This window comes from Halomicroarcula saliterrae (assembly GCF_031624395.1).
GTDB classification, from domain to species: domain Archaea; phylum Halobacteriota; class Halobacteria; order Halobacteriales; family Haloarculaceae; genus Haloarcula; species Haloarcula saliterrae.
This window is the reverse complement of record NZ_JAMQON010000005.1, coordinates 230,556-288,226: the sequence shown is the minus strand read 5'-3', so window position 1 is coordinate 288,226 and position 57,671 is coordinate 230,556. Positions and strand designations below refer to the sequence as shown.

Here is a 57,671-nt window from a genome sequence, read left to right as displayed (position 1 = left end):
CCACGAGGACGACCGCCAGCAGCGACAGCGGGACCGACAGCGGGTAGAACGAGAACATCTCGTAGATAGCGGTCGCGACGTCGGCGTTCACCGCGGCGACGAGCGAACCGCCCGTCTCCAGTTCGACGAACAGCGCCGCCCCGCCGAACGTGGACATCCAGAAGAAGGAAAACAGCGTCGGCACAAGGAGGACGCCGAGCACGAACTCCCGGACGGTCCTGCCCTTGGAGATACGGGCGATGAACATCCCGACGAACGGCGACCAGGAGATCCACCACCCCCAGTAGAAGATCGTCCAGCCGCTCTGCCAGGTGGTCCCGCCGCCGGTCTGGCTCCAGAACGACAACTCCGGCAGGACGCCGATATAAGTGCCGAGACTCGTGACAAAATTGGCGAGAACGTACAGCGTCGGGCCGACGATGAGCATCGCCCCCAGGAGTGTCACCATGAGATAGACGTTGAACTCGCTGAGTCGCCGCACGCCGCCGTCGAGCCCAGCGGCCACCGACAGCGTCGCAATGGCCGTGATGATCCCGATCAGTACAACCTGAATCCACACCGACTGCGGGACGGTCGTCGAGAGGAACTGCCCCGAGAGCGTCGTGAGGCCGGCGTTGATCTGCTGGACGCCGATACCGAGCGAGGTCGAGAGCCCGAACAGCGTCGCGATGACCGAGAGGATGTCGATGACGTGGCCTGGCCAGCCGTAGATGCGCTCGCCCAGCAGGGGCCAGAATATCGAGCGGAAGGTAAGCGGCAGGCCGCGGTTGAACGAAAAGAACGCCAGGCCGAGGCCGACGAGGCCGTAGACGGCCCACGGGTGGATGCCCCAGTGGAAGAACGTGGTCGCCATCGCGACCCCGCTGGCCGCGGCGCTCCCGTCCTGAACGCCGTCGAAGAAGGGGGGTACGGACCCGAAATGAAAGATCGGTTCGGCCACGCTGAAGAACATGAGCCCGATGCCCATGCCGGCGCTGAACAGCATCGCGACCCAGGAGAAGTCGGAGAACTCCTTTTCGGCCTCGACGCCCCCGAGCCGGATCGACCCGTACTTGCCGAGTGCGAAGTACAGAATGACCACGATGAAGACGTTCACCGAGAGGATGTAGAACCAGCCTGCGACGGCGGAAATACCGGTCTGAATCGCGGTGAACGCCCCCGCAGCCTGCGACCGAAAGACCAGCGTGAGCCCGATGAAGAGCGCGATTACCAGACAGGAGAGAGGGAACACCCGTGAATGCACGTCGAATCCGAAGGCCTGGACGTTCCTGTCCCCGGTTTCCCGGTCGGTATCCGGATGGAACAGTTCGACCTGGAGCCCTTCTGAAGTCTCCCCGACGACTTTGTCGTCGTCACCCGCGGACATCGACCCGTTTCTCCGGAGCGAATTGTCGCCCAGAACACTCTCGTCTACCCGGGTCGCGTCGACTGCGGACTCCGTCCCCGGTATCGAGTGTCGTCGACTGGTCCGAACGGCTACCCGTGCTGGCTGGGCGAGTCCGGAGATGCTTGTTAACACAGACCATAGGCAATCTTGTTGGCAAATTGATAATAGTCTTTCGCCGAGCGACTGTCGTGACTCTATCTGTCTCGCCCGTGTCCCGCGTCTCGGTGGATTTGGACGAAGAGAAGCGGCCAATGATTCGGCTGGAGAATAGCGGATACTCTGGGCAGCCCCGCTGACTACATCTGCTGTACGTAGCAGGCAGTTCGCAGTAACCGCTGAAGATTTCGACAGGGCCTGCCGGCTGTCTCACTACGGCCGATTTCAGCGTCCGGGGAGAGCATCTCCGTCGAGCCGACTGTCTGGCCTGTCCGTTCGCGACGCCCGGACCGACACAACATATAGAATCATCTATATCTTGTGCCGACGGCCAAATTATTCCGTCTTCGCTTCGGGCTAGCGAGTATGAGGTACGAGCGCATCCGCGAGGTCGACCCGGCGATCGCCGACGCACTCGACGGCGAGCGAGCGCGCCAGAACGACACGCTGGCGATGATCGCCTCGGAGAACCACGTCTCCGAGGCGGTTATGGAGGCCCAGAGCTCCGAACTCACGAACAAGTACGCCGAGGGCTACCCTGGCGAACGCTACTACGGCGGCTGTGAGTACGCCGACGCGGTCGAACGTGTCGCTATCGAGCGCGCCACTGAGCTGTGGGGCGCCGACCACGTCAACGTCCAGCCCCACTCGGGCTCACAGGCCAACATGGGTGTCTATCTGGCGATGCTGGAGCCGGGCGATAAGATACTCTCGCTGGACCTGACCCACGGCGGCCACCTCTCGCACGGGCACCCGGCGAACTTCGCCGGGCAGGTGTACGAGGTCGAGCAGTACGAGGTCGACCCGGCGACCGGCTACGTCGACTACGAGGGACTTCGCAAGCACGCCGAGCAGTACGAGCCAGACATCGTCGTCTCGGGCTACTCGGCGTACCCCCGGGAAGTCGACTTCGAGCGGATTCAGGCGGCCGCCGACGCCGCCGGCGCCTACCACCTCGCCGACATCGCTCACATAACCGGGCTGGTGGCAGCGGGCGTCCACGAGTCACCGGTCGGCGTCGCGGACTTCGTCACCGGTTCGACCCACAAGACGATCCGCGCCGGTCGGGGCGGCATCATCATGTGCGACGACGAGTACGCCGACGACATCGACTCGGCCGTCTTCCCCGGGGCACAGGGCGGTCCCCTGATGCACAACGTCGCCGGCAAGGCCGTCGGCTTCAAGGAGGCCCTCGAACCCGAGTTCGAGGCCTATGCTCGACAGACCGTCGACAACGCCGTCGCGCTGGGTGACCGTCTACAGGAGCACGGCCTCGACCTGGTCTCGGGCGGCACCGACAACCACCTCGTGCTCGTCGACCTCCGGCCGTCCCACCCCGATACCACCGGTAAGGACGTCGAGGAGGGGCTCGAAGCGGCGGGCATCGTGCTGAACGCCAACACCGTCCCCGGCGAGACCCGCTCGGCGTTCAACCCCTCGGGCATCCGCGCCGGCACGCCCGCACTCACGACGCGGGGCTTCGACGAGGACGCCTGTCGCGAGGTCGCCGACTGCATCTACGAGGTCGTCGAAGCGCCCCACGACGAGGACGTCGTCGAGGGCGTCGCCGACCGCGTGGACCGGCTGACCGACGAGTTCGCCCTCTACGACTGACCGGGTCTCGACGCGGCCCTCGCTTCCGCTGACTCATTCTTCGACCACGTACGACCCGAAATCTTCGACGCTGCCGACCGGCGGGGCACCGAACGCCAGCCAGACGTGGCGGTCGTCGGTGTGGTTGCAGAGGTTCCGCACCGTGTCCGGGTGGACGCGGACGACGCCGCCGGCCGGGACGTCGTGGACGTCGCCCTCGATGGAAATCTGGCCGTCCGTCAGCGCGGCGAACACTTCCTCTTGCCCCTCGTGGGTGTGTGGCGTCGTCACCTCGTCCGGTTCGACGAGCACCTGGTTTACGCGCATCTCGGTACAGCCGAGGCGCTCGGTCAGTTTTCGGACGGCCGTCTCGCAGGTCTGGAACTCCTCGGGCCGGACTGTCGTCGGGTCGACGACGGCGAAGCTGTCGGTCACACGCGACAGGTGACCGTCGAGTGACTTGGTTCTGGGGGGCGCGCAGAAAGAATCGTCACGGGCGTGACGGAGACCGCATGAGTGACCGGTTCGGCCGAACGTCCTCAGTCGCTACTGCTCTCGGCCTCCCGCCTGGCGTTGAGCTTCGCCTGCTCGCGGGCGCTCGGGTTGACGGACTCCTTGAACGGCACCTTCGCGACCGTCGCGAACACCGGCTCGCCTTCCTCTTCGGCGTACTCGTCGGGGAGGTGGACCTGAAACTCCAGGTCGAGTTCTTCGTCGTAGATCTCGTCGTTGAGCGGCGTGTCCGTCACTTCCTGGATCTTGTCGGCCGGGACGAAGCCCATGCCGATGTTGGTCTCCAGGTCGGGGTTCCACCACGGCGAGGTGAGGTAGCCACACTCCTCGCCCGTGTCGGGGTCGGAGATGATCCAGAAGTCCGGCGCGTAGTCCCGGATCGGCTCGCCGGCCATCTTCAGGCCGATGAGCTTGCGCTCGAACGGGTAGTTGCCGTTCTCGATCTGCTCTTTCTGCTCTTCGAGCGCCTCCTCGCCGATGTAGTCGGCTTCCTTGTCGTCGGGCACCTGATAACCGAGGTTGACCTGGAACGGGGAGGTCTCGTGGTCCAGGTCTTGCCCCCAGGACATGATACCGGCGGCGATGCGGCGGTGGTGACCCGGCGCGATCTGGCGGCCGCCATGGTCCTTGACGCTCGCCATGACGGGGTCCCAGACACGCTCGGCGTACTTCGAGGCTTCCTCGACGTAGATCTCGAAGCCCTCCTCGCCGGAGAAGCCGGTCTGGCTGATGAGCACGTCGACGCCGTCGATCTCTGCCTCCATCAGGCCGTAGTAGGGGATGTCTTCGACCTCTTCGCCGACGACGTCGACCATCACGTCCAGCGCCTTCGGCCCCTGAATCTGCATCGGCGCGACGTCGATTTCGTCGATTTCGACGTCGAAGTCGTTGTCGACGTTGACGCCCTGAAGCCACTGCATCAGCGTCGAGTCGGAGATGGAGAACCAGAACTCGTCCTCCTCGGGACGCAGCAGGACTGGGTCGTTGAGCACGCCGCCGTCCTCGTTGCAGAGGATGACGTACTTCCCGTCCATCGCGTCCATACCTGTCACGTCGCGGGTGACGACGTAGTTCGTCAGCGCCTCGGCGTCGGGGCCCTTCACGCGGATCTGGCGCTCGACGGCGACGTCCCAGAGCGTGACGGCGTTGGTCAACGCGTCGTACTCCTTCATCACGCCGCCGTCCTCTGGTTCGATGAGACCGCGGGGGTGGTAGAGTCGGTTGTAGACGGTGGCGCGCCACGCTCCCTCCTCGTTGAACGACTTGTGGAAGAACGGTGACTTTCGGACGCGAGTCGAGACGAGCATCTCGATGCCCGGGTCGCCGGTCTGGCGCAGGTTGCGTGGCACCGTCCGGTCAGACTGATCGATACTGGGGTGGTTGGGATGTTCCTCGTTCCCTGACATACTTGTAAATAATATCAACAGTCTTTAATAAATGATAGCCCGGATAACGACTCCCCTTTTTCACAGGGTCCCAATGCGGGCCCGTGACGCCGTGAGTAGTCTGTGCTTATCCCTGATTGGGCACGTATCTGACGATGTCGAACAGGTCGTACCGCTCGCGCTCGGCCACCCGCCACCGGTCCCAGTCTACGGTCGGGAAGGTGGTGTCGCCCTCGTAGGGCTCGTCCAGTTCCGTCAAGACGAGTTCGTCGGCCTCGGGGAGGAACTGGCGGTAGACCGACCCGCCGCCGACGACGTAGGCGGTCTCCGCGTCGTGTGCCCGGACCGCCTCCAGCGCCTCCGACAGGGAGGAGACAGCGGTTACGGTGTCGGACAGGCTCTCCGGTCGACTGGTCAGCACGATACTCTGCCGGTCCGGGAGTGGACCGCCGAGGTCCGCCGCGATGGATTCGAAGGTCCGCCGTCCCATGACGACCGGGTGGCCGACGGTCGTCTCCCGGAAGTGCGCGAGGTCTTCGGGATAGTGCCACGGCATCTCCCGATCGGCACCGATGACCCCGTTTGCGGCGACGGCAGCCACGAGCGAGAGTCGCATCACGTGGTAGATGGACTCTCGCCCCGTGTCAGTCTTTCGCCCCCCTCTGGACAGCGCACCGAGCGGTTCGGGGACCGTCGACAGGAGCACGACGAATCGTAACCACTCTCACGGACAGCCTGAATCGATACAATCAGGGTACTACCCCGAGAAAATACCACATCGAGCTGTAAATAGTGTTAGATTGAACGTAAACGGCCGAATTACGAGCGGGATATATCTGGAACCACGTTATACTGGCGTGAATCGAAAAATATAGATACAAACCGACGATCATCACGATTATTCTCGTCATAAAACGGTGCGAACGGACGCGAATTCGGTCTGTTTATTCGCTTTCGCGCGCTAGAGAACGTATGACCGTAGCCTCGAAAACACCCGGTCCCGACGCCGCCCACGCTTTTCGGCTCGGTCTCCGTGCGGGTGCGATCTTCGGCGTCGGCCTGATTGGCACGCTCTACTGGTTCGGGATTATCGAGCTGTTGCTGGCCGGATACGCGCTCCTCCTCCTGTTTCCGGTGTACCTCGTCTTCGTCGCTGCTGCCCTCAGCGTCTGGCTCGGGTACAGTAAGGACGCTACCGCACTCCGGCCAGTGTACAAACGGAACTGAGAGGCCCAACTAACTGGAGCTGTCCGGCGGTATCGCGGAAACCGTCGTCGACTCCGCCTTCCATCAGAACCGTGTGTTCGCCCTCAGCGACGCTACAATCGTGACTCTCACTCATCGTCGACTTCGGCGATAGTCGCCGCGATGAGGTTTCGCATCCCTCGGCGGAGTCGGCCGCTCACCGCCGTCGAGGAGAGGTCCATCGACGAAGCGACCCCGTCGAGTGATATCTCCCGTGGCTCCCCGAAGTACCCCTCCTCGTACGCCGTCCGCAGTGCCGCGGTCTGTTCGTCGGTCAGTCCGTAGGATTCCCCGGCCTCCGTGTCGTCGTTCCCGTATATCTCGATGATGTCGAGAGAGATGTCGTTCTCCCTGGCGAACTCCCAGATCTCGCTGAGTGCTTCCCGTTCCGGGAGTAGCAACCGGGCGAGCCAGCCGTTGCCTTTCGTCTCCGTGTCGGCGAGGAAACCGTTGACGTCAGTGACGACGGTGCTGATGAGCAGAGTTTCCGACGTGTGTGTGATGTAGTAGATACCGGTACCGTCCGACCAGTCGACGAGCTCGTACCCCTCGACGGTCGGGTCTTCAGCGAGTCGTGCTTCGAGTTCTTCCCGGTCGTCGTACTTGATGAGAAACGGGAAGTTGGTCGCGCCCGGAGCGGTCGTGCCCTGCGTGATGACACGTATGTCGATGTCATCTAATGTTCGCAGTGTGGGAACGAGTGCAAGCCGTTCGTGTTCGATGTGTATCGTCGCTGTAACGGACATTGATGAGTGCGCGGGCGGGCGGCGGTCGGCGCCCGTGTGATTCTTACTCGGAATAGACCCCGCCCGTACAATAGTGTTTACCTGTCCTGAGCGACCGCAGTCCGGCGGTGTCGGGCTTTTTCCGTGGCGCAGGATAGCCTGTTGGGGCGTGAGCCGCTTTTCGTACTCGATTGCCTCGGTGTCGTAGAACTACTCCCTGGCGTGGCTCGCGCACCACCTGCAGCGGGCTGTCCAGCCTCTGGGCTGTCGCTCGACTGCGGTGGGGAGACGAACAGGTCGACGACGCCACCGAACTCCCCGGTGAGTGGGGCCACGGTCGCTGAGTTCTTTCGATACAGCCGCTCTCTGCACAACCTCGGAGGATGGAAATTGATGCGTGCCTTTCTTCGACGAGGGGGATGGCCGAATTGTCTGCTCACTGTGCCTGCGAAGCCTTCACCTTCGTTCCAACGTCCCTTCAGAGTAGATATCGAACACTACGTAGTCTGCGTCACCGTCACCCGTCGGGAAGAAGTGGACGTGGCCTTCGTCGGTCGAAGAGTTGTTGTTCTTCCACACTTCATATCGGACAACGTACTGTCTTGTCTCGGCAACGTCTTCCCGTCGTGTCATTGACGGCCTGTTCACACCGTCCTCCCGTGGCTCGATGTCTATCCGTTCGCTGTGTACTCTTGCTTTCGGATTAGCCGGCCCCTCCGATTGAGACGACTTCCCGTCGGTCCGAAGCAGGTCGAACTGAACGGTGTACAGGCTGTCAGTGTGGTTGAACACGACGAGACCGAGCATGACTGGCTGAGAGGAGAGGGCCGAGCAACCGGCACAGCTGGCCAGTACACCGGTTGTCCCAAGGAGGAACGGGCGGCGATCCATGTTCGCGATGTCCTCTCAAGAAGCAAGTATCTTGTCTATACTGACCACAATCATGGATAGCCTGTAAGTGCATTTCTGGTATGGGCAGCGGAGAAATACACCCAAGTGGGTGATCAAGTGAGTCCACTGTATGACGAGTCGCCAGCGCCGTCTCACCGATGCCTATAGCGTTGGCATCACCCTTCGGGAACACCTCCGCGATGGGTCGTCGCTCACTCGTGCCGTTGCATCACTGGACGGCCCATTTGACACACTCGACGATCGGTATCCCGCCTGGCATCCAGCTCCCTATTCGTTCCACGGGATGGTTCGCTTGTTTCTCTATCGGGAGATCACGGGCAAGAGCTACCGAACACTCGGGCAGTAGCCAGAACTTGCGGACGCATTCGGCCTCGACCGCATCCCGGATGAATCGGTTCTTTCGCGTACCTGGAGAAAGCGATTCGACGATGCGAGTCGTGAGTTCATCACCACCGCAGCCCACTACGTCGTCAAAGAGATCCACGACTATGGCCCATCTGTCCCGGCAGTCCGCCCCAAAGAAGAGACTATCACACCACGGAAAGATTCCGGTGAGTTCTCTGAGACGGACGAGACCAAGTGTGGCAAGGACTTCACAGACGAGCAGATACACCGGACGATACGCCTCGCCCGCGCCAACGGCTTCGAGGGCTTCGATTCAGGCCGTGCAGCAAATGCCTCCTACGAGGACACGCAGTTTTTCGAGCTCCAGACGTTCATGGGAATGGTCGGCTGTGGAACCCCGCAAGGGGCGACCCGGTTCCAGTTTCGACGTGGGTCAGAAAACGGACCACACGGCGATACTCACCTGAGAGCAGTCAAACAGTTTGAGCCTGCGGCACTCGTAGATGGATTTGACGAGGCGACGGACCGGCTTCTCTCGATACTTGAGTCCGAGGCATCGTTCCGGCGGCCAGTCACGGCGGCGATCGATATCACGACTGTCCCGTACTACGTCGATGTGGAAGAAATGCCGATGGTCAGCGGCACGAAAGACGGCGAGGGTAGAGCATTCAAGTTTGCAACCCTCTCGATCATTGGCCAGAACATCCCGCTTGTCTTGGCTGTCGAGCCTGTCCGTGAGAGTTCATCGTGGGACGAGAACCCGTCGAATCAGATCCACCGTGTCGTCCGTCGCCTCGTCCAGCGGGCGAAAGAACACGTCCCCATCGAGACGGTGCTGTGCGATCGCGAATTCGATTCGATGCGGGTGTTTCAGACACTCTCGAATCTCGCTGTCAACTACCTCATTCCCAAGCGGATCACGAGTTCCGAACGTGAGGTGATCAAGCAGATGGACGAGGACGACCCGGAGGTCGCCGTCGAATCGGCATCTGTCCACGTTGAGTCGGGTTCGCATCTACTTCGATTCCTGTACGTACCGTCGACGAGCGGTGAGGGAACAACTGTCTTCGCGACGAATCTCCGCGTCGGACCGGATGAGGCCGAGACGTTCTGTCGGCGCTACAGTCGCCGGTGGCAAATCGAGAACGAGTACAAGTCCATCAAGGGTGATTTTCTCGCGAAGACGTCTCGAAGGATTACCGCGTCCGCTTGTTTTACGTCGTGTTCGCGGTGCTGCTGTACAATATCTGGCGGCTCACGGACTTTCTGCTGAAAGCGGGCGTCGATGGCGAGATGGATTATGCCCCCGTCTTGACTGCGGGAGAATGTGTCGAGATGATCGTTTCGGCATTGATTCCGCCTGACTGAGCGACCGATTCCCCACCGGGTTCGCCGCTTAGGAGTGGCAACGCTCTGTAATAGCAACAAAATCCGCGCAATATCCCATGTGCATTCGATTATCTCGTTCAAGATGGGCAGTAACCGAGCGCTTCGTCGGGATATGGCTCCCGAACCGACAGAGATTAGACCCGAAACTGGATCATTCTCCGAAACTGTGCTCTCTGGGACGCAGCACATTCTATATAGCGCTATGTGATTTATCCAATTTTATGCTCTGTATGCATCTCTCGCTGTTGGATGTGGAGACTCTGGTAGTCAAAAAGTCCAACAGAAACATAATATAGAAAATATTATCTCTGAACGTTCTGATTTCGGCTGATTCAGATTGAACCACCAGGAATCACTGTGTGTCCCTGCCCCTCGAGATATCCGCAGGTCCGCACTCATCGCAGAATCTGGGGGTGTCGGGTGATTCAGTAGAACCTCTCGTCAGGTACTGATACCACTGTGGAGGCCTTTATTTATCAATATATAATATAAATCTAGAAAATTATTAAGTACAAACTACTTGAAGATTGTCCCATCAGGTGACATCTGTGCGGGGCTCCCATCGGCAGCGGTCTACGTCAGGGTGGAACAGTGGACAATCGGTACCGGGACGACTCATCGCAGTGCTTGCCGTCGCGGTCATGTTGACTACGGCGCCGATTGTCGGTGCGATATCGGTCACTGGGCCGGTAGCTGGCGCTGGCAACGAGTCGACCACGACGCCGACTGAACCGTCGACACAGAACGACACCGCGACGCCGAACGAGTCTGAAGAAAGTGCGGGCAATGAGACGAACTCGTCACGAAGCAACGGTACTGCAGCGAACCGAAGCGCTGAGACCGGTGCACAGCAGCAAGAGTCCAATGACGACCCGGCCTCGTCGGAAGCGGACGAAAACCGCTCCAAATCCGGGGAGAACGGAACTGCAACCGGAACGGTAGCGTCCAAAGCGAGGGGTCAGATGGTTCCGGATGGCGTGGCTCGTATCAACGCGACGGAGGCTGCAAGCGATATTCCCGACTCGGCCGAGTCCGAGGTCGACGTTGCGGTCGTCGATACGGGTATCGACGCCGACCATCCCGACCTGGTAAACAATCTCGAATGGGGGGTCGATACCACCAACGGAACCGTTCGAGAGGGTATCCAGGCGGCCGACGATGTCAAATACCATGGGACTCATCTGGCGGGTATCGTCGCCGCTGAAAACAACAGCAAGGGTGTCGTCGGCGTCGCTCCGAACGTCGACCTGTACTCGGTACAGGTCCTCAACAAGAGTCGCCAGACGAACAAGCTACAGACGGATGCGGACTGGATCAACACCGGCATTCGAATGGCCGCCCGAGGCCCCGACGACACCCTAAACACCGATGACGACCCCGAGATCATCCTGATGGGAATAAACAGCTCGAAGGACTTACCAAAACTGGAGGATGCCATCGAGTACGCCGCGAATCACGCTCTACTCGTGGCTCCAGTGGGCAATAGCGGCGGCGGGTCCTCCAGCCCCAAGGAAGTGATGTATCCCGCCCGCTACAGTGAGGTGATGGGCGTCGCAGCGACTGACAGAGATGACGAAAGGTGGAGCAAAAGCGCCGAAGGACCGGCCGTCGAGATCGCTGCACCGGGCGTGAACATCCGCTCGACCGTCCCAAACGAGCATATGTTCGGGAACGCGATATACCGGACAGGGTCGGGAACGTCGATGGCGTCCCCTCACGTCGCGGGGACGGCTGCCCTTATTATGGCCAGTGACCTCGCCGATGGGAACCGTGACCTTTCCGATGCTGACGTTCGGGACCAACTGACAGACACTGCACTCGATCTGGGCGACCAGGGGCGAGACGACAAGTACGGCTCCGGTCGGGTTCGGGCCTACTACTCGATTACCGGCAGGCCTTACATCGACAACATCGCCGAGCCAAACGACGACAAGGACGACGCCGATGCCGTGGAACCGGGAGAGAACGTCCAGGGGCTCAAGATCCGGGACGAAGACACGGACTTCTACGAGCTGGAGGACGACAGTGGCGGGGAACTATCGACGACGATCTCGCTCGCAAGCGCCAAGACATCGCTCCAGCAATCTGACTCCACCCGATCGAAGAGCGCGACTGATCCCGCCCTGGACGCGGAACTGATCGGTCCTAGCGGGACGATAACCACTGTCGATTCGATCAGGGATTCAGAAACGATCACATACACAGCCGACGAGGACGGGTCGTACTATCTTAAACTGACCACGAACAGCGAGTCGGCCGTAACGTACGACCTCTCGGTCGACGAGACGAGTGACGACGGCAGTGAGGAGCAAGATGCCAGCGACCAGTTTGAGGACAACGACGCTCGGGGGAACGCGAGCGATATCGCCGCCGGCTCGTACGAGAATCTGGAAGTCAAAGACCAGGATTGGTACAAACTGCAGGTTTCGTCGGCGACGAACATCGAAGTAGAGATCTCGTTCGATGCGAGCGAAACTTCCCTGTCGCTCGATCTGGAGGATTCGGATGGGTGGCCTGTCGGTCGCGAGGAACCGGTGATCGACGGCGAGAAAGTCGTCCACGAGACCCCAAGTGGGGGCACCTATTACATCAACGTAGACAACGTGGGGACAGACGTATCGACGTACAACCTCTCTATAGATATCGGTGGCTCCGGCGACCGACACGCCGACAACCGGTACGACGCGACGGCAGTCTCGCCCGGCGACCAGGTGAGTGGGACCATCGACGATGACGTAGACTACTTCAGCGTCACCGCACGGTCCGGAGCGACGCTCAAACCGGAACTGTCGATTACCGGCGGTGACGGGGAACTCGACATGACCCTGCTCAACGAGTCGGGAGGGACGGTTGAGTCGGCGACGACCGACGGTAACAGCGACTCGCTCACGTACGAGGTTCCGGAATCAGGTGAATACTATGTTCAGGTCTACTCCCCGTTCGGTGGTACTGCTGACTACGACCTGAAGATGAAGTACGACGCCGCCGAAGACGAGGACGGGACCTCCTCGGGAGACAGATTCGAGCCGAACGATCGAAGGAGGAACGCGACCGAGATCTCTAGCGGCGCCGACTTCGACGGACTCACGCTGTACGACGGCAACGACAACACTGAATTCGAAGATTATTACGCATTCAATGCAAAAAAAGGGGTGGAATACACGGTCACGGCATCGTTTGACGACGTGTCTGGCGATCCGAGGCTGATAGTGGATGGTCCCTCGTTGTACAAAGGCTTCCAGGGGACCACCAGTCCGAAAGACATCGAGTTCACTGCCGCATTTGACCAGACACACTACATTTGGGTGTATAATGCGAGCACGAAATACGACCTCAGTCTCGAGAAGATGTCATCCGGCGATTCGCTCGAAATAAACGACAGACCGGAGGATGCGACACCGGTCGAGCCGGGCGACAACTACCAGGGACTCGCGATCGAAGATAAAAACGGTGTCGAGGACGTGGATTACTTCGCAATCGATGTAAACCACAGTGAGACGATTACGTCCGAGATTGACTTCGACACCGGGGACTCAGATCTGGAGCTGGATCTGTTTGGACCCGATAAATCCAAAATCAAACACGGCAGGTTGACCTCCGGCGGTGAGGGGATTCGCCACAAGGCCAGACGGTCGGGGACGTACTATCTGCGAGTTCAGGCTCAGGGGGCAACCGGGTCGTACGATTTCCGGGTCGGACTGCGTAATCCGGTCCCCCCCGGCACAGAGCCCTTCGAACCCAACGATAAAATATCAAATTCTAGAGAGATAGTTCCCGGCGAGACCTACCAGCAGCTGAACCTCAGTGATGACGACGAGGACTACTTCGCAGTCGAACTGCGTGCCGGGGAGGAGATCACCGTGCGTCGCGAGACTTGGGGCGAGGGAGCCTTGGGCGCGAGATTGCTCGATCCGAGCGGAAAATCCGTCGAGTGGGACGAGAACCGCGGCGGTACCGCGAAATTTAGCCACGAAGCGGGTATGTCGGGGACGTACTACATCAAAATCGATGGAATCGCGCGCGATCCACCGCTACCCTACGAGCTACACACTGAGGTGTCGTCTCCCAGCGACCGGCTGGAGCCAAACGATGAGGAAGATCAAGCGCGGCTCGTTTCCCAGGGGTACTGGGAGGACGTGTCTGTCGGGACCTATGCCTATGACTACTATCTGGTCGACGTCCGACCAGGGGAAACCCTGACAGCGAGCGTCGATGCCCCAGACGGCGAAGACGATGTTGCTGCTTCGCTCACGCTAAACGGCCCCGGAGGCACGAACAAACGCACACGCTTCAACACGATTTCGTACACCGCCGACGAGGGGGGACTCTACCGCATCGGTGTAGATAAGGATTACACACTGGCTGATGTCCCGGAGCGGTACAACCTCGATATCGACATCCGAGGGTCGGATTCCAACGGCGATGGGTCCGCGGACGCCGATAGTGGGAACCAAGCAACGGAGGTCCCGTTGACCGGCGACAAGATCGAAGGTCGGTCGATAGGGGCGCAAGCCACTCACACCTACGTCATACCGCTTCGGGCCGGCCGGAACCTCTCGACCGAGGTCGTACCGCGCAACGGGGAGCTAAAAGAAGTGTCGCTGGTCGACCCAGACGGTTTTACGGTTTTGTCGACCTCTGAAGAGCGGATCGACCGTCAGATCCAAGTCGGCAAAACGGGCCGATACAAAATAAAAGTTGATGGACCGCCGTCAGGAGAAACACAGTACGACATCGCGCTGAATCCGACCGGGGCCGCTTTCAAAAACGACGGCAGAGGGGAACCGAACGACAAACGCAGCACTGCAACGGCCCTCGTCTCCAGTAGCCGCAGCTACGAGCGCCTGGAGCTCCACCCCGATGAAGCGGATTACTACGAACTCCACGCTTTCGAGGGCGAGACGATTAGCGTGTCCATCTCGCAGTCACAGAGCAATACCGACATGGATGCGCAGCTGCTCGATTCGAGTGGCACGACGCTGAAACGGTGGGACTCGCCCAGAGAGTTGCGCTCAATCCGATACGAGGCGGACCAAACTGGGTCCTACTACCTGCGTCTGGAGAACGGCTCACCCGATGGGAGCAACGGTGCAACTGTTGGGTACAGTATGGAGTACATGGTCGACGTCCCAAGCGTCATACAACGAGCACCGGACGGGTTCGAATCCAACGACAGGCGAGCCAGTGCATCAGCAGTCCAGCCTGGCTCCGATTATGAAGGGCTCACGCTCCCCGGGAGAGATGTCGACTACTACGCGGTTCAGGCCGACGCCGGAGACACTATCGCTCCGCAGACGAACACCAGATACGAGCAACAGAACCTCACCGTCAAACTGGTTGACGATAACGGCACGGTGGTCGCCACGAAGTCCGGCAGCTCCGATGACCATATCAGTCACCAGGTCCAACGATCCGGAACCTACTATATCAACGTCAGTTCCAGTGTGTTCACGTCGATACCATACGAGTTCGACGTAGCTATTACCGAGCACGAGGGTCGCTTCGAACCAGACGACAACCGAGACAGTGCGACCGAACTCACTGCGGGTGACAGCTACGAGAGGCTGAACGTCACAGCAGCCGACAACCCTGACTACTTCGAGATTACTCTGGACCAAGGTGAGCAGGTGACGACCAGAATCGATGGCGAGACTGGTCTCGATGTTGATCTCATCGCACCGGACGGATCGGTCGTCCACACCGCCCTGTCTGGTCGTGACCGGCTCAGACACACTGCTGATCAGTCCGGCGCGTACTACATCCGGATGGCGACAGACCTGGAAGAACTGGTCGGCTACAACGTCAGCGTTGACGTGACCGAACCCGACGAGTTCGAGGACAACGACGCTCGATCGACCGCGACACAGTTGCAGGCCGGCGAGGAAGTGACGAGCACGACGCTTCGGCCCGATGACGAGGACTACTTTGCTGTCGAGGCCGATTCTAGCGAGGTTATCACCTCCAGCGCGGACCTCGACCAGCGCGCCGGCGATGTCGACATGGAGTTGCTGGCTCCGAACGGCACTGTCCTGACCCGCGCGGATTCGGCCGCAACTGACGAACACGTTGAGCACGAAGCACAGCAGTCGGGTACCTACTACGTTCGCGTGTTCACTGCCAGCGACCGGTGGCACCACTACAACCTCTCTGCCGACGTCGTCGAACCAGTCGACAGGTTCGAATCGAACGACGGGACCGCAACGGCAACACCGATGCAACCGGACGACGAGTACAATCATCTCTCGGTCGGAGGGGATGACGAGGACTATTTCGCGATCGAGTTGCGTGCGGCCGCGACGTTCGAGGCGAGCATCACGACAGCACAGCGTGGGACGGACCTGGACCCGGAACTGATAGCACCGAACGGTGCCGTCGTCGCCTCCGCGTCCTCGGCAGGACAGCAGGAACAGCTCACTCATGAGACTGTATCCGCCGGGACGTACTACGTTCGCGTGTCCGCAGCCGACGGACCCGGTGCCAACTACGATATCGAGACGCGGACCAGCCCGGGTCGGGACCGACTGGAGCCCAACGATAACCCCGGAAACGCGACGCGAGTACCGGCTGACGCCCGCCGCCGGAATCTGACTCTCACCGAGGGAGACACCGATCGCTTCGCGGTGACTGCCAGCGATAGCACCATACTCAGCCTGAACGTCTCGTTCGACAACTACGCCAGTGAGGGACAGATACTATTGTACGGGCCAAACGGCACGGAAATGGCGCAAACGACCACGTATGGAGGCACCGAACAGATCCGAGCACTTACGAACAGGTCCGGAACCCATCGTATCGCCGTCGTCAACTCGGATAGGTACATGTCTACCGAGTACGATTTACAGGTGAACGTGAGCGAGCCGGTGTCCGACCCGCTCGAACCCAACGACCGGCGTCGGAACGCCACCGATGTCGCCGTCACCGACAGCTACGCCGGGCTCGTCCTCGGCCGGATGGAGCAGGACTACTTCGTGTTTAACGTAAGCGAGGGCGACCTGATCGACCCGCGGATCTCCTTCGACCACGACATGGCTGATGTCAATGCGACCTTGACGAGCTCCAACGGAACGGTCGTCGAAACGTCGGAGTCCGATACCGATGTCGAAACCATCGACTACGAGGTTAGTCGGTCCGGGTCGTACTACCTACGAGTCGCCAGCGGTGACGGTAACGGGGCCCTCTACGACTTCCAGTACGGGAACACGACTGGCGACCGACTCGAACCCGACGACCGGGGGAGCCGTGCCACGACCGTCTCGTTCGGCGATAGCTACGAGAACCTCACTGTCGGGTGGGCGGACGACGACTACTTCGCCTTCGATGTCGAGAAGGGCGACCTGATCGATCCCGAAATCACGCCCCATCAGAGCGCCACAGATATACGCGCCGAACTGCTGACCGAGGACGGTACGCCGGTGGCCAGTGCAAGTCCCAACCACGAGCAGCTCAGCTACCAGGCTCCGCAAAACGGCACCTACTACCTGCAGATCTCGCAATTAAACGTGGACGAGACGAGTTCCTACGACCTGCGCTACGGGAACGCCACCGGTGATCGTCTTGAACCCAACGACCACAGGACGAGAGCTACGCCCGTATCGCTTGGAGATAGCTACGAGAACCTCACCGTCAGCGACTGGGACTCAGACTACTTCGCCTTCGATGTCAGCAAGGGCGAGCTGATAGACCCCGAGATCGAGGCCGACGATGGCCTCCGCGCCGAACTGACGACCGGGGACGGCTCGTCTGTCTCGAGTGCGAATCTCGACTACGAGCAGCTCAGCTACGAAGCCGAACAGAACACCACGTACTACCTCCGGCTGTGGACCTACGGTGCGGGGACGACTACCTATGACTTGCTTTACGGTAACTCGACGGGCGACCGCCTCGAACCGGACGACTGGCGGACCCGAGCCACGAACGTCTCCCTCGGGGACAGCTACCAGAATCTCACCATCAGCGACGGGGATCCGGACTACTTCGCGTTCAACGCGACCGGGGGCGAGCTGATAGATCCAGAGATACGCTTCGACGGCGCCGACTACCCGTCGGCAGAGCTGGTTCGCCCGGACGGGTCGTCTGTGACCAGTGTGGACCTCAACTACGACCAGCTCGAATACGAGGTCGAACATGGCGGCACGTACTACGTGAAGCTCTCGGTCGAAAACCAAGAGCCAGGCTTCTATGATCTCCAGTACGGAAATGCCTCCGGCGACCGCCTCGAACCGGACGACTGGCGCACTCGGGCGACGAACGTCTCCATCGGGGACAGCTACCAGAACCTCACTATCAGCGACGGGGACCCCGACTACTTCGCGTTCAACGCGAGCGATGGCGAGCTGATAGATCCAGAGATACGCTTCGACGGGGCTGACCACCCGTCGGCAGAGCTGGTCCGCTCCGACGGCTCGTCCGTGACCAGTAGGAACCTCGACTACCGGTCGCTCAGCTACGAGGTCGAACAGGGTGGCACTTATTACGTGAAGCTCTCGGTCGCCGCGGACGACCCGGTCGCGTACGACCTGGTATACGGCAACTCGACCGGAGACAGACTCGAACCCGACGACTGGCGGACCCGTGCGACGAACGTCTCCTTCGGGGACAGCTACCAGAATCTCACCATCAGCGACGGGGACCCGGACTACTTCGCTGTCACTGTCGAGGAGAACGAAGTCATAGACCCTTCGTTCTCGTTCGACGATGACGCTTCCGACCCGCGGGTGGAACTGCTCGGTCCGGAGGGACCGTCTGAGACCAGCGCGAACCTCGACGATGACCAGCTCGAATACGAGGTCGACCAAGCCGGGACGTACTATCTAGAACTCTCGGTCGAGGACGACGAGCTGGTTTCTTACGACTTCGAGTACGGGAGTTCGTCCGGCGACCGGCTCGAACCGGACGATTGGCCCAGTCGCGCCACGAACGTCTCCGTCGGGGACAGCTACCAGAACCTCACCGTCAGCGACGGGGACCCGGACTACTTCGCCTTCAACGCGACAGAGGGCGAGCTGATAGATCCCGAGATACGTCTTGACGGGGCCGACTATCCGTCGGCAGAGCTGGTTCGCTCGGACGGGTCGTCTGTGACCAGTGTGGACCTCAACTACGAACGGCTCGAATACGAGGTCGAACAGAACGGTACGTACTACGTGAAGCTCTCGGTCGCCGCGGACGACCCGGTCGCGTACGACCTGGTATACGGCAACTCGACCGGAGACAGACTCGAACCCGACGACTGGCGGACCCGTGCGACGAACGTCTCACTCGGGGACAGGTACGACAATCTCACTGTCAGCGACGGGGACCCGGACTACTTCGCGGTCACTGTCGATGAGAACGGAGTGATAGACCCGTCGTTCTCGTTCGACAGGTATGCAGACAATCCGCAAGCGCAACTGCTCGGGCCGGACGGATCGTCCATGACCAGCGCGGACCTCGACTACGAACAGCTCGCATACGAGGTCAACAGTGCCGGAACATACTACGTGGGGCTCTCGATCGACGCCGACGAACCGGTCGCGTACGACCTCGTCTACGGGAATTCGACAGGCGACCGGCTCGAACCGGACGACTGGCCCAGTCGCGCAACGAACCTCTCGCTTGGCGACAGCTACGCGAACCTGACAATCAGCGACGGGGACCCGGACTCCTTCGCGGTCACTGTCGACGAGAACGGAGTCATAGACCCATCGTTCTCGTTCGATGGCGACGCGTCCGACCCGCGGGTGGAACTGCTCGGTCCGAACGGGTCCTCCGTGACCAGTACGAACCTCGACTACGGTGAGCTCTACTACGAGGCCGAGCAGACCGGTACCTATCATCTCCGTCTGCGGGTCGACAACAGCGACCAGTCGAACTACACTGTCCAGTACGGAGATACGACGGGTGACAGGCTCGAACCCGACGACCAAACTGCGAGAGCCACACCCGTCTCCCTCGGTGACAGCTACGAGAATCTCTCTGTCAGCGACGGGGACCCGGACTACTTCGCGTTCACCGCCAGCGCCGGTGAACTGCTCGACCCGCGACTATCGTTCGGCGACGACGCGACCGGCGCGAGACTGGAGCTGATCGGCCCCACCGGCAGGGCCGTCACCACCGTGGCCCCGGCGCGTGAACAGCTTAGCTACGAGGTCCGGCGAGACGGGACGTACTATCTCCGAGTGACTGCCGACACCGACGAGTTAGCGTCCTACGACCTGGTGTACGGGAATTCGACCGGCGACCGGCTCGAACCCGACGACAGAACGACGAGAGCAACGTCCGTCTCGCCGGGTGACAGCTACGAGAACCTCACCGTCAGCGACGGCGACCCCGATTATTTCAAAGTCAACGTTAGCAAGCGAGATCTCAACGGCTGGCAGCCATCACTGGCTGACACGTATATCTCAGGTGGCTGGTCCGGTCCGCAGTACCAGTTCGGCGGCTACGGGGCCGATTCGAGGACCGCACGTATCGACCCGCGGTTCTCGTTCGGTGACAGTGTCGACACGCCGCGGGCGAAGCTGCTCGGGCAGGGCGGCGCAGTCCTGACTAGTGTGGACCTCGCGGATGAAGAGCTCGATTACGAGGTTGCTACCGCGGGGACCTACTATATCCGCGTGACTGCCGACACTGACGAATCAGCATCGTACGACATAGTCTACGGCAACGTGACCGGTGACCAGCTGGAGCCCGACGACAGAGAGACGAGGGCCACGGTCGTCTCGCCGGGGGACAGCTACGACAATCTCACTATCGAGCGGAACGACCCAGATTACTTCGCGTTCAACGTTAGCGAGGGCGAATTGATAGACCCACGGTTCACGTTCGGCGACGGTATCGACAGTCCGTCCGCGGAACTGGTCGGACCCGGTGGGCAGACCGTCGCCAGGGCCGACCTCGACCACGACCAGCTAACCTACGATGTCGAGCAGAACGGTACTTTCTACCTGCGGGTCGAGACCGCGGGGTCGGGTTCCTACGAGTTCGTCTACGGGAACACGACCGGTGACCGTCTGGAAGGAGATGACCGACGAAGCAGAGCGACGACCGTCTCTCGTGGGGATAGCTACGATAATCTCACTGTCTCTGACAGCGACCCGGACTATTTCGCGTTCAACGTCAGCGAGGGCGAGTTGGTCGATCCCAGGGTCGTGCCGTCTGGCGAGAGCAATCTGGAAGTGACACTGACCGACGCCGACGGGTCGCATCTTGACGCGGTCGACCCCGAGTACCGACAGATCAGCCACGAAGCCAGAGAGTCAGGCACGTACTACCTCAGTGTCGAAGCCGACTACATCGGCGGTTCGTATCGCCTCGTCTACCCAAACACCACAGAGCCACGTGGATACTTTGGCCTGCAGCGTGCTAGATCGAGCGGGCTGGGGTTCTCGGCGGTCGGCCTGTCTGTCGGGCCGTGAACAATCATCGCTGTCGAGTGCATCGACTGACCACGCGACCTGACTACCGATCTGACGGACGCCGCTCACGGCAGATTTGGGTCACAAAATCCGAAACAAATTTTAAAAACTGACTAATCTGCTCTACAAACCGAATCCAGCTGATTCAGATTCAGGTACGGGCGACCGGGCCACTCGTAGTGTCGATAGCTCGGTGCCAGCGGCCACCAGTGACCGCTCGTCCGCCCTGGCGGGTAGCTACTCGTTCCAGTTCGGTGCCTCCCGCTCGACCGACTCGCCGTAACCGGGTTCCCCGAGTATTTCGCCGTCGGCGGCAATGCACTCCCCGCGGAGATAGGTAGCGGTAACGCTGCCGGTGACCTCTCGGCCCTCGTAGATCGAGTAGTCCGCTTCCGACTCGTTCTCGGTCGCGTCGATAGTCTGTGTCCCATCGGGGTCGAACAGGACGAAGTCGGCATCCGTTCCGGGTTCGAGCGTCCCTTTGTCGGTCAGTCCGAATATCCGGGCCGGGTTCGTACACATCAGTCGGACCAGCTTCGGATACGACATGCCACGCTTGTTGACGGCCTCGTCGTGGAAGACGGGGAGGCTGTGTTGTACGCTGTTGGCGCCGTACTCCGACTCCCACCAGTTGTCCGTCTGCTTGCTCGCCTCGGTGAACGCCACGTGGTCGGTGGAGACGACGTCCAGCGTTCCACGCGTCAGGTGCTCGAACATCGCGTCGACATCGTCGCCCGTCCTGAGCGGCGGGGCGATCATGGGGAGCAGCCCCTGGGTTTCGTACGCAGATCTGTCGAGCGTCGTGTAGTGGACACACGTCTCACCGCGTATCTGGGACTTGTCCGTCTGTGCCGCCTCGATGATATCGGCGACCGCTCGACAGGAGGTGTGTATGCCGTAGTACTTGTTGCCCGCCTTCTGGGCCATCCGTACCGCGTCGTCCGCCGCCATCGCCTCCGCGTGGTCGGGCCGCGAGTCGGGATACGACGCCGGTTCACCGCGCCCTTCCGCACGCAGTACCGATTCCCTCATACTGCAGACGTCGTCGTCTTCGGTGTGGAGGACGGCGACCCCACCCGTCTCCGCGAGCTCCTCGAACACCCGTTCTATGAACCCGTTTCGGAGGCCGAAATCGTAGGTCGTGAAGATTTTGAACGAGACGATTCCGCCGTCGACGAGATCGGATATCTCTTCGAGCGCCGCCGGGTCGTCTCTCGTGAGGGTCGCGTGGACGCTGAAATCGACGAGCGACGAACTGGCCGCGTCGTACTGGCGCTCGACAGCCTCGTGGAGGGTCCCGTCACTGGAGAACTGCGAGTCGGGGCTGTCCCACCCTTGCCACGCAAAGGTGATGAAGCTCGTCACGCCACCCAGCGCTGCGGCCCGGCTTCCGGCCTCGTAGCCGTCAATCGTGTTCGGCCCGTTCACGTGGACGTGCGGGTCGACCACGCCGGGTAGAACCAGCTTACCGGATGCATCGACCGTCGTGTCGGCGTCGACGACCGTCCCGGGCGAGACGATTCCGGTGATTCGGCCGTCATCGACGAGGAGGTCGCCCGCAACCTTCCTGTCCGGCGTGACCAGTGTTCCGTCCGTGACTACCAGCTGGGCGTTCATGAATCGACAGCACCCCGAACACCGAGGTGGCGAGAACTCCGCAACTGAACTTGCAACAGCTTTGCAAAACTCAGGATATTGTCGTACATTAGCTCAACGTTTGAACGATTAGCGGGCAATCGTATACTTATTTTATTTTGAGGCAAATATACGCCCAGTGAGAAAAGCTCGCAGAGGGGCAGCCGGCTGCCGTCTCGAAGTTTCGGCGCAGCCCGGGTCCCCTGCTGACTGGTGCGGAGAACTGCGCGGACGGTGGGGGCCAACAGTCGATATGAAAGCGGTGACCCGCGACGGACTGTCCGGAAATCACCGGCAGACCGTTCCCTGTAGAGTTGACAGCGCGTGCAGTAACGCGCCAGAAACAACTAATAACAGACAGCAATAAGGGAGTTTATGAACACATACGAGTCGAGACTCCGGGAAATTGTGCCGGAATTGCGATTCGGCGAGACTCCGCTTAGAACCTATCACGAATCGGTGTGTGACCGAATCGAGACTCTGGACGACGAGATACACGCATTCGTCGCCGAATCGGTGGCCGAAACGCGGATCTCGGCTCAGCTGGCTCGGCTCGAAAACGAACGGCGCGATAGGCAGTTTCGACCGCCGCTGTACGGCGTTCCGGTCGCTCTGAAAGACGTCTTTCGCGCCGACGGCTTTCCGACAAAAGCGGGCTCGTCGCTCCCCACTGAGCTGCTCGATGGACCCGAATCGGCGGTGGTACGTGCATTACGTGACCTTGGGGCGGTCGTCGTGGGGAAAACGGTGACGACGGAATTTACGCACCTGCCGACGGGCGAGACCCGGAACCCGCACGCGGTCGACCACACGCCGGGGGGGTCAAGCAGCGGTTCCGCGGCGGCCGTCGCGGCGGGGATGTGTCCCCTGGCTCTCGGCTCGGAAACCACTGGCTCGGTCATCAGACCAGCGGCGTTCTGCGGTGTCGTCGGGTTTCGCCCGACCACCGGCCGGCTCCCGACCGAGGGGCTGATTTCCCTGGCGCCGACCGCGGACACCGTGGGCCTCTTTACACAGGACCTCGAGGGCGTTCGTCGGGTCGCCTCCCTGCTGTGTACGAACTGGACAACCCGACGGCGACCCGGCTCGCTCCCGACGATCGGCGTCCCGACCGGCCCCTATCTCGACCAAGCTTCACAGGCGGCGATACGACGGTTCAGAGCACAGGTCTCCTCGCTCGAATCGGCGGGGTTCGAGGTCGAGCGGATGCGTTTTTTCGACGATATCCAGGAGATAAACACCCTTCACGACGCGTTACTCGCCGCCGAGGCGGCGGGTGTCCACGCCGAGTGGTACACGCGATATCCCGCGCGCTATTCGGCGGAGATGGCCGAACTCGTCGCACGCGGCGACGACGTTTCCGTCGAGACGCTCGGGCGGGCAAAGCGCAGCATGAAACGGACACGCGCCAGCGTCGAGTCGGCATTTGCTTCAGCGGACCTCGATGTTATCGTCGCGCCGCCGGCACCGAGTGTCGCACCGGAAGGACTCGACGACGACGGCGACCCGGTGATGAACCTCCCGTGGACACACGCAGGGGTCCCGACTGTGACGCTTCCGGTCGGGTCGACGGACGCCGGGCTTCCGTACGGCATCGCCTGTATCGGGCGGTTCGGACGGGACGAGGGGCTGCTCTCACACAGTCGAACGATAGACGAGCAGTTCCGGGACACGTCCGACTAGCTTCCGGCTCGATTACCGGTGAGAGCGGCGCTACTGTTCTGTCTGTCGCTCGAGGGCGGCACCGAGCGCAAAGAGTGTCGGCTCGTCGAAGTGGCTCGCCACGAACATCGCTCCGACCGGCACGTCGTCCACTGTTGCGCACGGAACCGACAGCGCGGGATGGTGCGAGAGGTTGAACGGCTCCGTGTTCACCGTCTCCGCAAAGCCCGGGCCGGTCCGCCGCATCTTTTCGAGGTCCATACTCGACCCGAACGCAGGGGGCTTCATGGGGACGGTGGGCATGACCAGTGCATCCGCGTCCGCGAGCGCGTCGTCGTAGGCCGCTCGCAGCTGTAGGGTGAGATTCTTCGCCTTCGCGTACAGCGACCCGCCGTAGTTCCGTCGCAGGAACTCCGATACGAGTATCGCGTGGGTCACCGTCGCCGGCAGGTCACTGCTTCGAGCGGCGAGTGCTCGGCTCACGTAGTCGATGGCTCCGGTGTCGTACCATCCGTCGAACCCCGGAGAGAGACCGTGCTGTCTGAACAACTGTCCCATCCCGTAGAGCGCAACGACGACCGAGAGCTCGCCGGCCCGGTCGTGCATCGGGACGGACACCTCCTGTATCTCGACCCCACAGTCCGCGAGCGTTTCGACGGCATCGGCGACAGCCGCGGTGACGTCAGATTCGCCGCCGCCCGCGTCGAACCCCTCCGAGAGGACGGCGACTGTCAGCTCCGAGACCTCCGACTGCAGCGCCTCGACGTAGTTCCGGACGGACAGGTCACGGGGTTGGCGGGGGTCTAAGCCGTCGCGACCGGCGAGCACCTCGGTCACCAGTGCCGCCTCTTCGACGCTTCTCGTCAGCGGACCGACGTGGTCGAGTGATGGATCGGCACCGAAGATACCGGTGTAGGGAATCAGCCCGTACGTCGGTTTCAGTCCGACGACGCCCGCGAACGAGGCCGGCATACGGACCGAACCGCCCTGGTCGCTTCCGATGCCGATGTCGACCTCGCCCGCTGCAACAGCCGCCGTGCTCCCCGAGGACGAGTGGCCGACACTGTACTCGGGGTTTCGGGGGTTCCTCACGTGACCGAACTCCGGAGCGCCGGACGAGAAGCTCCAGAGGTTCGTCTTTCCGGTGATAGTCGCACCCGCTTCGAGCAGTCGAGTGACTATCGTCGCGTCGCAGGCGGGCACGTACCCCTCCATCACCCGCGAGCCGTTCGTCAGTTCGATACCGGCGAGGCTCACGTTGTCCTTGAGACCGACAGTCATTCCAGTCAGCGGCCCGGTCTCGGCTCCCTCGACTCGACACCGGGTTATCCAGGCGTTGTGTGGGTCCTCCGACGCTGTCGGTTGATAGCCGGGAGTCCGGCCACGGTACGAGTACTCCCGAGGCGGGTGTCGTGGGGTCGGGCGGCTCTCCACCTCGGAGAACACGTCGAGTGTCTCACGGACGACCTGCGTGTACGCGTCCGCCTCCTCGTCGTTGAGCGTAATCGAGAGCTCATCCGCGAGTGCTGCGACCTCGTCTACCGACGGCTTTCTCATCGAGGCGGACTCCCGCTATCAGCACGGGGGCGACGCTCTGGCGACCGGCGTCGGACTTCGGTGTGGTGCCATCCGGCGGCGGACAGCGTGACCGACCGGGGTGATATAACTAGCTCGAGCACGTCTCGCGGAGCGAACACAGTCGTCGACATATCAGGTGGCTGTTCACCGAGGGACACGAAAAGGGTTCTCGTGCTGGTATTATTTGTGTGACATTACAGGGACAGTTTCCGTGAGAGAACGCACCGACCGCCCACTCGCCCGGTCGAAAGCATCTGAGACGGGACGGCGCTAGATAGCGACTTTCCTGACGCCGGAAATGGTCACGGCGAGCAACAGGAAACTCGTCGCCACTCCGAGGAAGATGACGCTTATCGCGTTTAACGACGGGTCCAGTCCGTAGACGATGTTGTTCCACAGGTACACCGGCAGCGTGACGCTCCCGCTGTCCCTGACGAAATACGTGAAGATGAACTCGTTGAACGAGAACGTAAACGTCAGTAGCGACGTCGCGATGATCCCGGTGAGCATGTTCGGAACCGTCACGCTCCGGAACGTCGTCAGTTCGTTCGCGCCCAGGTCCATAGCGGCCGCTTCGAGGCTCTCATCGAAATTCGAGAACGTCTCGAGCATCACGAGCGTCGAGAACGGGAGCGTCGCGATGATGTGTACGAACACGACGAGCCAGTATCCGCTGATTCCGACGGTCTCCGCGGCCTGAAAGACGGCGATAGCGCCGACGATTCCCGGGACCAGTAGCTTCGCGATAGCGAGTAACAACACCCAGGGCTTGCCCCGGAACTCGTAGCGGTCGATGCCGATTACCGCCAAGGTCGCGACCGAAATCGATATCGGGGTGGCGACCAGTCCGATCTTCAGGGTATTGTATATCGCCTTCTGGCCTTGTGGGTCTGTCAACACGTCGACGTACCACTCGAGCGTCAGATTCTGCGGTGGAAACGCGAGTAGCCCGTCGGCAGAGACCGACAGGATAACCAGCGTCACCATCGGTAGCCACATCATCACCAGGAGCACGGTGGCAAGCAGCTTGATGACTTTTCCGCCGTGACTCTGTAGCCCGTGGACGTATCCTTTCTTGTCGAGTTTTGCCTTACTCATTGTCGATTATCGGGACGCCGTTGTTCATGAAGCTGATACCCAGAACGACGATCACGAAGAGGCTCAACACCGTTCCAAGCGCCGAGCCGAACGGAACGTCGTACACCTGCATGTACTGGAGCTCGATGAGCCGTCCGATCATGGTGTCGTTCGGCCCGCCGAGCATCGCCGGAGTGACGAACGCTCCGAACGTCGGGACGGCCGCCAGCAGCGTCCCCACGAATATCCCGTCTTTCGTCTGTGGTAGCGTGACGTAGACAAATGTCTTGATTGGCCCCGCGCCGAGGTCTTTCGACGCGCTGATCAGCGACTTGTCCATCCGCGAGATGGACGCATACATGGGCAAGACTGCAACGGGCAGGAAGCTGTAGACGAGCCCCATCAGCACACTCGTTCTCGTAAACAGGATATCGCCACCGATAGAGGCGCTATCGACGAAAAAGAGCACGTTGTCGACCAACTGGTCGAAGGGCCCGCCGTTCTGGAAGATGGCGATGAGCGCGAAGTTGCGCACCAGGTAGTTCGTCCAGAACGGGAGAATCACGAGCAACAGCAGCAGCTTCTGCCGTTTTGCGAACATCGCTATCCCGTACGCCAGCAGGTACCCCAGCACGACAACCAGTGAGGTAGTCTGCACCGTGAGCACGATGGTGTCTATGCCGATGTTCAGGTAGACATCGGTCGCCAGGAAGCGCTGGTAATTCTCGAGGGTGAACTCCGCACCCGGTGGTAGCCCACTCATGAAGGATATCGCGACCATGTACGCCACGGGGACGATCAGCCCGAAGAACGTAAACAGGATTATGGGGCCGATGAACAGCGGCAGCTGTAGCCGCTTGTTAGCACGCAAGAACGCGAGCGCGTTCTCTATCCCGTCGTCCACCCACTCCGGTGACCAGGTGGTCTTAGTGCTCATTGTTCACCTCCGTCGGGAACAAGTGGACATCTTCGCGCCCGAAGGACAGGAACACTGTGTCTCCTTTGTCCGTATCTAGGTTCGTTTCGGCGGTGAATTCACCCAGTTCGGTGTCGACCGTGGCGATTTTCTCCTCGCCCGCGAACATCACTCCTCTCACAGTGCCCTCTAAGTAGAAGTCTGACACGTCTTCTCTATCGGTCACCAGTTCGGTGTCGTGGGGACGGATTCCGACTTTCATCGACGTCGCTCCGTCGCTTATCCCCGTCCCCGGGGGCATCGTGATCGTCTCACTGGGAATCTCAGCCGGGTTGTCGGGGGCGCTACCTTCCCGGACGTCGCTGCTGAACATGTTCATGTCACCGACGAAGTTCGCGACGAACTCCGTCTCCGGACTGTGGTACAGCTCGTCGGGCGTTCCGATCTGTTCTATCTGCCCGTCGTTCAACACGATGACCCGATCGGACGCCGACAGGGCGACCTCCTGATTGTGGGTGACATAGAGAAAGGTCGAGCCCGTGCGATTCTGGATGTCGCTCAGCTCGGTCGTCATCTGCCGGCGGAGCTGGCGGTCGAGTGAAGCGAGAGGCTCGTCGAAGAGGACCACGCTCGGTCTGTTGACCATACAGCGCGCGAGTGCGACGCGCTGTTGTTCGCCGCCACTCAGTTCGTCGATGGCGCGGTCGCCGTAACCCTCGAGCTGGACGACGTCGAGCATCTCCGCTGCCATCTCCTGTCTCTCTTTTTTCGACACACCGTCCTGTTTGGGGCCGTACTCGATGTTCTCGCTGACAGTGTAGTTCGGGAACAGTGCCAGGTCCTGAAACATCATGTTCGTATCCCGGTCGAACGGCGGCCGCTTCGTGATGTCTATCCGGTCAAGCACAACCTGTCCCTCGGTCGGCTCTTCGAACCCGGCTATCATCCGCAGGATCGTCGACTTCCCCGAGCCACTTGGACCGATAATAGAGACGAACTCCCCTTCTCTGATCTCGAAGTTCACCCCTTCGACAGCGTGAACTGTCTCTTTTCCCTGATAGATCTTGACTAGGGAGTCCACCTCTAACGTCGTCTTTCGATTCGTTCGATTCGTCCGGTTGTTTACCGAGTCTTCTAGTTCGCTTGACATTTTGGCTTGGATAGACAGGCGTTCAATGGATTCCTTATGCACCCATCACTTCGGTGTACAGGTCACTGGTCCGCTGTCGGACTTCTTCCGACAGCGGCCGCCGTTCGGACAACTCCCAGTCGTCGTCGTATCGGGCCAGTTCCGCGAGCTCCGGATCGTCCTCGATATCCGCGATTATATCGAACGCGTCCGCGTGCGAGGAGATCGCGTAAGACTCGTTCCACAGTATCTCGACACTCTCTCGCGACATGGAGAAGTCGGTGAACATCGCGCCCGCCACCGGGTTCGGTGCCCCTTTCGGAACGACCTGCTGGTCGATCGAGAACAGCGTCCCTTCCTCAGGAACGGTGTATCGTATCGCGGAGTCGTGCGTATCGTGACCCTGCAGGGCGGAGTTCGTCGGCGTCGCACCGACGACTGCGTTCTCGCTCGCGAGCAGCTGTTGGGCCGTGTCGTGGTTCTGGTAGTAGGCCTCGTTCAGGTCCTTCTGTTGGATGAGCACCTCTCGCAGTTCGTCCCAGTCGGACGGGTTGTGCGGATCCTGGCCGGTGTACAGCGCGGCGGTCTGCATCAGGATGTAATCCCGGTCCCACATGAGGATGTTGCCGGCGAGGTCTTCGTCCCAGAAGACATCGAACGAGCTCGGTGGGCTGTCGAAGTAGTCGTCACGGTAGGCGATGACCGGCATCGCGACGATAACGTTTGGCAGCCCGTACACACCGCCCTCGTCCGCGTACGTACTCTCGGTCACCTCCTTGTACTGGTCTGCCACGTTTTCGTAGTTGGGCATCATGTCTATCGGGAGCGGTTCCGCGAGGTCGTTCGCCATCATCCGCTGGGTGTACTCCCCCGTGGACCCGATGGAGTCGATCGAGTGACTGCTCTGGATCTGCGCGTAGAACTGCCCGGGATTGTTGTAAGAGTCGAGGTTCGCGTTCTCTACCCCGGGGTACTCCTCCATGAACCGCTCGGTGATGACGTCCCGCCATCCCGTGTACCAGTTCCAGACGTTGATCTCGTTTTCGTACTCCGCCGGCGGCCACTCTTCGATGTCTGCGATGTTCAGGGAGTTCGCTCCGGATCCGCCTCCACCGCAACCCGCTATTCCGCCGATCAATGCCGCTGCGCTAGTACCGAGTAGCTCTCTGCGTTTCACAACATCCCGAACGAGGTGGACTACTATATAACTTTAATATATATGCCTCCAGCGTGTACTAGGTGTGTTAATGTATTGCTCCTACTCTTAGTTCACTATATTTGTACAGATTCTGGCCAGCAAACCTGAGTTTGCACACATTTCTTTGCCGGCTATATTCTAGTTGACACTCTATCCGCTAATCCAACTCCGACCGCCGTACCGGGTCGGTCGAATTGCCGGCTAGCACCTCACCGGGCCACTCTGGCGACACTGGTGACTCGTGAGTGCCAGTACCCCGGTTCGATGGGCGGAGCCACACCGAGAGACTCACGCGCGGATAACCGAACCCGGGAGCGAACCGGTGATGGCCTCCTCACGGACTACGAACGAGCCGTTCACCAGTACGTGTTCGATGCCATCGGGATACTGTCGGGGCTGTTCGAACGTCGCGTTCGAACGGACCGCCACCGGATCGAACACCAGGAGGTCGGCGTCCATCCCGGGCCGAACGAGCCCTTTAGTCTGCATCCCCATCGCTCGGGCCGGGAGCGCAGTCATCATCTGGACGGCAGCTTCCAGCGGGAGCAGATTTTCGTCTCTGACGTAGTGGCCGAGGACTCGTGGATAGGTGCCGTACGTCCGTGGATGCGGGTTCCCACCGAGCAGTCCGTCAGTGGCGATACACGCGCCGCCGTACTGCAGAATGGACCGAACGTCGTCCTCGTGTAACATGTAGGTTATCTTTCCGACTTCGAGCCGTTCCTCGACGAGGAGGTCCATGATCGCCGTCTCGGGTGTGGTCCCGCGCTCGCGTGCGATGGCGGCTATGGTCTCGCCGATGGCGGCCTGGTTCCGCGTACTCGCGACGCTCGTCACGACGACGCGGTCCCAGTCATCGAGGCGCGCCTCGAGATGGGCTCGGATTCTCGCACGGTCTGCCTCCGTCTGGAGCGATTCGATTACCCCCTCCGGTCCGTCCGCGTGCACCCAGGCGGGAAGCACCTCTCCGAGCTTCGTCGACCCCGCCGTGTACGGGTACTGATCGGCGGTGATATCGACGCCTCGCTCGCGGGCCGACTTGAGCACGCCGATCGCTCGCCGAGCTTTGCCGTGCTGTGGTGCGAAAGCGAGCTTGAAGTGCGACAGGTGGAGCGGAATCGATTCCCTGGACCCTATCCGGATGAACTCCTCGAGGGCCTCCCAGATATCCACGGATTCGTTCCGTATGTGAGCGACGAACGGGCGGTCGAACGCAGCCAGCTCTCGGGCGAGCCGTCGGACCTCGCCAGTGGTCGCGTGTACCTGTGGTGGATACACCAACCCTGTGGAAAACCCGATCGCCCCGTCTTCGAGCGCACCGGCGACGAGGGCTGCCATCTCCTCGAGTTCGGCCGGGGTCGGTTCCCGGTCTGTCATGCCCAGCGTCTCGTACCGGACCGTGCCATGACCGACAAGCGTCGCGACGTTCGGGCCGCAGCTGTTCGCCTCGATAGCGTCCAGGTACGCTCCCAGGCACCCCCACTCCCAGTCGTCGTCCAGTCGCCCGTTCATACCGCTCAAGTGGTCTTCCCACTCCCCCGTCTTGTCACGGGAGAGCGGGCCAGCAGAGAACCCGTCCTGGCCGACTATTTCGGTCGTAATACCCTGTCGGACCTTCGGTTCCAGCACCGGGTCGGCGAACACCTCGAGGTCTGAGTGCGAGTGGGTGTCGATAAATCCCGGACAGAGAACCGAGCCGTCGGCGTCGACAGTTTCGGTCGCATCCGGGGCCGTCTGTGACTGCCGACCGACCTGGGTTATCGTCCCGTCTTCCATCGTGACCCATCCACGAAACCACGGAGCGCCGGTTCCATCAACGATTCGCGAATTTTCAATTAATACGTCCATTCATACGTGATATATATGCACATTCGCAAAAGTATTACTATAAATCTTGGACGCTACGACTGCGGACCGAAGGAGAGCAGTCGAACTAGTCCGCTCGGGAGCGCTGTCGTTCGGGGTGCTCACTCTGACGGGTCTACGCCGCCGTTCTTCGGAAGTATCGAGTCGACGAGCAACAGAGAGAGCGCACAGACCAGTATCGCGGCTATCAGGCCGATAGTCTGGTGCCACCCGTATCTGAGGGCGAACACGCCGGTGACGGCACTCCCTGATGAGCCGAGGACGTTCGCGAGCGTGTTCATGACGCCATAGCCAGTGCCCCGCTCGCCACGCGTAAAGAGCTCCATCAGTTTCGACGTCAGCGTCGACCCCCACCCGGACCCGACGCCGACGAACGCCACGCCGACCGACACGAGTAGCGGGGTGGTCGAGACGAACAACAGCGCGAACCCGATGATAGAGACGCCGAGACACGCACTCAACACCGGCGTTCGGCCGAGGCGTTCGGAGAGTCGACCGAACACCGGATTGGATACCGCAGTGAGAGCGAAAAACGCGCTGAGTGCGACGGCCGCGGTTCTCGGCGAGACGTCCGTCGTGCCGAGCAGCATCGTCGGAAAAAACGACGCGATAGCCTGAAAGACGAAGTACATCGACGCCCCGAACAGCGTCAGCAAGAGCACGCGGCCGGCGAGTACCTGTTCGAGGCCGGCCCGGATATCGCTGCGACGGTCGTCGGAACTCACCCGCGGGACAGAATCGACCTCGACGTAGATGCCGACAAAGATCGGCAGGGCCAACGTCGCACCGGACAGCATGACGATTCGCCAGCCGTAGAGCGCTCCCAACGTGACGGCAAGCAGCGGGGCGAGGAGTCCAGCGGCCGACGACCCCAGCGTTATCACGCCGAGCTTGCCGCCCATCGTCTCGAAGGTCTTGCCGATGTAGGTCGCCGAGGATATCAACAGCGCTCCGGTCCCCGAACCCAGAACGACAAGGGCACCGAGGAAAATCGGAAACGTGGGTGCAACAAACAGCAACGAACTCCCCAGGAAAATGAGCGAGACCGATGCCAGCAGAACGAACCGCTCACCGACCAGGTCGGCCAACACACCGCCGATAAACTGGACGGCTGCGAACGCGAACCACATCGCGCTCAGTGCGATGCCGACCGTCGCAGTCGTCACGTCGAAACTCGCGGTTATCTCCGGCACGAGCGGACCGATAGCGTATTTCGATGCGCCGCCTGCGAGCGACGCGGCCGTCAGGATACCGACAAGCGAGGCTGTGTCCTGCGTGGTTTCCATCGGAGCGGTCCGGTCAGATGTCTTCCTTGCTGAAATCGACCGCTCCGATATCATTGGACAGAATCTGGGCGTCGCGGCTCGTCCGGGCGATGACCTGCCCGTCTTTCATCACGAGCGTCCGCGGTGCGATAGTTCGGATCGCGTCGAAGGCGGACGGCGAGTCGTACACGACGACGGACCCTTCCGTACCTTCGGTCAACGTCGATTCCCGGGGATTCAAGCCGAAGATTTCCGCGTTGTTCCGGAGGAGCATGTTCCAGAGCTGTGTCTCGTCGCCCAGCCGGTTCTTGTGAGCGAAGTGTGCCAGGAAGTACAGGACCTTGAGGGGATCGCCGTCCCCGTACGGGTTCGCCGAATCCCCGATATCGTCGTGGCCGATACCCACGGTCACACCTGCATCGGCCAGTTCGTCGAGACGAGTGAAGCCGCGGCGTTTGGGGTAGTCGTCGTATCGCCCCTGGAGGACTGAATTCGAGAGCGGATTCGTGATGACGCTCACACCGCTTTCGGCCAACAACCGCGAGAGCTTATCCGCGTAGGCGTTCGGGTACGAGTGCATCGCCGTAACGTGACTCGCCGTCGTTCGGTCGCCGATGCCACGCTCCATGGCTTCGGTCGCCAGCACCTCGGTGTACCTCGAGTTGGGGTCGTCAGTCTCGTCGATGTGGAGGTCGACAAGCAGGTCGTGTTCCGTCGCCAGGTCCAGGGCGGCCCTGGTGTGTTCGACACCGTACTCCCGGGTGTCCTCGCGGTGTGGCCACCCTCCGACGACGTCGATGCCCATATCTAGCAGCGTCTCGAACTGGCTGAACTTCTCCTCGTCCCGTATGTACCCCCTATCCGGAACCCCGACGAGCTGGAGGTCGACGATATCGCTGTACTCTTCTTTGATTTCGAGCATCGCTTCCGCGGCTGTGAACGGCCCCTCTTTCGAGGCGGTCAGCGAGAGGTGACTGCGGACCCGGGTCACACCGTAGGAGACAAACCAGTTCAGCACCCGTCGCGCGTTCTTCTTCACGACCTCTTCCGTCCGGTGAACGCTGTTCTTTTCGCCCGTTTGCCAGGCCTGTTCGAGCGTCCCGACGTCGTTCGTGTGTGGATTCCCCTCCGAGAGCGCGTTGAACAGGTGGGTGTGTGACTCAGTTACGGTCGGCGTGACCAGATTGCCGTCGACGTCGTATCTATCCGCTGGGTCGTATGCACTCGCGTCCCCTTCCCCGGCGGGGACGACCCTGTCGATGACGCCATCCTGTATTTCGATATCTATCGAGTCTCCACCAACAGTTGTACAATTCTGAAGTATAGAATCGGACATCAACTAGCAATTACGGCTAATGTTTAAATAATCTACGATTACTGCAATGCAACCGGTATTATCACGTGAAGATGATATCGCTCGTGTCTGCCCGCCGCACCTCCCGGCTCGACTCCGCCGTGGTGTGCCCGAGTGCCCATCGCTGCTCCGGCCCGTGAGTGGAGTCAAATTTTCGCGGCTATTCCTTAATATACGAATATAAATTAGCGCACTGGGGAAATATTTGGCGTATTCAGCGGGTTATTTTTGTACACTTTAGCTGTTGTACGGTGTGTCCGAATACATCGTCACCGACGCCAACGTGATCGGTCCCTCTGGCGAGCGCGAGAACAACGTCGATATCGAAATCCGGAACGGACGTATCGACAGGGTCGTCCGGGCCGGCGACGGCGACCCCGACGCGTTCGACCACGACCAGCGATTCGACGCCGCCGGGCGTCTCGTTACCCCGCCGCTGATAGAATCGCACACGCACCTCTACGCCGCGTTGACTGCCGGCGTCCCCAACTGGAACGGGACCGGGACGCTGGAGGAAGGCTGGCGGCTCTGGAACGACACGAAAGAGGACCTCACGAAACAGAATTACAAAGACCGCGCGAAGAAGGTCGCTCGATGGTTCGCGGCGAACGGCGTCACGCGTGTTCGGACCCACCTCGACGTCAACTCGGACGAGCGCTCCGAGGTCGGTCTCGAAGCCATGCTGGAGGTCAGGGAGGAACTGGCCGGCTTCGTCGACATCCAGATTGTGGCGTTTCCGATGGGCTGTCTCTACACGGGAGGCGAGGAGAAATTGACGCGGTTCGAAGCGGCGATGGAACGCGGCCTCGACATCGTCGGCGGCATCCCCCACAGAGAGCACATCACCGAAGACGGCAACGCACACGTCAGGACGGTGTTAGACACGGCTGAGAAATACGACGCGCAAGCCGACCTCCACATCGACGAGACCGACGACCCGCAGTCCCGCTACACCGGCGTCCTGGCCAGCGAGGCGCTGAAACGCGGCCTCGGGGAGAGAGTGACCGCCAGCCACGCCACGGCCTTGCATTCGTACGCGAACGCCTACGCCGACAAGCTCGTCCGGATTATCGGGGAGAGCGGGATGAACGTCGTCACGAATCCGATGGCGAACGCGGTCCTGCAGGGCCGCTACGACGACTTCCCCCGTCGCCGCGGCCACACGCGAATCGAAGCCCTCCGGGACCAGGGGGTCGCCGTCGGTATCGGTCAGGACGACATCGTCGACCACTTCCACAGCTACGGCGACGGCGACCCGCTGAAGGCCGCGTTCGTGCTCGTCCACCTCGCCCACATGAACGGGGACGAAGACACCGCGACGCTGTGGAACATGCTTCTCGAAGGGAACGCGGCGGTGTTCGGTGTCAACGACTACGGTATCGAGGCCGGCAATGAGGGCTCGCTGGTCGTGTACGACGCGACCGACCCGTTCGACGCGCTTCGAACCCAGCCCGTGCGACCTCTGGTGCTCCGGGACGGCAACCCCATCGCGGAGTCAAGTCGCACCAGTACTGTCTACGAGCACGGGATGGACAAGACGGTCGACTTCGGCCGTCGTTGACACTTCGTCGATTCGCCCGCCCTTGGCGAGTGTCTGTTCGCCCCGGTCAGAACGCTTCGTGAACCGCTTCGCCTTCCGTCTGCAGCACGGGACCGATAACCTCTATATCGGCGTCGAGCCTGTCGAACACTTCGTCGGATGGAATCCCGCCGGTGCCGCCGCCTCGGAGCTCCGAGGCACGCTCGCCGGAGACGCTGTAGACGACAGCCCCGAGGCCGGCGTAGGCCATCCCCGTCGAACACATCGGGCACGGTTCGGTGCTCGTGTACATGACGGCTTCTCTGGCCGTCTCCTCGTCGAGTTCCTGCGCCGCTCGTCTCGCGAGCGTCAACTCCGGATGGAGCGACAGGTCGTCGTCAGTCACCTCGCGGTTCGTCTCTTCCATTATGATTTCGCCGTCGACGACGAGCAGTGAGCCGTACGGGCCGTCGCCACGCTCGCCGGCAATGCGGGCGAGGTCACAGGCGCGGTCGGTGAACTTCTCGTGGTCTAACGCCTCGATATCAACCATTGTCCACTCTACTCCACGGTGAGCGTTGGTTTAGTGTGTTCGCTCGCGGCCATATTGCCCGAACACACCGACGCGTTTCGGTCGCGCCACCGGCAGGTGATGTCGTGGGCTCAGTGACCCGCAGGGTACACACCGTCTGTGACGAGTCTTCCCCGTCTGGGATGCCGACTGCTGTGTTCGCGGGCTCAGAGGCAGGTGACCACCACCGTCTGCGTGCGGGAGAAAGCGACCTAGAGCTCTATCTGTTCGTCGTCGACGACGAACGCGATCTCCTCTTCAAAGTCAATCATTTCGTCAAGTTTGTCGGCCGCCTCCTGTGCGCTCTCGGTCGAATGGGCCTCGATGAGGTCTTCGACCGTCTCGAACTCGTGTATCTCCAGGGAGTCGTACTCGGTGTCCTCCGGGTCGACCGGGATGGTCTCGCTCTCGTCGTAGTACTCCATATCGTCCGGAATCGCGTCCTCGTCGTCCGGGTCGACCTGTACCGAGAGCGAGTAGTCGTTCCCGGGGAGGCTCGCGTTGTGCGGCCCGTGGACTGTCCGAAGATACTCGATGAGTTCGTCGCGGCTGACACCTTCCGTCGGCTTCTTTAGCAGGACTAGTTTGACCACAGCAGTTGGTCAATCCCACACAATATATAGATTAGGGTTACAAACGTCCGTTATTACAATAACACTCGAACGTTTATTCAATTCTGGCCGCAACCGGATATCCCGGGAGACACGGTATGCACTCCGACACCGTAGGGCGGGACAGACGGAACCGGGACGCGACAGAGACAGCACGAACTCTCGAACAAATATCCTGTATTTCCAAACGTATATGGCGCATTTCACCGATATATGTGACAGTACGGGAAATCTATTACAGAATGTCGTATCCATCATCTATCGTCGAGGCGACTATCGGGGAGCTACACGCCGCGATGCGACGCGGTGAACTCACGAGTGAGAGTATCGTCGACCAGTACATCGAGCGAATCGGGGCCTACGACCGGGACGGACCGCGGATAAACAGCGTCGTCACGGTCAACCCCGCAGCGAGGGACCGGGCCGCGGAGCTCGACCAGCGGTTCGCCGAAAGCGGGCTCTGTGGCCCGCTCCACGGGATACCCGTTCTCGTCAAGGACCAGGTCTCCACGGCGGGCCTCGTGACGACGTTCGGCTCGGAAGCGTTCGCCGACTACGTCCCGGCCGAGGACGCGACTATCGTCCGGCGCTTGAAAGAGGCCGGCGCGGTTATCCTCGCGAAAACGAACCTCCCGGACTGGGCCGCGGGCTTCGTGGGATACTCGTCCGTGCTCGGCCAGACGAAGAACCCCTACGATCTAGACCGAGACTCGGGGGGCTCCAGTGCAGGCACCGGGGCCGGCGTCGCTGCTAACCTCGGTGCGGTCGGCATCGGTGAGGACACTGGCGGCTCTATTCGCGTCCCCGCATCGTGCTGTAACCTCTACGGCCTTCGGCCGACGACCGGGCTGGTGAGTCGCGCGGGGCTGTCTCCGCTGGTAACGCGACAGGACACCCCCGGACCGATGGCACGGACAGTCGAGGACCTCGCCCGCGTACTGGACGTGATAGCCGGGTTCGATAGACGCGACGAGCGGACGGGGGCCGCGCGGTTCGGCGGTTCCCCCGGGTCCTGCGTGTCGGCCATCGATGGCACCGGCCTCGACGGGGCCCGACTCGGCGTCGTTCGTGACGTGTTCGGGAGCGACGCTGACCCGACTGCAGCGCCGGTGACGTCGGTCGTCGAAACGGCACTGTCGACGATGTCGGAGGCGGGTGCCGAGCTGGTCGACCCGGTCGGTATCCCGGGGCTACAGGAGCGTCTCGACACCAGTTCGCTGCACGCTTTGCAGCCAAAGCGTGATATCGACGCGTTTCTCGCCGGTCTGGAGCGCCCTCCCGTCGATTCCGTCGCGGAACTCCACCGGAAGGGGGCGTACCACGAGGGGTTAGAGCTGTTCGAGACTATCGCCGCCGCCCCGGAGGACCCGACTACGGTCCCGGACTACTGGGAAAGGGTCGCCGCCCAGGAGTCGCTTCGGGAGACACTCGTCTATCTGCTGGCCGACCGCGACCTCGATGCCCTCGTGTTCCCGGACGTGCAGGTCGTCCCGCCCCGGCACGCCGAGCTGCGGAGCGGCGACCTGACCCGTGCGGACTACCCGGTCAACACCGTCATCTCCTCGCAGTCCTCCTGTCCAGGCATCTCGATGCCCGCAGGGTTCACCGACGACGGCCTCCCCGTCGGCGTCGAGCTACTCGGCGCGCCCCACAGCGAAGCGACGCTCGTCGGGATGGCCGCCGCCTACGAGCGTCGGGCTCAAACGCGGCGCCCGCCCGCCACGGCCCCGCCGCTTGGACCCGACTGACGGTACCGTCGGCGGACTGGCAGCGACGAACGGGCGATTCAGCCCCCCTCGGGCACGTTCCTCCGGTGTCGCCCCGCTCGCCGCGATGGGGTCGGACCGGCGTCGCCGTCCGGTCGGTGTCCCTGTGACAGCACGCGGCGACTCTTCGCCGCGGCATATCTACCGTTGCAGAAAAGACTAAGCCTGCCGACACTCGTAGCATCGCGTATCCCAGTGATGGAAGAAAACGCACGCTCAGTCGTCTTATTCACCAGTGTCTCTCACGCGATAGTTCACACGTTCGAGCTCTCGATTCCGATTTTGGTCGTCATCTGGCTCCTCGAGTTCTCCGTCTCGACAGCGATGCTCGGGCTCGTCGTGGCTCTCGGGTACGCGCTGTTCGGTATCGGAGCACTGCCCGGCGGCGTGTTGGCTGACCGGTACGGTTCCCGGACCCTGATCCTGTTCTGTCTCGTCGGCATGGCGCTGTCGTTTCTGCTCTTGAGCGTCGCCAGCGGCATCGTGACCATCGCAATCGCGCTCGCGGCGTGGGGACTCGCGGCGAGCGTGTATCACCCGTCGGGCCTCTCCCTCATCTCGACCGGCGTCGAGAACCGAGGCACGGCTTTCGCGTACCACGGCATGGCGGGGAACCTCGGAATCGCGTTCGGCCCGTTGCTCACTGCGCTCTTGTTGCTGAACTTCGACTGGCGGGTCGTCACGAGGCTGCTGGTTGTGCCCGCAGTAGTGGCCGTCCTGTACGCGCTGGCGACCGATTTCGACGAGACGGCGGCGGTCAGCGTCGACGGGGGGACCGACGAGCGGCCGTCGATGTCGCTCTCGGGGTTCGTCGCCGATAGCCGAGCACTGTTTACCGTCGGGTTCACGCTGGCCATGTTCGTCGTGATGATGAACGGGCTGTTCTATCGGGGGGCCCTGACTTTCCTCCCGGACGTACTCGGCGGTCTTCTCCCACCGGTCACCGAGTACGCCCGAATGTTCGACGCCGGCAGCCCGGTCGCAGAGCAGTTCAACCTGGCGTCGTATCTCTACGTCGGGCTGCTCACAGTCGGTGTCGGCGGCCAGTACGTCGGCGGAAAGGTCTCGGACCGAGTGGAGCCGACAACCGCACTGGCTGTCGTCTTCGGGAGCCTCGCCGTCGTCGCTGTCGGGTTCGTCCCGACCGCGAGGCTCGGGATGCCGGCCCTGGTGGCGGTGAGCGCCGGGCTCGGCTTTCTCCTGTTTGCCTTACAGCCGCTGTATCAGGCGACGATCGCCGAGCAGTCGCCGCCCGACGAACGGGGCCTGTCCTACGGCTACACCTATCTCGTTTCCTTCGGAATCGGAGCCGCCGGCGCAGCGGTCTCGGGAGCCCTCCTGTCGGTGTTCACCCCGGCGACGACGTTCGGGGTACTGGCGGTCTTTCCGGTCCTCGGTGTCGGATTCTCGCTCTTGATCGGGCGAGGCGGGGACACGCAACCACGTGCCGACTCCGTCTGAAGCGGAGTCGCCGTGGGGGTCGGTTCCAACGTCGACGTGGGCGGCCGGTCGGGGCGGCGACGGCTCGAACGCACGTCGTCAGCCGATCCAGGAGTGTTTCTCCGTCGCGAACGACCGCTCACTCGTCCACTCCGATCGCAGCCGTTTCTCGACCTGCTGTCGCAACGTGACAGTCGCTTCAGTAATCCGCTGGAGATGCTGCTCCCGCTGCCTCTCGGTGAGTAACACACCCACGCTCCCGTGGCCGTACCCGTCGTCGTCACGGATGGGCGTCGCGACGCAGCTGACCGCGACCCCTCGTGACAGCGGGCCGATAGCGTACGCGTTCTCGGCTAGCTCCCGGTCGATCGCCGCGAGGTCGTATTCGGTTTCGCGGTCGGCCGGGGCCGCTCGCTCGCTGGAGAGACGGAGGACGAGGCCCAGTATCGACTCCGTCAGTGGGAACGACGTACCGACCTCGGTGTCGAGTCGAGGCGGCACGTCGTAGGTGGCGACGATTACACAGTCGGTGCCGGCTTCCTGACACAGCACCACCCCGACGTCCAGTTGTTCAGCCAACCCGGTGAGGAGGCCGTCTGCGTACCGATAGAGCTGTGCGTTGGCTCGTGCCCTGAGTCCGACCGAGAGCAGTTTCGGCGACAACCGGTAGCCGTCGCTGGTCTTGGTCACGTATCCCATCTCCCGGAGCGTACTGAGGTGGTTGTGAACGATTCCTTTAGTCATCTCTAGATCCGCCGCCAGCTGTGACACTCCGATATGATCATCGCGGCTGAGCCGTTCTACTATCTCAAACGTTCTGGCGCTCGTCTTCACCCGTCTGTTCGCCTCATAGGCCATGGGATAGATTACCATAGCAACTGCATAGTCAGTGGCGGTAGCGTCATTTTCCGCCATCCGTTTGCGAGCGTAGAACGGCACCACAGGCCCGCCGGTAAACGGGTGGTATCGCGGATTCGTCGCCCACTGGGTCCGCTCGCCGCTCATCGACGAACCAGTGTGCGAGTCACCTGGTAGCCGATTTCACTGTGCTGTTGGCTTCGTGAGGGCACGTTCGAGAGAATAGAACAGCTATCGAGACGAACTACAGCAGGCCTGCTGCCTTCGCTTTCGAGAGAATCTGCTCGCCTATTCGGTACATCTCTTCGTCGATGACCTTCCCGTCGATAGCCGCGACGTCGTTCTCGTCAGCCGCCTCGTACTGCTGGACGATGCGGTGGGCTCGGTGCGCTTCTTCGATAGTCGGCGAGAACACGCTGTTGGCGGCCTCGACCTGGTCCGGGTGAATGACAACCTTTCCGTCGTACCCCAGCGCGCGCTCGGCTCGACACGCCTCGTAGAACCCCTCCGAATCGTCTGCATCGGTGTATGGGCCGCCGATCGCGAGCAGACCGGCGCTCGCTGCAGCGTGTGAGATACGGGAGAGCGGATAGTGCCAGTAGTGTCCGGGATACTCTATCGCCCCGTGTGCAGCACCAATCGAGGCGGCGTAGTCCGCCGGCCCGAACATCATCGCAGTGAGCCGTTGGCTGGCGTGTGCGATATCCATCACCGCGTTCATCCCCGTCGCCGTTTCAATCTGTGCGCGGAGTGTGACCGAACCGACGGGCAGTCCGGTGTTGGTTTCGACGCTCTGGACGAGGTTCGCCACGGTCTCGAGGTCCGCCGGCGTCGTGACCTTCGGAACGATGATACAGTCGATTTCGCTGCCGACGGCGGTGAGCACCTCGATGATATCTTCGTACCACCACCGCGTGTCGGTCCCGTTGATCCGGTAGCCAAGGCCCGTGTCGGTCCACTCTTCGTCCTCGACTATCGAGATGATATCCGCCCTCGCCGACTCTTTTTCCCCGGGGGCCAGCGAATCTTCGAGATCGAGGAAGATTTCGTCGGCCTCCGTGTTCAGCGCATTGGAGACCAGTTGCTTCTCGTTGCCCGGTATACCTAACTGTGACCGATACAGCGGATTCGTCTTGTGCATATGGCCCGTGATGGGCTACAAGGATAAACCTGCTAGGATAGTTCGCAATTTTTCGAAACGAACGGTCATCCAACTGCCCGGCTATCCAGACTACCGGCATCTCACCGCCGTGGAGGGGGAGACAGCTCGCTCCACGTCGAAGCCACATCCGCTCCGGCGCGCGGTCACTCTCGGTGAGTGGACTCCGGCGTTCCGAGGACGGTCAGACCGTGCTCTTTGAAACACAGTTACTCTGTTTCAGGACGGGATTAACTCGTTCCACGACGACTGACGCCACGCTCCGAGAACGGCGACGGCCGACAGTCGTCCCGGCGGGTTCAATAGCCGATAGCCGCTCCGTCGCCGCGGGGGTCCGACCCGCCCGACAGTGTCCCGTCGTCGTGCACCCGAATCGCCTGAGCGTGCCCCATCGCCGCGTCGAATTCACGCGCCAGCGCGGTGGTGTGACCGCGCTCCTCCAGACCGTCGACGACGCGGTCGCCGATGCGCTTTTCGAGGGATAGCGACCGCGACGACGTTCCCCACGTTCGGCCGTACAACCATCTCGGTGCCTCGATCGCTTGCTGGACGTCGTAGCCGTAATCTACGATACGAGACACCAGTGCAGCTTGCGTCTGGGGTTGGCCTTCCCCGCCCATCGTCCCGTACGTAAGCCAGGGGTCACCGTCCTTCGTCAACAGCCCCGGAATGAGCGTGTGGAACGGTAGCTTCCCCGGTTCCAGCGCGTTGACGCTGGCGGGGTCGAGCGAGAAGTACGCCCCTCGGTTCTGGGGGATGATGCCGGTGTCACCGGCGACGACACCCGCTCCGAAGTCGAAGTAAATCGACTGTATCACGGACACGGCCAGCCCGTCGTCGTCGACGACAGTGAAATAACAGGTGTCACCACCGGGGGAATCAGTAGCCCGGCTGTGACCGTCGTGGTGAACGCCCGACTCCAGGTCAGACGACACGGCGGTCTCCGCCGAAATCAGGGCCCGTCGCTCGTCCAAGTAGCCGTCCGCGAGCAACTCCGCTATCGGGATGTCGACCGTCGCGGGGTCGGTCACCCACGCGTCCCGGTCGGCGAACGCGACCTTCGTCGCTTCGACCATGTGATGGTAGTAGTCCGTCGTCCCGTCGCCCCAGGAGGGGACGTCGAACCCGTCGAGGAGCCCGAGAATCTGGAGGGCGGTCACCCCCTGTGTGTTCGGGGGGAGCGCGTAGGCCGTGTGGTCGCGATACGACACCGATATCGGGTCGACCCACGCCGCGCTGTACGCCGCGAAATCACTCGGGTCGAGTGGCGACTCCGGTCCGAGGCTCTCACAGAACTCCGTCGCGAGCCGCCCCTCGTAGAACCCCTCCCGCGGCCCCCTGTTCGCGACGACCCGCAGTGAATCGGCCAGTTCAGTTTGCACGAGTCGGTGACCGGCTGCCGGCGGCTCTCCGCCCGGCAGATACGTCGATGCCGCCCGGGTGTCGGCGCCGAGCACGTCCCGGTCCCGGCGCATCCAGCCGGCCAGTTTCTCGGTCACCGGGACGCCGTCGTCAGCAGCGCCGATGGCATCCTCGAACAGTCGCTCCCAGCTGAGGCGACCGTACGCCTCGTGGGCCAGTCGCCACCCGTCGACCGCGCCGGGAACCGTGAGCGCACCGCCGGGGCCGCGTTCGGGAATCTCGTCCGCACCGTCGTAGAACGACTGGGTCGCGCTGGCAGCGGCCGGTCCGCTGGCGTTGATCGCGCGAACATCGCTGTCCGGTGAAGCGATAAGCCAGAACCCGTCGCCGCCCAACCCTGCCATGTGGGGGTACGCCACGGCGAGGACGGCGTTGATTCCGATGGCCGCGTCGACCGCGCTCCCGCCGGCGCGCAGAACTGCGAGACCGGCGCTACTGGCCAGGGAGTGTGGCGCGGCGACCAACGCGTTCGACACTCGCGTCGGCGGACGGCCCGTCTCGGTGGTATCGTACATTCGGCTGCCGCTACCTATGGTTAGTGTTGGCATATACTGTCGGATACGCGGAAAACTTGCCAGCGGCCTGTGCTCGTTCAGCGGGCGATACCGTCTTCAGTTGCACCGTAATATCACTATCAGACACAGTATATATTTCTGATATTCTGGCTGTCTAGTCCCCTCGAAAAGCCGTCGGCGATTGGGTACAGAAGGCCGATTGACGGCCAGTCAGCGGCAGCGCTCCGACGCAGGTCGTGGTCGCCGAAACAGCGGTCCGGATCAACGGCCGACAGCTCTGTCTGTACGCCGCCGCGAGTCGACAGACAGACGAGCCCCCACTGGAGGTGTTTTCAACACCTACACTCGCCCCTGCTACATCTTTCTCAAAGCACTGCGGGAAAAATCCGATCTCGAAACCGCCGCCTTTCCGGTCTATGGCGCGATGCGTTCCCAGACTCCGATTCGACGACCCGGGCTCCGATTTCGGACAGAACGCCGCGGAAATCGCGACGCTGTCGAACGTGTCTACAGAAAATCAAACCGCCAGAAATATCGCCTTTCAAATCATTTCTGTCACGCCGAACCGAGCACGACAGAACACTGGCTCCAGAGGTCCACTCACTGACACGAAGCTGTAAACTAAACACTATTGACCTGTGTAGTCTGGAGCCGACATCTGGTCATTCCTTGGGGAGTGACACACCGGACGGCGATTCAGACTGGTATCGAGCGTGTACCCCCACTGGCATCGTCTCTGGTCCTTCTCACGCCCAGAAACTGTCGCTCGCAGGTGCTGAGGCACAGTCAACAGCCGGTAGACCTACCGATACCGAACAGCCACTCTCAGAGCCTCTGAGCGGCGAAATGAAGATGAGCACACTCCGCCAGTGCGGGCCGTCGGTGAAGCACGACCGCTACAGTGCCCTCAGAGACGCCGTTTCACCGGGGAACCACCGCTGAAAGCGTTCACTCGATATGGGCCGCTCTGTCCTGTCTGGTATCGATGTCTTCGACGACGCCCGAGTCGTCGACGTCGACGAATCGGGTCCCCTCGTGGTTCAGTAGTATCTCCCGTCCACCTCGGTCCCCTGAGAGGCTCGCCAGTTGCTCGAAGTGCTGGCGGCCGAACAGAACTGGATTCCCTCGGCGGCCGTCGTAGCGCGGCACGACGATACTCGCCGTCGACGACTGGTAGGTGCCTTCGAGCAGGTCGAGCGTGGCCGTCTCGACGAACGGCATGTCGCCCAAGACGAACACGATGGCATCCCAGTCGTGTTGGCGCGCTATCGCGACCCCGTGTCGGACTGATTCGCTCTGCCCGTCCGGGTATCGGCCGTTGTACCGGACGGCGTCGACTGTGGCCGACAGCGCATCCGAGAGAGCCTCGTTTTGATGACCGACAACCGCGACGACTTCCTCCAGCGTCGATTCGACCGCAGTCTCGGCGACGACTCTGACCATCGGCACCCCTGAAATCGGTGCCAGTAGTTTGTTTTCCGCGCCGTATCTGGCGCTCGTTCCGGCGGCGAGCACGACCCCGCCCACGGTCCGGTCCCGCTCGTCGGGCATACCGAGCGTTCGGATCGCAGGGTACTGAACCTTTCCTCGTGGTACTCCGGCCGGTTCCCGACTGTAGCTGACCCGGCGCCATATCTTCGTGCGTATCGTGGTGAAGACATACGATCAAGAACTCCCGTGAGAGTAGTACGCGTCGAAGGCGGTCGACCCGCATCGAACGGGCAGCGCCGCGAATCACCTCCGGGAGGTCGGCGGTGGCACGCCGTGTACGACCCCTCGACGGAGTCCGCCGACGCTCGCGCTGCCCGTCGGCGGACTCCGCTCCGACATGTCGATACAGGAGACGGCGGCCGCGTTCGACGTCGTCGTCGAGTGAGTCGCTGCGGCCGCCCCTCAGAGTGGGCCCTCGACCGGTGTGTCTTCCGGCCCGAAGGGCGTCTTGAACCATACCGAGAAGACGTACGTGTCGTCCACGGCGGCCAAGCCACGGAGTGACTGGGGGCCGAGCGTGATGGCCGTGTTGCGCCCCGGCGTCGCTATCTCGATGCCGTGGCCGGCTTCGGTCACGACCCTCCGAACGTGAACGTGTGCGTACTCGCTGGAGATGGCCAGCCCGACCGACTCGTCGGTTGGCTGGCTGACGGGTGGCGCTGGACCGACCGGGTCCCCGGTGACGGCCGTCGCCGAATCGAGGAGCTCGTCTATCGCCGCCCGGTCGCGCTGCCAGGACAGTCCTTCGAGCAACAACGCGTCGAGTTTTACGGTGCGCTCGCCGTCCACTATCGCCAGTCGTTCCCCCTTCGAGACGATTTTCTCCACGACGACGGTGCCGTCCGCGTCGGCCAGCTCGATGCGCCCGGACTGCTCGCTGGGTGGTTCGTCGGGCATCGTCACAGGAGTGGGAGGGTGAGGTTCTTCGTGTTCAGTATCGAGTGGTCGAGATAGACGGTCCGGGCCGCGATGCCGTAGCCGTCGTCGCGCTCTCGCAACACGGTGTGTCGCTGTGCGGAGATGAGGTCGTGGTCGGCCGTGTCTCCGTAGCTCCGGAACACCTGCTGATTGTTCGCGACCGTGAGTTCGTCACCGCTCACGTCGAGCACCCGGACGTTACCGACGACGTGCCGAACCCGCGACCGCGGATTCTCCGACCACGCGTACTCCTTTTCCAGACGACCCACCCGCTCGCGAATCATCTCGTAGTCCTCCCGGAGGTAGTTCGACTCGGCGCTGAACTCCGAGCGTTCCGAGCCCGGGTGGCGTGCAACCCGAACCGGGACTTTCAACAGCACGTCCGCTTCGACGAGTTCGAGCCACTCCGCGAGCGCGAACCCGTCGAGCAGGTCGACCTCGTCGTAGAGCCACTGTTCGACCCGGTGCTGGGTCTCGGCATCGACAGGCAGCGTGGCCCCAGTCCGTGGTTCTGTCACGACTCTGGCGCTCCTTGCCGCATCATCTCGTACCACGACCGCAGCAGGGTCTGGGAGTTGCGTTCGTCGAAGTAGAGCCCCTTGCTTGTCACCGCCGCGGGGCCGTGGAGCGGGTCCTCCACCGTCTCGACTTCGTCGGACATCGCCCCGAGTCCCTGCTGCATGTTCCCACGGGTTTCCCGTAGTTCGTGCGTGACGGCCCCGCTGCTGTCGGAGATGCCTTCCCAGATGGTGAGGTCGTCCGACTCGAACGCGCCGCCGGGGCTGAGGCTCTCCCAGCCGCGGTGGGAGTCCTCCAGAAACCCCTCGTCATCGGCCAGTTCCGTGGGCACCAGCCACCAGCTCGTCGTCTCGGTGGTGCCCGGTCCCCGCGGGTTCCACTTCCGAATGCAGGCCCACGGTCCGCCCCAGCCGCCCGACTGGATGCCGTGGATGATCGACATGTTGGGGAAGACGGTCCCGAAGTGAAACACCGACCGGCTGAACAGTTCCCGCTGCTCGTCACTGAGCGCTGGGTTCAGCGTGTCCCGTATCGAATCGGGATAGCCCATGAACGTTCCCTCCTCCTGGGAGAGGTAGTAACCGACGGAGTGGCGGTCCGTACAGGCGAGGTAGGACGCGCCCGGGAAGTCGTCGAGTTTCTCCCAGGGCCCGCGGGCCAGAGTCTCCGTCTCTAAACCTGCCTGGTGGGTCGTCAACACGTGGTAGGAGTCCCCGGAGAAATTATCGGCCGAGGTCTTCCAGTCGTGGTCGGCCTCCCAGCGGTGTGGCTCACCGACGACGGTCATCCCCTCGCTCGTCGCGCCGAACAGCACGTCCAGATACCACGTGAACTCCCCGAGATACTCCCGGAGCGTCGGGCCCTCGTCCGCGATACGGCCGAAAATCAGGCCCCGGTAGCTGTCGATGTGTGCCTCCGTGAGCGCAATCTCCTCCTCGTCGAGGTCCTGATACGCCTCGGCCATGTGGGGCATCCCCTGTAGCGTGCCGTCGTTCTTGTAGGTCCAGCCGTGGTACGGACACCGGAAGTGCGAGGTGTTCCCGCTCTCGGCCGTACAGAACTGTGCGCCCCGGTGCATACAGCTGTCCAGAAAGGCGTGGAGCTCGCCGCTCTCGTCGCGGGTGAGGATGAACGGGTCCTCCCCGATGTACCGTCTGGCGTAGTCGCCCGGCTCGGTGAACTCCGAGACGTGCCCGAGGTAGTTCCAGGCGTGCCCGAATATCCGGCGGAGTTCCGTGGGATAGAGGTCGGGGTTGTTCAGCATCGCCATCGGATACCGACCGTCTGCCAAGTCGTCGCCAACGCGTTCGATGAGCGCCGCCACGTCACGCTCCCAGTCGCCTGTGTTCGGCAGGCTCATGGCTCCTGTGTCGCCACGGCTTCGATTTCTATGGCCGCGTCGTCGGCGAGACGGCTGACTTCGAGGGCGGTTCGCGCCGGTGGGTCCCCCTCGAAGTACGACCGGTAAACCCGGTTCATGCCGTCGAAGTCGTCGATATCGGTCATGTACACCGTCGTTTTGAGCACCTGGGCCATCTCCAGGCCGGCAGCAGCGAGGATTCGCTCGATGTTCGTCAGGGCCTGGTCGGTCTGGGGGCCGATAGGCTCGTCAGCCAGCACGGCCCCGTCCGGGGTGACCGGAATCTGACCGGCGGTGTACAGGAGTCGCCCGTCGGTCGCGCCGTGGCTGTATGGGCCGAGCGGGCTGGCGGTGTCGTCTGCGTCGATTGTTCGTCTCATCGGTGGTGTGACAGCGTCCGCGGTCGTGAGCTCACGAGTTGGGCACTTCGCCCTCGATGCCCTCGACGTAGCTGCTCATCTCGCCGAAGAGGAACTCGTCGGACTCGCCCTCGAACTTCGTGCCCTGCCAGACGGTTCGGTCGCCGCTGACGATCTCCTCTTCGTAGGTTTCGACCTCCGACACGACATCGTCGGGGACCTGCGGGCCGAAATCGTCGACGCCGACTACGCCGGCGTCGAGGCCGTTCCAGTAGGCTTCCGACTCCCAGTTCCCGTTGTTTATCGCTTCGAGCGTCGGCCCGTAGAACTCTTCCCAGTTGAACAGCGCCGAACTGCCGTACCAGTCGCCACCGGCGTCCGCCATCGAGGTGGTGTAGGTAAAGGCGTACGCCTCGTTGTCGGCGGCCGTCTGGACGGCGGCCGTCGAGGTCTGGTGGTTGTTGATGACGTCCGCGCCGTCGTTGACGAGCGCGTTGACCGCCTGGGTCACGGCCGGCGGGTCGAGCCACGCGTTGGTCCAGCGGACGCTCGCCGTCACGTCCGGATTGACGAGACGAGCCCCCCTGACGAAGGCGTTTATCTGCCTGACCAGTTCCGGAATCGGGAACGCGCCGACGTAGCCGAGCTGGTTCGTCTCGGTCAGGAGGCCGGCGGCCACGCCACAGAGGAACCGCGCCTGGTAGAGTCGCCCGTAGTACCGGCCCATGTTCTCTCGCGTTTTGAACCCCGAACAGTGTTCGAAGACGACGTCCGGGTATTCCGGTGCGATCTCGTGCATCGGGTCCATATAGCCGAAGGTCGTCCCGAAGATGGCGTCCATCCCGCTGGAGATATACTGCTCGATAACCCGCTGGACGTCGCCCGGAGCGACCGCTTCGGAGAACTCCGTTTCGAGCCAGTCGTACTGGTCCGTGACTGCCTGGCGGGCGTCCTCGTGGGCCCGGTCCCAGCCGACATCGCTGACCTCGGCCTGGTAGATGAACGCCGCGCTCACGCCGTCACTGTCGCCCGAACTCGAACCGCCCGAACAGCCTGCCAGGCCGATGAGTCCAGTGGTAGTTGCCGCTTTCAGTGCATCCCGTCGCGTCAGTTGCTTCCGAACCATTCTATCGATTCGCCTTGTTTTTCGAGCTTATTACCAACATATGTCTGTACCTTGTGCGCACTTTCGATTACACGCCCACTTTAAATCAAAGAAACTTAAATATTACCAATGCCTTTGTTATTGCGACGTCCCCTAGTCCAGCTCCCGGCTGTAGGACTGGACCAGCGCGGACGGCTGTGCAAGCTCGCGGTTTTCGGCTCTGAAAACCGTCAGGACCAGCACGAGCAGCGTCACGATGTAGGGGTACGTCGACATTATGGTCGGATTCAACACGAAGTTGAGGACCGGGTTGAGGAGTCCGGCCAGCGGAACGCCGGTCCCGAGCGTGATGTCCAGCCCCTGTGAGTACAGCTGCAGGGCGTTGAACAGGCCAAAGAGGTACGCCCCCAGCAGGATGCGTTCCGGGCGCCAGCGGGCGAAGATGACCAGCGCCACGGCGATCCATCCCCGTCCCGAAGTCATCGACGCCGACCAGATCTCGTTGAACGCCAGCGAGAGGTGCGCGCCGGCAGCCCCGGCGAACATCCCGCCGAGTACGACCGCCAGATACCGCATCTTGAACACATCGACGCCCATCGTGTCCGCGGTCTCGGGGTCTTCCCCGACCGAGACGAGTTCCAGGCCGATGTTGGTCCGGTAGAGGAACAGCCAGACGACTGGCACGAGCAGCAAGGCAGCGTAGTCGGTGACGGTGCTCTGGAACAGCGCGGTGCCGAGGATCGGTATCTCGACCAGGTACTCACCGACGAGCGGCAGCGTCCGTTCCGGGAACCCCGAGATGGACTTGCCGGACCAACTGTTGCCGAAGTACGTCGTCAGGCCGGTCCCGAGCAAGGTCAACATGATGCCGCTGACCGCCTGGTCGGAGTTCAGCGAGATACACAAGAAGGCGTGGACCAGCGAGATGAGGCCGCCCGCGAGGATCGCGACGCCGAAGCCGAGCCAGTAACTGCCGGTCACGAACGCAGTGACAAAGCCCGACAGCGCTCCAACGAGCATGATGCCCTCGACGCCCAGGTTGAGGACGCCGGCGCGCTCGCTGATGAGTTCGCCGAGGCCAGCCAGTATGAGCACCGTGCTGGCGTTGACCGTCGCGTTCGCCAGGCCGGTGACCAGGCCGGCCATCAGAGGTCACCCTCGACACGACCAGCGGCGTTCGAGTCCGGCCGCTTCGTGAGCGACAGGTCGATGCTGTACTGCTTGAAGAACTCGGCCGTGATCAGAAAGAGGATCACGAGCGCCTGGATGATGTTGACGATGGCCGCCGGCACGCTCAGCAGGGTCTGGATGCTCGACCCGCCGACGAACAACACCGCGAAGAACAGCGCCGCGAGCATCACCTGCACGGCTCCGTTGCGACCGAGCAGGGCGATTGGAATCGCCGTGAACCCGTATCCGGGTGCGAACTGCGCCCGCAGGCGACCCTGGACTCCGGCCATCTCGCTGACGCCGGCAAAGCCCGCGATGGCACCGCCGCTCAGCAGCACTATCATGTAGATCTTGAACTTGCTCATCCCCGCGTGTTCGGCGGCCTCGTCGTTCGCACCGATAAACGTGATCTCGAATCCCAGTCGGGTGTAGTTGAGGAGTACGTGTATCAGACCGACGAGCGCGATGGCGAGGACGATGCCGGCGGGAAAGCCGACTATCGGGAGGTCGGGCAGTCGCGCTGCGGCGGGAAGCCCTGGTGTCTGCGGGAAGTTCGCACCCGGCGCCTGCATCGGACCGCGGACGAGGTAGTTCTTGATCTCGGTGGCGATGAAGACGAACAACAGCGTGGTGATAATCTCGTTGATGCCGAGTTTCGCGCGCAGCCACGCCGGCACCGCAATCCAGACGGCGCCGGCCAGCCCCCCGGCGACGAACATCAGCGGCAACAGGGCGTACGTCGGGAGGGAGACGTTGACCCCGACCCAGGTGCCGGCGATGGCACCCAGAAACAGCTGTCCCTCCGCGCCGATGTTCCACAGCTGGGCCTTGAGCGGAAGGTACACCGCCAGCCCGACGAATATCAGCGGCACCGCCTTCGCGACTGTCTCCGTCAGCCCGAAACTCGTCGTCAGCGTCTGGACGAACATAATGCGGTACGCGGCCAGTGGGCTCACGTCGAGGGCCACCAGGGCGACAGCGCTGACAGCCAGCGCCGCCAGGATAGTAAACACCGGCGTCCCGTACCCCATCCAGCGCGGGACCTCCTCTCTCGGGGTGAGTTCCACGTCCAGTTTCATCGGGAGTCGGTACACCCTCCGTCCGCTGCCACCTGCTGTGACTGGGTCTGAGCCTCTCCGCCGTTCATCTCCAGCCCGATGCGGCGCCGCGAGGTCTCCTCCGGCGTCGCCTCGTAGACGATTTCGCCCTCGTAGATGACCAGAATCCGGTCGCTGAGGTCGAATATCTCGTCTAAGTCCTCCGAGAGCAACAGGATGCCGGTCCCCTGTTTGCGCTGTTCGATGAGTCGCTCCCGGATGAACTCGATGGCCCCGACGTCGACTCCCCGCGTGGGCTGGTTGGCGACCAGGAGGTCCGGCTCTCGAACCATCTCGCGGGCCAGGATGAGCTTCTGGAGGTTCCCGCCGGAGAGCTCGCCTGCGGTGATGTCTCTGACGTCGCTAATCCCGCGAACGTCGAACTCCTCGACGAGCCGCTCCGCGTAGTCGGCGGTCGCCTCGTAATCGAGCCACGGGCCGTCGGAGAACGTTTCGTCGACGTACCCTTTCATCACCGCGTTGTGCATGACAGACAGACCGCCGGCACACCCCTCGACGTGGCGGTCTTCCGGGACGAACGAGACGCCACTGTCGATGAAGGTCCGGGGCGAGGCGTGGGTCAGGTCCTCCCCGTCGAGGGTAATCGACCCGGCGGTCGTATCGCGGACGCCGACCAGCGTCTCCGCGAGTTCTTTCTGTCCGTTCCCACTGACACCGGCGAGGCCGACGACTTCGCCCTCGTGAACGGTCAGGTCGACTCCCGATAGTGCATCGATGCCCCGGTCGTCCTCCGCCCACAGCCCGTCCGCTTCCAGGACGGTCTGGCCCGTTTGGACCGGCTCCTTGTCGACGGTGAACAGGACGTCACGCCCAACCATCATCCGCGCCAGATCGTCGGCCTCCACGTCGGCGGTGTCGACCGTTCCGACCCCCTCTCCATCGCGCAGGATGGTGACCCGGTCGGTGACCGCGTCGACTTCGTCGAGTTTGTGCGTGATGATGATAATCGAGAGTCCCTGGTCGGCGAGTTCCCGGAGCGTGTCGAACAGCCGGTCGGCCTCCGCCGGGGTGAGCACCGCCGTGGGTTCGTCGAGGATGAGCAGGTCGACGTCCCGATAGAGCGCCTTCAGTATCTCGACCCGCTGGCGCTCGCCGACGCCGAGCTCCCAGACTTTCGAGGAGACGTCGATATCGAAACCGTAGTCGTCGGCCAGCGACTGGATTTTCGTCTCGGGCTCGTCGAGACCGAGCGTGAACCGCGTCGCGAGCTCGGTCAGCGGCCGACTGTTCGTCAGCGAGGAGAGCCACCCGTCGTCGTCGCCACGGAACTTCGAGGCCGGCTCACGCATCCCGAGCACGATGTTCTTCGAGACGGAGAGCCGCGGAATCAGCTTGAAGTGTTGGTGGACCATCCCGATCCCGGCGTCGATAGCGTCCTGTGGCGACGACAGTTCGAGCGGCTCGCCGTCGAGGAGCACCCGCCCCTCATCGGCCGAATAGAGCCCGTACAGGATTTTCATCAGCGTGCTCTTGCCCGCGCCGTTCTCTCCGAGGAGCCCATGTATCTCCCCGTTCTGAATCGACAGCGACACTTCGTTGTTCGCGACGACACCCGGGAACGTCTTCGTGATGTCTTCCATCTGGACAAATGCGTCTTCGGTCATACTATCCGGTTATCTGAAAAGGTGACACCAGTAGCATATAATACCACCTAAATTGGCGATATTCGCACAGTTTTGTGTCTGTATATCCACTCTCACTCCCGAAATATGGAACTCATCGCAATGTGAAATTTTCCGAGCCGATATCGGCGGTTCCGTTCCGTTGCTCCCGGTCCGCTCGCAAAAGATGACGAATCGAGCAGGTATTTCTATCGAGCTGTGCGAGTACCGGTGTGCTACCTTTCCGAAACCGGCTGTGTACCGACCCGCAGCGGACGGGCTGTGACTCGCGACTGCCTGCGTTCGAGTGGGGCCATGACTGACCTGCTGATTCGCGATGGGCGGGTGGTGACACAGGACGACCAGCGGACAGTCATAGAGGACGGTGCTGTCGCCGTCGAGGACGGTCGAATCGTCGCTGTCGGTCCCACGGAGGAGTTGGTCCCGGCGTCCGACGCCGACGAGGTGATAGACGCGTCTGGCTGTGCTGTTATCCCCGGACTGGTCAACCCACACACCCACGTCTCCGATATCCTGTTGCGTGGCTCCTTCGCCGAGGACCGTGGCCTGCTCGACTGGCTGTACAACGTCAAGCGGCCCGGGACCCTCGCGATGGCGCCCGAGGAACACGAGACCGCCGCGATGCTGTACTGCATCGAAGCGATTCGGGCCGGCGTCACGACGTTCGTCGAAAACGACACCGAGGTTGTCTGGGACGACTGGGCGACTATCGAGGCGAAACTCGATGCGTACGAGCGGGCTGGTATCCGCAACGTCTACGGTGCGGGGATGGTCGACCGGCCGGCCGACGACGAGTTTCAGCGGCTCGTCACCGACGTTCAGGCCCGCGAAGACGACGTCGACCACCCCCCGATAGACGCGTTCGTCGAGGCGACCGACGATGTCGTCGCAGCGGTCGACTCGCTCATCGAAACGTATCACGGGACTGCGGACGGACGGCAGGCGGTCTGGCCCGCGCCGGTCGTGGTCGAGACGACGACCAACCAGGGGTTTCGCGAGGCGTACGAACTCGCCGAAAAGCACGACGTGATGACGACGGCACACGTCGCCGAAGCCGAGGCCCAGGAACAGCGTTCGATATCGAGTATCGAGTATCTCCGTAACGTCGGGTATCTCGGCGAGCGGACCCTGCTGGGCCACTGCGTCCAGCTCTCTACGAGCGACGTACGACTCCTCGAACGGACCGACACCGCCGTGGCACACAACTACATGGCGAACATGCGCCTCGCGACCGGCTATGCGCCGGTCCGGACGATGCTCGAAAGCGGCGTCACCGTCGGGCTCGGGACCGACAACTCGATTCTGAGCGACACCGTCAACCCCCTCGGCGACGTCCGTGCGATGGCCGGTGGCCACAAGGGATACCATCGCGACGCCGGCGTGGTCCCGGCCCAGACGGCGTTCGACATGATCACTATCGACGCTGCCCGGGCGATAGGCCGCGGCGAGTCACTCGGCTCGCTCGCGGTCGGGAAACAGGCCGATATCGCCATCGTCGACATGGACCACCCGCATCTGACGCCAGCCCCGGACCCGGTGTTCGCCCTCGTCCACGCGGCCCAGGGGTTCGAAGTCGAAACCGTCGTCTGTGCCGGCGAGGTCGTGATGCGCGACCGCGATATCCGCTCGTTCGACGAGTCGGTCGACGATGTCCTCGCCCGGGCCTCCGCGACGGCGGCTGACCTCGTCTCCCGGACCGGGTACGAGTGAACGTTCTATTTTAGCCCTTACTCCCGCCGGTATCTCGATAACGTAGCCAGATATCAACACGAGTGTTTAATAACGACGAGAGTAACAGTGTGATGAGAGTGATGCAGCGGACCAACTGGAGCGCCCCGGAACCCGTTTTTCGGCGCCGTCTCAGGGACCGTTTCGGGACTGACGATGCGGCTGCCGTCGCCACCGTCGTCGATGTCCGTGGGAGCGCCTACCGGCGGCCGGGGGCCAAGATGCTGTTCGAGGGGACAGCCGCCACCGGCTCTATCACGGCCGGGTGTCTGGAGACCGACCTCGCAGACGCGAGCCGCCGAGTCAGGGAGAGCGGCGAACCGGAACTGCGCTCCTACGACCTCACTAGCGACGAGAGCGAGACCTGGGGCCTCGGCGTCGGCTGTGAAGGAGTCGTTACCGTCTTGCTCGAACCGCTCTCGGAGCGGTACCGTCCCGTCGTCGAGGCGTTCGGGGACCGACGCCACCTCGGCGTCCTCACCGTGCTCGCGGACGAGACGGGACCGCTCGAGCCGGGCAGCAGGGCGTACTACCGGCCGGAGACGGGAACACTGGAGCCCCGTGACGGCAGCACACGCGACGCCTGGGGCGGGCAGACGCTGCTTGAACGGGCCGACGAGCTGGTTGCTCGCGGGCGGCCAGCGGTCACGACCCAGACGAGCGACGGGCGGTCGCTTCGCGTGTTCGTCGACGTGGTCGAGCCCGTGCCCGAACTCGTCGTCTTCGGGAGCGGGCACGACGTCGGGCCGGTAGTCCACGCCGGTACCGACGCCGGTTTCCGCGTTACGGTCGTCGGGTTCCGTGGCGGTGTCGACATGGCCGCTCGGTTCGTCGATGCGGACCGCACGCTCACGACTGCACCGGCCAGAATCGACGAGCGCCTCGACCTGACCGAGCGCACGTACGCTGTCGTGATGACCCACAATTTCGTCGACGACTGTCTCACCGTCGAACGGCTGCTGGCCTCGCCGGCCCCGTATATCGGCCTGTTGGGACCGACTGACCGGTACGAGAAGCTGGTGGCCGAACTCGACCCGTCACCGGGGACGGACCTCGAACGCGTGTACGCGCCAGTGGGCCTCGACCTCGGTGGCGGCTCGCCACACCAGATCGCACAGAGCATCGCCGCCGAACTGCTTGCCGTCCGAAACGGGAAGACGCCGACCCACCTCCGGACAGCCGACGGTCCTATCCACGAGCGTCCGGACCCTTGAGGGCGGGGTCGCCCGTGGTAAGCGCGCCGGCGACTGACTCTCCGCGAAATAAGACACGATTCGTTTTGGAATACGGCTATTTTTAGCAAGTTCGTCCAGTAGTGGCCATACAAACTTTATTAACTGGTGCTACAAAGGTAGTTTGTCAAGAGAATGGTCGCAGATAAACTAGACGTGACTCTGACCGTCAACGGCGAGTCACACGAGGTCGAAGTCGAACCCAGGGAACTGCTGTCCCAGACGTTGCGGAACCGGCTCGACTGTACGGAAATCAACATCGGCTGTGAATCGAGCATCTGTGGCGCCTGCACGGTCCGGTCGGACGGCAAAGCCCTGAAGTCCTGTACGCGCCTTACCGCTCAGGCCGACGGCGCGGAAATCGTCACCGTCGCGGGAGTGAGCGAGGAGGGCGTCCTCGGGGACCTTCAGACCGCCTTCACCGAGGAACACGCCTTGCAATGTGGCTACTGTACGCCGGGT

At 62.1% G+C, this 57,671-nt stretch carries 39 protein-coding genes and 1 pseudogene (2 of these 40 cut by a window edge); 11 read left to right on the top strand and 29 right to left on the bottom strand.

The features are described 5' to 3' along the window. Positions 1-1,366, bottom strand: the 5' portion of a protein-coding gene (locus NDI56_RS17400; RefSeq protein ID WP_310920961.1) for a BCCT family transporter. The gene continues 383 nt to the left of window position 1, outside the view; only the first 1,366 of its 1,749 coding nucleotides appear in the window; it begins with the start codon at positions 1,364-1,366; its stop codon lies beyond the left edge, outside the window. Positions 1,367-1,909: 543 nt separating this feature from the next. Between NDI56_RS17400 and glyA the strand changes: the two genes are divergently transcribed. After that, positions 1,910-3,157 (top strand): serine hydroxymethyltransferase, encoded by a 1,248-nt coding sequence (gene glyA / locus NDI56_RS17395; protein WP_310920960.1) that lies wholly within the window; start codon positions 1,910-1,912, stop codon positions 3,155-3,157. 33 nt (positions 3,158-3,190) lie between these two features. Here glyA and NDI56_RS17390 read toward each other — a convergent pair whose 3' ends face one another. The 3 genes from NDI56_RS17390 to NDI56_RS17380 all read right to left on the bottom strand — a co-directional run bounded on the left by NDI56_RS17390 (position 3,191) and on the right by NDI56_RS17380 (position 5,650). Continuing rightward, the gene (locus NDI56_RS17390) at positions 3,191-3,571 is read right to left on the bottom strand and encodes a hypothetical protein (RefSeq protein WP_310920959.1); all 381 of its coding nucleotides are present in this window, start codon (positions 3,569-3,571) and stop codon (positions 3,191-3,193) included. A 104-nt stretch (positions 3,572-3,675) separates the two neighbouring features. Beyond that, the gene (locus tag NDI56_RS17385; protein WP_310920958.1) at positions 3,676-5,055 is read right to left on the bottom strand and encodes an aminomethyltransferase family protein; all 1,380 of its coding nucleotides are present in this window, start codon (positions 5,053-5,055) and stop codon (positions 3,676-3,678) included. A gap of 106 nt (positions 5,056-5,161) precedes the next feature. Continuing rightward, the gene (locus NDI56_RS17380) at positions 5,162-5,650 is read right to left on the bottom strand and encodes a dihydrofolate reductase (RefSeq protein ID WP_310920957.1); all 489 of its coding nucleotides are present in this window, start codon (positions 5,648-5,650) and stop codon (positions 5,162-5,164) included. A gap of 356 nt (positions 5,651-6,006) precedes the next feature. On the opposite strand from NDI56_RS17380, the gene NDI56_RS17375 reads away from it, so the two are divergent. After that, positions 6,007-6,261, top strand: coding sequence for a hypothetical protein (locus NDI56_RS17375; RefSeq protein WP_310920956.1), 255 nt, complete (start codon positions 6,007-6,009; stop codon positions 6,259-6,261). 107 nt (positions 6,262-6,368) lie between these two features. Here NDI56_RS17375 and NDI56_RS17370 read toward each other — a convergent pair whose 3' ends face one another. Together NDI56_RS17370 and NDI56_RS17365 are read right to left on the bottom strand one after the other, a co-directional pair. Then, a complete protein-coding gene (locus tag NDI56_RS17370) occupies positions 6,369-7,025 on the bottom strand; it encodes a helix-turn-helix domain-containing protein (protein WP_310920954.1) in 657 nt (218 codons plus the stop codon). Between the two features lie 435 nt (positions 7,026-7,460). Further along, on the bottom strand, positions 7,461-7,895 hold the full coding sequence (locus NDI56_RS17365) for a hypothetical protein (protein WP_310920953.1): 435 nt from the start codon (positions 7,893-7,895) through the stop codon (positions 7,461-7,463). Between the two features lie 130 nt (positions 7,896-8,025). On the opposite strand from NDI56_RS17365, the pseudogene NDI56_RS21785 reads away from it, so the two are divergent. Beyond that, positions 8,026-9,629: pseudogene (locus NDI56_RS21785) on the top strand (transposase). Between the two features lie 983 nt (positions 9,630-10,612). Further along, positions 10,613-21,046, top strand: coding sequence for a pre-peptidase C-terminal domain-containing protein (locus NDI56_RS17350; protein WP_310920949.1), 10,434 nt, complete (start codon positions 10,613-10,615; stop codon positions 21,044-21,046). A 237-nt stretch (positions 21,047-21,283) separates the two neighbouring features. On the opposite strand, the gene NDI56_RS17345 is transcribed toward NDI56_RS17350, so the two are convergent. Beyond that, complete coding sequence (locus tag NDI56_RS17345) at positions 21,284-22,663, bottom strand: dihydroorotase (protein ID WP_310920948.1); 1,380 nt, start codon at positions 22,661-22,663, stop codon at positions 21,284-21,286. A 477-nt stretch (positions 22,664-23,140) separates the two neighbouring features. Between NDI56_RS17345 and NDI56_RS17340 the strand changes: the two genes are divergently transcribed. Then, a complete protein-coding gene (locus tag NDI56_RS17340) occupies positions 23,141-24,364 on the top strand; it encodes an amidase (RefSeq protein ID WP_310920947.1) in 1,224 nt (407 codons plus the stop codon). A gap of 30 nt (positions 24,365-24,394) precedes the next feature. On the opposite strand, the gene NDI56_RS17335 is transcribed toward NDI56_RS17340, so the two are convergent. From NDI56_RS17335 to NDI56_RS17300, 8 genes are all read right to left on the bottom strand, one after another. Further along, a complete protein-coding gene (locus tag NDI56_RS17335; RefSeq protein WP_310920946.1) occupies positions 24,395-25,900 on the bottom strand; it encodes an amidase in 1,506 nt (501 codons plus the stop codon). 291 nt (positions 25,901-26,191) lie between these two features. Next, positions 26,192-27,019, bottom strand: coding sequence for an ABC transporter permease (locus NDI56_RS17330; RefSeq protein WP_310920945.1), 828 nt, complete (start codon positions 27,017-27,019; stop codon positions 26,192-26,194). Next, positions 27,012-27,935: an ABC transporter permease gene (locus NDI56_RS17325; RefSeq protein WP_310920944.1), complete on the bottom strand. Its 924-nt coding sequence runs from the start codon at positions 27,933-27,935 to the stop codon at positions 27,012-27,014. The genes NDI56_RS17330 and NDI56_RS17325 overlap by 8 nt, the downstream gene beginning before the upstream one ends. After that, complete coding sequence (locus NDI56_RS17320) at positions 27,925-28,995, bottom strand: ABC transporter ATP-binding protein (RefSeq protein WP_310920943.1); 1,071 nt, start codon at positions 28,993-28,995, stop codon at positions 27,925-27,927. The genes NDI56_RS17325 and NDI56_RS17320 overlap by 11 nt, the downstream gene beginning before the upstream one ends. 103 nt (positions 28,996-29,098) lie before the next feature. After that, on the bottom strand, positions 29,099-30,220 hold the full coding sequence (locus NDI56_RS17315; protein ID WP_310920942.1) for an ABC transporter substrate-binding protein: 1,122 nt from the start codon (positions 30,218-30,220) through the stop codon (positions 29,099-29,101). A gap of 309 nt (positions 30,221-30,529) precedes the next feature. Continuing rightward, positions 30,530-32,017, bottom strand: coding sequence for an N-acyl-D-amino-acid deacylase family protein (locus tag NDI56_RS17310; RefSeq protein WP_310920941.1), 1,488 nt, complete (start codon positions 32,015-32,017; stop codon positions 30,530-30,532). A gap of 191 nt (positions 32,018-32,208) precedes the next feature. Next, a complete protein-coding gene (locus tag NDI56_RS17305) occupies positions 32,209-33,393 on the bottom strand; it encodes an MFS transporter (protein ID WP_310920940.1) in 1,185 nt (394 codons plus the stop codon). A 13-nt stretch (positions 33,394-33,406) separates the two neighbouring features. Next, positions 33,407-34,708: an amidohydrolase family protein gene (locus NDI56_RS17300; protein WP_310920939.1), complete on the bottom strand. Its 1,302-nt coding sequence runs from the start codon at positions 34,706-34,708 to the stop codon at positions 33,407-33,409. 271 nt (positions 34,709-34,979) lie between these two features. Between NDI56_RS17300 and NDI56_RS17295 the strand changes: the two genes are divergently transcribed. After that, positions 34,980-36,287, top strand: coding sequence for an amidohydrolase family protein (locus NDI56_RS17295; RefSeq protein WP_310920937.1), 1,308 nt, complete (start codon positions 34,980-34,982; stop codon positions 36,285-36,287). Positions 36,288-36,333: 46 nt separating this feature from the next. Here the strand turns inward: NDI56_RS17295 and NDI56_RS17290 are convergent, their stop codons facing one another. Together NDI56_RS17290 and NDI56_RS17285 are read right to left on the bottom strand one after the other, a co-directional pair. Beyond that, entirely contained in the window at positions 36,334-36,798 is a 465-nt protein-coding gene (locus NDI56_RS17290) for a nucleoside deaminase (RefSeq protein WP_310920936.1), read from the bottom strand. 230 nt (positions 36,799-37,028) lie between these two features. Further along, positions 37,029-37,409 carry a hypothetical protein gene (locus NDI56_RS17285; protein ID WP_310920935.1) on the bottom strand — a complete coding sequence of 127 codons (381 nt, stop codon included), beginning with the start codon at positions 37,407-37,409 and terminating at the stop codon, positions 37,029-37,031. A 260-nt stretch (positions 37,410-37,669) separates the two neighbouring features. Here NDI56_RS17285 and NDI56_RS17280 point away from each other — a divergent pair, with 260 nt between their 5' ends. After that, positions 37,670-39,175, top strand: coding sequence for an amidase (locus NDI56_RS17280; protein WP_310920934.1), 1,506 nt, complete (start codon positions 37,670-37,672; stop codon positions 39,173-39,175). A 216-nt stretch (positions 39,176-39,391) separates the two neighbouring features. Further along, positions 39,392-40,654: an MFS transporter gene (locus tag NDI56_RS17275; protein ID WP_310920933.1), complete on the top strand. Its 1,263-nt coding sequence runs from the start codon at positions 39,392-39,394 to the stop codon at positions 40,652-40,654. Positions 40,655-40,732: 78 nt separating this feature from the next. Here NDI56_RS17275 and NDI56_RS17270 read toward each other — a convergent pair whose 3' ends face one another. The 12 genes from NDI56_RS17270 to NDI56_RS17215 form a co-directional block, all read right to left on the bottom strand. Further along, entirely contained in the window at positions 40,733-41,491 is a 759-nt protein-coding gene (locus NDI56_RS17270) for an IclR family transcriptional regulator (protein WP_310920932.1), read from the bottom strand. A gap of 244 nt (positions 41,492-41,735) precedes the next feature. Continuing rightward, complete coding sequence (locus NDI56_RS17265; RefSeq protein WP_310920931.1) at positions 41,736-42,632, bottom strand: HpcH/HpaI aldolase/citrate lyase family protein; 897 nt, start codon at positions 42,630-42,632, stop codon at positions 41,736-41,738. A gap of 317 nt (positions 42,633-42,949) precedes the next feature. Then, positions 42,950-44,587 carry a gamma-glutamyltransferase gene (ggt, locus tag NDI56_RS17260; RefSeq protein ID WP_310920930.1) on the bottom strand — a complete coding sequence of 546 codons (1,638 nt, stop codon included), beginning with the start codon at positions 44,585-44,587 and terminating at the stop codon, positions 42,950-42,952. A gap of 948 nt (positions 44,588-45,535) precedes the next feature. Beyond that, positions 45,536-46,138, bottom strand: a complete 603-nt coding sequence (locus NDI56_RS17255) for a nucleotidyltransferase family protein (RefSeq protein WP_310920928.1) — start codon at positions 46,136-46,138, stop codon at positions 45,536-45,538. A gap of 342 nt (positions 46,139-46,480) precedes the next feature. Further along, positions 46,481-46,975, bottom strand: coding sequence for a hypothetical protein (locus NDI56_RS17250; RefSeq protein ID WP_310920927.1), 495 nt, complete (start codon positions 46,973-46,975; stop codon positions 46,481-46,483). 2 nt (positions 46,976-46,977) lie between these two features. Continuing rightward, a complete protein-coding gene (locus NDI56_RS17245; protein WP_310920926.1) occupies positions 46,978-47,514 on the bottom strand; it encodes an aromatic-ring-hydroxylating dioxygenase subunit beta in 537 nt (178 codons plus the stop codon). Then, a complete protein-coding gene (locus tag NDI56_RS17240) occupies positions 47,511-48,875 on the bottom strand; it encodes an aromatic ring-hydroxylating oxygenase subunit alpha (RefSeq protein WP_310920925.1) in 1,365 nt (454 codons plus the stop codon). Before NDI56_RS17240 ends, NDI56_RS17245 begins: the two co-directional genes overlap by 4 nt. Then, positions 48,872-49,255, bottom strand: a complete 384-nt coding sequence (locus NDI56_RS17235; RefSeq protein ID WP_310920924.1) for a RidA family protein — start codon at positions 49,253-49,255, stop codon at positions 48,872-48,874. Before NDI56_RS17235 ends, NDI56_RS17240 begins: the two co-directional genes overlap by 4 nt. 31 nt (positions 49,256-49,286) lie before the next feature. After that, the gene (locus NDI56_RS17230; protein ID WP_310920923.1) at positions 49,287-50,360 is read right to left on the bottom strand and encodes a BMP family ABC transporter substrate-binding protein; all 1,074 of its coding nucleotides are present in this window, start codon (positions 50,358-50,360) and stop codon (positions 49,287-49,289) included. A 132-nt stretch (positions 50,361-50,492) separates the two neighbouring features. Next, positions 50,493-51,485, bottom strand: a complete 993-nt coding sequence (locus NDI56_RS17225) for an ABC transporter permease (protein WP_310920922.1) — start codon at positions 51,483-51,485, stop codon at positions 50,493-50,495. Continuing rightward, on the bottom strand, positions 51,485-52,588 hold the full coding sequence (locus tag NDI56_RS17220) for an ABC transporter permease (protein WP_310920921.1): 1,104 nt from the start codon (positions 52,586-52,588) through the stop codon (positions 51,485-51,487). The genes NDI56_RS17225 and NDI56_RS17220 overlap by 1 nt, the downstream gene beginning before the upstream one ends. Continuing rightward, positions 52,585-54,231 carry an ABC transporter ATP-binding protein gene (locus NDI56_RS17215; RefSeq protein ID WP_310920920.1) on the bottom strand — a complete coding sequence of 549 codons (1,647 nt, stop codon included), beginning with the start codon at positions 54,229-54,231 and terminating at the stop codon, positions 52,585-52,587. Before NDI56_RS17215 ends, NDI56_RS17220 begins: the two co-directional genes overlap by 4 nt. Before the next feature lie 312 nt (positions 54,232-54,543). Here NDI56_RS17215 and NDI56_RS17210 point away from each other — a divergent pair, with 312 nt between their 5' ends. From NDI56_RS17210 to NDI56_RS17200, 3 genes are all read left to right on the top strand, one after another. Further along, the gene (locus NDI56_RS17210; protein WP_310920919.1) at positions 54,544-55,959 is read left to right on the top strand and encodes an amidohydrolase family protein; all 1,416 of its coding nucleotides are present in this window, start codon (positions 54,544-54,546) and stop codon (positions 55,957-55,959) included. Between the two features lie 101 nt (positions 55,960-56,060). After that, positions 56,061-57,191, top strand: coding sequence for an XdhC family protein (locus NDI56_RS17205; RefSeq protein WP_310920918.1), 1,131 nt, complete (start codon positions 56,061-56,063; stop codon positions 57,189-57,191). 153 nt (positions 57,192-57,344) lie between these two features. After that, positions 57,345-57,671, top strand: the 5' portion of a protein-coding gene (locus NDI56_RS17200; RefSeq protein WP_310920917.1) for a (2Fe-2S)-binding protein. It continues 165 nt past the right edge of the window; 327 of the gene's 492 nt are visible here — the first part of the coding sequence; the start codon lies at positions 57,345-57,347; the stop codon falls past the right edge of the window.

Coding starts and splice junctions, on each gene's coding strand:
- glyA (WP_310920960.1), top strand. CDS start 1,910: ATGAGGTACGAGCGCATCCGCGAGGTCGACCCGGCGATCGCCGACGCA.
- NDI56_RS17385 (WP_310920958.1), bottom strand. CDS start 5,055: ATGTCAGGGAACGAGGAACATCCCAACCACCCCAGTATCGATCAGTCT.
- NDI56_RS17380 (WP_310920957.1), bottom strand. CDS start 5,650: ATGCGACTCTCGCTCGTGGCTGCCGTCGCCGCAAACGGGGTCATCGGT.
- NDI56_RS17375 (WP_310920956.1), top strand. CDS start 6,007: ATGACCGTAGCCTCGAAAACACCCGGTCCCGACGCCGCCCACGCTTTT.
- NDI56_RS17370 (WP_310920954.1), bottom strand. CDS start 7,025: ATGTCCGTTACAGCGACGATACACATCGAACACGAACGGCTTGCACTC.
- NDI56_RS17365 (WP_310920953.1), bottom strand. CDS start 7,895: ATGGATCGCCGCCCGTTCCTCCTTGGGACAACCGGTGTACTGGCCAGC.
- NDI56_RS17350 (WP_310920949.1), top strand. CDS start 10,613: ATGGTTCCGGATGGCGTGGCTCGTATCAACGCGACGGAGGCTGCAAGC.
- NDI56_RS17345 (WP_310920948.1), bottom strand. CDS start 22,663: ATGAACGCCCAGCTGGTAGTCACGGACGGAACACTGGTCACGCCGGAC.
- NDI56_RS17335 (WP_310920946.1), bottom strand. CDS start 25,900: ATGAGAAAGCCGTCGGTAGACGAGGTCGCAGCACTCGCGGATGAGCTC.
- NDI56_RS17330 (WP_310920945.1), bottom strand. CDS start 27,019: ATGAGTAAGGCAAAACTCGACAAGAAAGGATACGTCCACGGGCTACAG.
- NDI56_RS17325 (WP_310920944.1), bottom strand. CDS start 27,935: ATGAGCACTAAGACCACCTGGTCACCGGAGTGGGTGGACGACGGGATA.
- NDI56_RS17310 (WP_310920941.1), bottom strand. CDS start 32,017: ATGGAAGACGGGACGATAACCCAGGTCGGTCGGCAGTCACAGACGGCC.
- NDI56_RS17305 (WP_310920940.1), bottom strand. CDS start 33,393: ATGGAAACCACGCAGGACACAGCCTCGCTTGTCGGTATCCTGACGGCC.
- NDI56_RS17300 (WP_310920939.1), bottom strand. CDS start 34,708: ATGTCCGATTCTATACTTCAGAATTGTACAACTGTTGGTGGAGACTCG.
- NDI56_RS17290 (WP_310920936.1), bottom strand. CDS start 36,798: ATGGTTGATATCGAGGCGTTAGACCACGAGAAGTTCACCGACCGCGCC.
- NDI56_RS17280 (WP_310920934.1), top strand. CDS start 37,670: ATGTCGTATCCATCATCTATCGTCGAGGCGACTATCGGGGAGCTACAC.
- NDI56_RS17275 (WP_310920933.1), top strand. CDS start 39,392: ATGGAAGAAAACGCACGCTCAGTCGTCTTATTCACCAGTGTCTCTCAC.
- NDI56_RS17270 (WP_310920932.1), bottom strand. CDS start 41,491: ATGGCCTATGAGGCGAACAGACGGGTGAAGACGAGCGCCAGAACGTTT.
- NDI56_RS17265 (WP_310920931.1), bottom strand. CDS start 42,632: ATGCACAAGACGAATCCGCTGTATCGGTCACAGTTAGGTATACCGGGC.
- ggt (WP_310920930.1), bottom strand. CDS start 44,587: ATGTACGATACCACCGAGACGGGCCGTCCGCCGACGCGAGTGTCGAAC.
- NDI56_RS17255 (WP_310920928.1), bottom strand. CDS start 46,138: ATGCCCGACGAGCGGGACCGGACCGTGGGCGGGGTCGTGCTCGCCGCC.
- NDI56_RS17250 (WP_310920927.1), bottom strand. CDS start 46,975: ATGCCCGACGAACCACCCAGCGAGCAGTCCGGGCGCATCGAGCTGGCC.
- NDI56_RS17240 (WP_310920925.1), bottom strand. CDS start 48,875: ATGAGCCTGCCGAACACAGGCGACTGGGAGCGTGACGTGGCGGCGCTC.
- NDI56_RS17235 (WP_310920924.1), bottom strand. CDS start 49,255: ATGAGACGAACAATCGACGCAGACGACACCGCCAGCCCGCTCGGCCCA.
- NDI56_RS17230 (WP_310920923.1), bottom strand. CDS start 50,360: ATGGTTCGGAAGCAACTGACGCGACGGGATGCACTGAAAGCGGCAACT.
- NDI56_RS17225 (WP_310920922.1), bottom strand. CDS start 51,485: ATGGCCGGCCTGGTCACCGGCCTGGCGAACGCGACGGTCAACGCCAGC.
- NDI56_RS17220 (WP_310920921.1), bottom strand. CDS start 52,588: ATGAAACTGGACGTGGAACTCACCCCGAGAGAGGAGGTCCCGCGCTGG.
- NDI56_RS17215 (WP_310920920.1), bottom strand. CDS start 54,231: ATGACCGAAGACGCATTTGTCCAGATGGAAGACATCACGAAGACGTTC.
- NDI56_RS17210 (WP_310920919.1), top strand. CDS start 54,544: ATGACTGACCTGCTGATTCGCGATGGGCGGGTGGTGACACAGGACGAC.
- NDI56_RS17205 (WP_310920918.1), top strand. CDS start 56,061: ATGCAGCGGACCAACTGGAGCGCCCCGGAACCCGTTTTTCGGCGCCGT.